Annotated in this window: 44 protein-coding genes and 2 tRNA genes (1 of these 46 running past the window's edge); 29 read left to right on the forward strand and 17 right to left on the reverse strand. The window is 73.4% G+C overall.

The window, feature by feature from the left end:
* The 9 genes from G446_RS16355 to lipB form a co-directional block, all read right to left on the reverse strand.
* Positions 1 to 3680, reverse strand: a 3680-nt coding sequence (locus G446_RS16355; protein ID WP_034469456.1) for a CHAT domain-containing protein, incomplete at its 3' end; no start/stop codon positions are given.
* The gene (locus tag G446_RS18655; protein ID WP_156916546.1) at positions 3677 to 4123 is read right to left on the reverse strand and encodes a CU044_2847 family protein; all 447 of its coding nucleotides are present in this window, start codon (positions 4121 to 4123) and stop codon (positions 3677 to 3679) included. The genes G446_RS18655 and G446_RS16355, both read right to left, overlap by 4 nt.
* Positions 4124 to 4132: 9 nt before the next feature.
* On the reverse strand, positions 4133 to 4951 hold the full coding sequence (locus G446_RS0106390; RefSeq protein ID WP_051285720.1) for an amino acid ABC transporter ATP-binding protein: 819 nt from the start codon (positions 4949 to 4951) through the stop codon (positions 4133 to 4135).
* Positions 4948 to 5937 carry an amino acid ABC transporter permease gene (locus G446_RS0106395; RefSeq protein WP_026409533.1) on the reverse strand — a complete coding sequence of 330 codons (990 nt, stop codon included), beginning with the start codon at positions 5935 to 5937 and terminating at the stop codon, positions 4948 to 4950. The genes G446_RS0106390 and G446_RS0106395 overlap by 4 nt, the downstream gene beginning before the upstream one ends.
* A gap of 2 nt (positions 5938 to 5939) precedes the next feature.
* The gene (locus tag G446_RS0106400) at positions 5940 to 6878 is read right to left on the reverse strand and encodes an ABC transporter substrate-binding protein (protein ID WP_026409534.1); all 939 of its coding nucleotides are present in this window, start codon (positions 6876 to 6878) and stop codon (positions 5940 to 5942) included.
* 111 nt (positions 6879 to 6989) lie between these two features.
* Positions 6990 to 8414 (reverse strand): type I glutamate--ammonia ligase, encoded by a 1425-nt coding sequence (gene glnA, locus G446_RS0106405; protein WP_026409535.1) that lies wholly within the window; start codon positions 8412 to 8414, stop codon positions 6990 to 6992.
* A gap of 243 nt (positions 8415 to 8657) precedes the next feature.
* On the reverse strand, positions 8658 to 9386 hold the full coding sequence (locus G446_RS0106410) for a DUF4191 domain-containing protein (RefSeq protein ID WP_026409536.1): 729 nt from the start codon (positions 9384 to 9386) through the stop codon (positions 8658 to 8660).
* Positions 9387 to 9446: 60 nt separating this feature from the next.
* Positions 9447 to 10472 carry a lipoyl synthase gene (gene lipA, locus G446_RS0106415; RefSeq protein WP_084779044.1) on the reverse strand — a complete coding sequence of 342 codons (1026 nt, stop codon included), beginning with the start codon at positions 10470 to 10472 and terminating at the stop codon, positions 9447 to 9449.
* Between the two features lie 67 nt (positions 10473 to 10539).
* Positions 10540 to 11328: a lipoyl(octanoyl) transferase LipB gene (gene lipB / locus G446_RS0106420; RefSeq protein ID WP_026409538.1), complete on the reverse strand. Its 789-nt coding sequence runs from the start codon at positions 11326 to 11328 to the stop codon at positions 10540 to 10542.
* 1209 nt (positions 11329 to 12537) lie between these two features.
* Between lipB and G446_RS16365 the strand changes: the two genes are divergently transcribed.
* The 3 genes from G446_RS16365 (at position 12538) to G446_RS0106435 (ending at position 15855) form a co-directional block, all read left to right on the forward strand.
* Positions 12538 to 14553 (forward strand): serine/threonine-protein kinase, encoded by a 2016-nt coding sequence (locus G446_RS16365; protein ID WP_245574610.1) that lies wholly within the window; start codon positions 12538 to 12540, stop codon positions 14551 to 14553.
* Between the two features lie 76 nt (positions 14554 to 14629).
* Positions 14630 to 14878, forward strand: coding sequence for a hypothetical protein (locus G446_RS0106430; protein WP_026409539.1), 249 nt, complete (start codon positions 14630 to 14632; stop codon positions 14876 to 14878).
* Positions 14875 to 15855, forward strand: coding sequence for a Clp protease N-terminal domain-containing protein (locus tag G446_RS0106435; RefSeq protein ID WP_026409540.1), 981 nt, complete (start codon positions 14875 to 14877; stop codon positions 15853 to 15855). Before G446_RS0106430 ends, G446_RS0106435 begins: the two co-directional genes overlap by 4 nt.
* 281 nt (positions 15856 to 16136) lie before the next feature.
* Here G446_RS0106435 and sucB read toward each other — a convergent pair whose 3' ends face one another.
* The 3 genes from sucB to G446_RS0106450 form a co-directional block, all read right to left on the reverse strand.
* Complete coding sequence (gene sucB / locus G446_RS0106440) at positions 16137 to 17714, reverse strand: 2-oxoglutarate dehydrogenase, E2 component, dihydrolipoamide succinyltransferase (protein ID WP_026409541.1); 1578 nt, start codon at positions 17712 to 17714, stop codon at positions 16137 to 16139.
* A 41-nt stretch (positions 17715 to 17755) separates the two neighbouring features.
* Positions 17756 to 19129, reverse strand: a complete 1374-nt coding sequence (lpdA, locus tag G446_RS0106445) for a dihydrolipoyl dehydrogenase (protein WP_026409542.1) — start codon at positions 19127 to 19129, stop codon at positions 17756 to 17758.
* A gap of 215 nt (positions 19130 to 19344) precedes the next feature.
* Positions 19345 to 20973, reverse strand: a complete 1629-nt coding sequence (locus G446_RS0106450; protein WP_026409543.1) for a leucyl aminopeptidase — start codon at positions 20971 to 20973, stop codon at positions 19345 to 19347.
* Positions 20974 to 21090: 117 nt separating this feature from the next.
* On the opposite strand from G446_RS0106450, the gene G446_RS0106455 reads away from it, so the two are divergent.
* On the forward strand, positions 21091 to 21597 hold the full coding sequence (locus G446_RS0106455; RefSeq protein ID WP_026409544.1) for a hypothetical protein: 507 nt from the start codon (positions 21091 to 21093) through the stop codon (positions 21595 to 21597).
* Between the two features lie 236 nt (positions 21598 to 21833).
* On the opposite strand, the gene G446_RS16370 is transcribed toward G446_RS0106455, so the two are convergent.
* Positions 21834 to 23906 carry a chloride channel protein gene (locus G446_RS16370; protein WP_034469459.1) on the reverse strand — a complete coding sequence of 691 codons (2073 nt, stop codon included), beginning with the start codon at positions 23904 to 23906 and terminating at the stop codon, positions 21834 to 21836.
* Between the two features lies 1 nt (position 23907).
* The gene (locus G446_RS0106465; protein WP_026409545.1) at positions 23908 to 25911 is read right to left on the reverse strand and encodes an alpha/beta hydrolase family protein; all 2004 of its coding nucleotides are present in this window, start codon (positions 25909 to 25911) and stop codon (positions 23908 to 23910) included.
* 278 nt (positions 25912 to 26189) lie between these two features.
* On the opposite strand from G446_RS0106465, the gene dxs reads away from it, so the two are divergent.
* The 4 genes from dxs to pflA all read left to right on the forward strand — a co-directional run bounded on the left by dxs (position 26190) and on the right by pflA (position 31857).
* A complete protein-coding gene (gene dxs, locus G446_RS0106470; RefSeq protein WP_084779046.1) occupies positions 26190 to 28238 on the forward strand; it encodes a 1-deoxy-D-xylulose-5-phosphate synthase in 2049 nt (682 codons plus the stop codon).
* Positions 28239 to 28525: 287 nt separating this feature from the next.
* On the forward strand, positions 28526 to 30646 hold the full coding sequence (locus tag G446_RS0106475) for a pyruvate formate lyase family protein (RefSeq protein WP_026409547.1): 2121 nt from the start codon (positions 28526 to 28528) through the stop codon (positions 30644 to 30646).
* A gap of 63 nt (positions 30647 to 30709) precedes the next feature.
* Positions 30710 to 30955, forward strand: a complete 246-nt coding sequence (gene grcA2, locus G446_RS21425) for an autonomous glycyl radical cofactor GrcA2 (RefSeq protein ID WP_006549837.1) — start codon at positions 30710 to 30712, stop codon at positions 30953 to 30955.
* A 23-nt stretch (positions 30956 to 30978) separates the two neighbouring features.
* Complete coding sequence (gene pflA / locus G446_RS0106485) at positions 30979 to 31857, forward strand: pyruvate formate-lyase-activating protein (protein WP_026409548.1); 879 nt, start codon at positions 30979 to 30981, stop codon at positions 31855 to 31857.
* An 86-nt stretch (positions 31858 to 31943) separates the two neighbouring features.
* On the opposite strand, the gene G446_RS0106490 is transcribed toward pflA, so the two are convergent.
* From G446_RS0106490 to glgX, 3 genes are all read right to left on the reverse strand, one after another.
* A complete protein-coding gene (locus tag G446_RS0106490; protein ID WP_245574611.1) occupies positions 31944 to 33230 on the reverse strand; it encodes an HRDC domain-containing protein in 1287 nt (428 codons plus the stop codon).
* Entirely contained in the window at positions 33227 to 33832 is a 606-nt protein-coding gene (locus tag G446_RS0106495) for a DUF3000 domain-containing protein (protein ID WP_026409550.1), read from the reverse strand. Before G446_RS0106495 ends, G446_RS0106490 begins: the two co-directional genes overlap by 4 nt.
* A gap of 357 nt (positions 33833 to 34189) precedes the next feature.
* Complete coding sequence (gene glgX / locus G446_RS16375; RefSeq protein WP_084779047.1) at positions 34190 to 37030, reverse strand: glycogen debranching protein GlgX; 2841 nt, start codon at positions 37028 to 37030, stop codon at positions 34190 to 34192.
* Between the two features lie 152 nt (positions 37031 to 37182).
* On the opposite strand from glgX, the gene G446_RS0106505 reads away from it, so the two are divergent.
* The 21 genes from G446_RS0106505 to G446_RS0106605 all read left to right on the forward strand — a co-directional run.
* A tRNA-Gly gene (locus G446_RS0106505) sits at positions 37183 to 37255 on the forward strand.
* A gap of 1 nt (position 37256) precedes the next feature.
* Positions 37257 to 37328: transfer RNA gene (locus tag G446_RS0106510), tRNA-Val, on the forward strand.
* Positions 37329 to 37418: 90 nt separating this feature from the next.
* Positions 37419 to 38699, forward strand: a complete 1281-nt coding sequence (locus G446_RS0106515) for a carboxylate--amine ligase (protein ID WP_026409551.1) — start codon at positions 37419 to 37421, stop codon at positions 38697 to 38699.
* A gap of 109 nt (positions 38700 to 38808) precedes the next feature.
* Positions 38809 to 39855, forward strand: coding sequence for a lipid II:glycine glycyltransferase FemX (locus G446_RS0106520; RefSeq protein WP_245574612.1), 1047 nt, complete (start codon positions 38809 to 38811; stop codon positions 39853 to 39855).
* Positions 39856 to 39945: 90 nt separating this feature from the next.
* Positions 39946 to 41985: a threonine--tRNA ligase gene (gene thrS / locus G446_RS0106525; RefSeq protein WP_026409553.1), complete on the forward strand. Its 2040-nt coding sequence runs from the start codon at positions 39946 to 39948 to the stop codon at positions 41983 to 41985.
* Between the two features lie 67 nt (positions 41986 to 42052).
* A complete protein-coding gene (locus G446_RS0106530) occupies positions 42053 to 42619 on the forward strand; it encodes an HIT family protein (protein WP_245574615.1) in 567 nt (188 codons plus the stop codon).
* Between the two features lie 39 nt (positions 42620 to 42658).
* The gene (gene pgsA, locus G446_RS0106535) at positions 42659 to 43330 is read left to right on the forward strand and encodes a phosphatidylinositol phosphate synthase (protein WP_026409555.1); all 672 of its coding nucleotides are present in this window, start codon (positions 42659 to 42661) and stop codon (positions 43328 to 43330) included.
* On the forward strand, positions 43327 to 44304 hold the full coding sequence (locus G446_RS0106540) for a phosphatidylinositol mannoside acyltransferase (RefSeq protein ID WP_026409556.1): 978 nt from the start codon (positions 43327 to 43329) through the stop codon (positions 44302 to 44304). The genes pgsA and G446_RS0106540 overlap by 4 nt, the downstream gene beginning before the upstream one ends.
* On the forward strand, positions 44301 to 45494 hold the full coding sequence (locus G446_RS0106545; RefSeq protein WP_026409557.1) for a glycosyltransferase family 4 protein: 1194 nt from the start codon (positions 44301 to 44303) through the stop codon (positions 45492 to 45494). Before G446_RS0106540 ends, G446_RS0106545 begins: the two co-directional genes overlap by 4 nt.
* Before the next feature lies 1 nt (position 45495).
* On the forward strand, positions 45496 to 46197 hold the full coding sequence (locus G446_RS0106550; protein WP_423753955.1) for a hypothetical protein: 702 nt from the start codon (positions 45496 to 45498) through the stop codon (positions 46195 to 46197).
* Entirely contained in the window at positions 46194 to 47474 is a 1281-nt protein-coding gene (locus G446_RS16380) for a PrsW family glutamic-type intramembrane protease (protein WP_245574614.1), read from the forward strand. The genes G446_RS0106550 and G446_RS16380 overlap by 4 nt, the downstream gene beginning before the upstream one ends.
* Positions 47475 to 47479: 5 nt before the next feature.
* On the forward strand, positions 47480 to 48169 hold the full coding sequence (locus G446_RS0106560) for an NUDIX hydrolase (RefSeq protein ID WP_084779049.1): 690 nt from the start codon (positions 47480 to 47482) through the stop codon (positions 48167 to 48169).
* A 225-nt stretch (positions 48170 to 48394) separates the two neighbouring features.
* Positions 48395 to 49159, forward strand: coding sequence for a YebC/PmpR family DNA-binding transcriptional regulator (locus tag G446_RS0106565; RefSeq protein WP_026409560.1), 765 nt, complete (start codon positions 48395 to 48397; stop codon positions 49157 to 49159).
* 87 nt (positions 49160 to 49246) lie between these two features.
* Positions 49247 to 49867: a crossover junction endodeoxyribonuclease RuvC gene (locus tag G446_RS0106570; RefSeq protein ID WP_084779051.1), complete on the forward strand. Its 621-nt coding sequence runs from the start codon at positions 49247 to 49249 to the stop codon at positions 49865 to 49867.
* A gap of 94 nt (positions 49868 to 49961) precedes the next feature.
* Entirely contained in the window at positions 49962 to 50597 is a 636-nt protein-coding gene (ruvA, locus tag G446_RS0106575) for a Holliday junction branch migration protein RuvA (RefSeq protein ID WP_026409562.1), read from the forward strand.
* Entirely contained in the window at positions 50590 to 51612 is a 1023-nt protein-coding gene (gene ruvB, locus G446_RS0106580) for a Holliday junction branch migration DNA helicase RuvB (protein WP_026409563.1), read from the forward strand. The genes ruvA and ruvB overlap by 8 nt, the downstream gene beginning before the upstream one ends.
* Before the next feature lie 158 nt (positions 51613 to 51770).
* On the forward strand, positions 51771 to 52229 hold the full coding sequence (locus tag G446_RS18660; protein WP_051285723.1) for a preprotein translocase subunit YajC: 459 nt from the start codon (positions 51771 to 51773) through the stop codon (positions 52227 to 52229).
* Between the two features lie 47 nt (positions 52230 to 52276).
* Complete coding sequence (gene secD / locus G446_RS0106590; RefSeq protein ID WP_026409564.1) at positions 52277 to 54346, forward strand: protein translocase subunit SecD; 2070 nt, start codon at positions 52277 to 52279, stop codon at positions 54344 to 54346.
* A complete protein-coding gene (gene secF, locus G446_RS0106595) occupies positions 54343 to 55452 on the forward strand; it encodes a protein translocase subunit SecF (RefSeq protein ID WP_026409565.1) in 1110 nt (369 codons plus the stop codon). Before secD ends, secF begins: the two co-directional genes overlap by 4 nt.
* Positions 55449 to 56000, forward strand: coding sequence for an adenine phosphoribosyltransferase (locus G446_RS0106600; RefSeq protein WP_026409566.1), 552 nt, complete (start codon positions 55449 to 55451; stop codon positions 55998 to 56000). The genes secF and G446_RS0106600 overlap by 4 nt, the downstream gene beginning before the upstream one ends.
* A gap of 132 nt (positions 56001 to 56132) precedes the next feature.
* Positions 56133 to 57671 carry the 5' portion of a RelA/SpoT family protein gene (locus G446_RS0106605; RefSeq protein WP_026409567.1) on the forward strand. The gene runs 792 nt beyond the window's last position, so the window shows 1539 of its 2331 coding nt (coding positions 1-1539); the start codon lies at positions 56133 to 56135; the stop codon falls past the right edge of the window.

Below are 57671 nucleotides of genomic sequence, written 5' to 3' on the forward strand. Positions count from 1 at the left end.
GTGCCCAACTCGTGGTAGATGGCAGCCACACCGGCCTGGTCGCTGAGGGCCTCGAATATGGTCAACGCCCGCTGATACTGATTGTGAGCGGCGACATAATCCCCCTGATCCTGAGCGAGGGTGCCCAGGTCATGGTAGGTTTTGGCTATGCTGGCCTGATCGTCGAGGGTCTTGAATATGGTCAGCGCCCGCTGATACTGATTCTGGGCGGCGACATAATCCCCCTGATCCTGAGCAAGGGCACCTAACCTGTGGTACCAGACTGATTGCCGGGCCTTATTGAGGTGAGTGTTCTGGAGCTGCCTATTGGCCAGTTTCCACTCGTCATCCCATCGTCCAATACGATTGAGGATGTTCGCGGCTCTATGGGCGGCGTCGTCGGATTGCTCGACATCGCCCGCTTCGCCGAAGTGAGCATAGCACTCCATCAGGTCGTCGACATCCGCCTCCCGGCTCTGGGCCGTTGTCCAGTAGTGCCACATCCAGTAGACGGCTGCGCGCCGATGACGCTCTACCTTGTCCTCCTCGGCGGTCTCTGTAGCTGACTCTTCCTGGCGTTCCAGGGCGGAGGCGGTCCACCGGTGGACAAACCATTGTGGAGAGGAATCGTCAGCGCCCTCCAGGCGGGTAAGGAGCGTTGTGGAGACCAACTCGTCCAGAAGTTCGTCAACCGGCAGGTCGGTGGCGAACGGTGGATCTGGGGTGCCATTCGCCTCGTTCTCTGTAGCTCCGCCTTCCACGAGCGCGCCGAGAACGAAGATGACGGCGGATCTTTCAACTGGTCGGCAGAAGAGGGCGAGTCCTCTGAGGAGTTTCTTCGCCTCGGGGCTGAGAAGATCCAGGAGCTGGGGCAGAAGAACATCATTCGCGGCGAGCGTGACCGCCTCGGCGATCGATACGTCCAGATCCCGCGGTCGGTCGAGCCAACCGGCCATGTCCATGCCGTCGGGCAGAGTCCTCTTCAGCCGCTGCCTCAACTCCTGCTCGATGCGCGGCAACCGCCCCCGGCCGTGTCCGAGCAGGGCGTCGAGCATTTCCAGTGTCCTGGGGTGCCCGCCGATGCTCGCCCACAGCACGTGCAACTGATAGTCGTCGAGCGCTTCCACGTGGGGGAGGTCCCAGGCCAGGCGCAGGGTCTCACTGAAGGACAGCGGGCCCAGTCCCCACCATCGTAGGTATTCGCCGCTGTCATCGGGGAGTTCGAAGCGGTATCGGCAGGTGATGAGCAGCGAGGACGGACCCGGGGTCCTGGCCAGTACGGCGAGGAAGTCGGCCAGCCGCTGATCTGCGATCCGACGTTTCCCATGGTTCTTCGGACCATCGTGGTGGGAGTTGTCATCTTTCTGGATCGACTGCAGATTGTCCTCGAAATTATCGAGAACGATAATAATGGGCACCTGCCCGAGGAAATCGTCCTGCAGAATCCTGACCCGCGTATCCCAGTCTTCAATGGCGCGGGGATCTCCAAGCATGTTCAAGATGCCCAGGTGGTCGGAGTAGGAACGTTGTTTCAGCAGGGTGATTCGGAGTTCGGTGATGATCCGGTTCAGGAGCCCCTCGGCCGTTATCGTGCCCGATACCGTCACGACAACGAGATCGGGTCGTTGCTCGCGGGATCTCCGCAGTATCTCACCGGCCAGGCTCGTCTTGCCGATCCCGCCAATGCCGTGCAAGACCACGCCCCCGCGATCCTCATCGGCCAGGAACCGGGGGATCTCCAACTGCTCGCGTCTGCGTCCCACGAAGGACCCGACCTTGAGCGCGGGGATCTTGCCGAGCATGGGGATGGACTTCGAGGGCGCCCTCTGGCCCGACCGAACGGCCTCGGGGTCGAAGAGCGTTTCCCTGGACGACGCGGCCTGAATGGTCACCACCGACCATCCGCTCAGCACCTGCTCGTGCCGATCCCGGCTGCGCTCACTGTTCTCGCACGCCTGCAGGACCTGCCGCCGGGCGGCCGCCAGGGCGGTTGCCGGATCGGGCTCCGGCGCTTTGGCCAACTCGGCGTAGACCCGGGCGAAGACCAGGGTCGCGTAGCGGTCCGACACGGAGGTCTCCGTACCGATGACGGCCGGGGCCCCCGAGGATACGAGCTCGTCCGCGACCGCGGGCAGGTTATTGGGTCGGTCCGTCACATTCGTGTCGCAGGCGGACAGGCAGATGACCGGCGGCATCTTTCCGGGAGGTATCGCCTCCTCAATCAAAGTCCTGGCAGTCACGGGTCGTGCTTTACCGTTCTCATCCTCCAGGATGAGTTGCCCCGCGCTCCCATGGCAGGAGATGTGCAGCACGTGCACATCCCCCGCGTCGAGAGCCTTCTTGATCTCCGACGTCGTGGCGAAGGTGACGATCCTCACGTTTGCGCCTCCGGCTTTCGCCTCGCGGACGGAGGCCACGATATTGCGCAGCTCGGACTCGTAGTCGAGCTTGGGCTCGCCGTCGAGCGGCGCGGCAATGGCGACGACGATCCGCAAAGGGCCCTCCACGCGCCGGGGCGTCGGGCTCGCCACCGCCAGCCGGTAGAAGACGACCAGCGGATGGAGGGCCAGAGGGCCGTCGACTTCCGGATGGTGCAGCCCCTCCCACGGCAGTCTACGCAGTTCTTCGGGGCACTCGGTGAGATCGAGGGCGAACTCGACGGGGATCGTCTGGCTCCTGGCCTTCGCGAGGATCCGCGTGAGGGCCTCCCCGACGGCGCCGGGGAGGAACATCTCACCCATAAGGGAGCCGATCTCCTCCAGGGCGTCGAGCAGGGGCGTCGACTCGCCGACCTGCCCGCCGGGGGCCTGCGCTCCGCTACGCCGGGCTTCGACCAGGCCCCTGCGCGCCAGACGGAGGCGCTCGGAGGCCGGGAACAGTCGGCTGCGCGCGCCGCGGCACGGCTCGACCTCGCTGATGCCGAGTTCCTTGCACACCAGGCTCACCGTCTCCTGCGTCGGGCGCAGAACGACGTGAACTGCTTGCGTCGGCGCCGGGGGAGAGGGTAGGAGGGGGCCGATCAGTGGGCGGCAGAACTGCTCAATGGTGCGGCTGCGCACCACCCACACCATGTCCCGGGCCCACCCGTCGGCCGAATTGTAACGGCTCGTCACGAGCCCGACAACGGTGTTGTCCTTAGCCCGGATGACCGGTGCGCCGGACATATTGCGCAGCACGCCCGGAGCTATGATCTTGGCCAGGTACAACGAGTCGTTGCGCAGCCCTCCCATATCCCACGAGCCCGTGGTGCTGGATGCGATCAGGGCCGCATCCTCCCGGGCGTCGGCGAGCTTGGCCGCGCCCGCGACGACCACGACCTCCTTCGGCTTGACGTCCTCCGAGTCCGCCAACTCGGCCGGTGGAGTGGCCCAAGCCGCGCCGTCGATCTCCACCAGGGCGAGGTCGATCACCGTGTCGGCGCGCCGCACCCTCCCCTCAATCACGGGCCCGGTCTCTGCCAGGCCGCGCTTGAGCCGCAGCGTCACCGCCCGCTCGTCGGCCCGGGCCGCGGCGGCGGAGAATGCCCGCTCGGCGGCGACGGATGCGGCGACGACATCGGCCCCGGCGGCCTGCGCGACGTGCGCTGCGGTGAGCACCCAGCCAGGAGCGACCAGCCAACAGGTGCCCACCGTCGCACCGCCGTCGTCGAGCACCTGGCCGATGAAACCCGGGCCCAGGGCCTCGGGTGAGAGCGAACTCATCCCCCGGTCCCTTCGCCGCGGGAGGGGGCGCCACCCGCCGCTGTTGCGCCCGCGGCACTCCCGCCGGCGCCATCCCCGCCGCCCCCGCCGTCGCCGTCGTCCTCGCCGCTCTTGGCGGCCCTGTAGGTGAGGGTGACGGTTATCGAGGCGGACGCCGTGCTCGAGGCGATAATGATCTTGCCGGTGGTGGCGAAGGACAGGCCGAGCGCGACGCTCACCTCATCGGGCGAGCCGACCGTTTGCCGGATCCGCGTGACCGTCTCGGCCGTCTCCTCGGCGAAGGAGCGGATGACCGACTGGGCGCCGTCCAGCATGGTCTGGACCCTGTCGACCGCCCGGCTCCTGCTCGAGAGCTTCTCCGTGCCCGGGACGACGACGGCCTCGACGAGCACGTCCTCCTGGCCGATCCTGGCCGGGATGATGTTTGTTGTGGCGCCGGTCATGGCGGCACTTTACAGCACCGAGGACAGGAAGGCCTGCGTGCGGGCCTCGGCGGGGTGGTCCAGGACCTCGGCCGGCTCGCCCGACTCGCAGATGACGCCCCCGTCCATGAAGACCAGCTGGTCGCCGACCTCCCGGGCGAAGCCCATCTCGTGGGTGACCACGACCATGGTCATGCCGTCCGCCGCGAGGTCCTTCATGACCTGGAGGACCTCGCCGACCAGCTCGGGGTCCAGGGCAGAGGTCGGCTCGTCGAAGAGCATGAGCTCGGGGTCCATGGCCAGCGCCCGGGCGATGGCCACGCGCTGCTGCTGGCCGCCGGAGAGCTGGGAGGGGTAGTGGTCCAGGCGGTCGCCCAGGCCCACCCGCTCCAGCAGCTCGACGCCGCGCTCGCGCGCCTTGGCCTTGGGGACCTTCTTGACCTGCACCGGCGCCTCCATGACGTTCTCCAGCGCCGTCATGTGCGGGAAGAGGTTGAAGCGCTGGAAGACCATGCCGATCTTGGCGCGCTGGGCGGCCCGGGCCTTGTCGGACAGGGCGTGCAGGCGGACCGTGCCGTCGGGCTGGGGCACCTCGCGCATGCCCATGAGCTCGCCGTCGACCCACACGCGGCCGGCGTCGATGGACTCCAGCTCGTTGATGCAGCGCAGCAGGGTCGACTTGCCCGAGCCGGAGGGCCCGATGAGCACGGTGACCGAGCCCGGGTCCACGGTGAGGTCGACCCCGCGCAGCACGTGCAGCTCGTCGAAGAACTTGTGCAGGCCAGCGATGCAGACCTTGGTCGATTCGGCCCGGGCGAGGATCTCGGGGTCGGTGGGGGCGATGCTCATGGGGTGACCTCCAGGAAGGGGTTGTCCTTGGTCGTGTGGGCGTCGAGGATCGCCTGCTGGCGCCGGGACAGGCCGCGGCCCGCCTTCTTGCCGCCCGAGCGGTCGTCGAAGCCCCTGCCGTAGTAGCGCTCGAGGTAGTGCTGGCCGACCATGAGGATCGAGGTGATGATGATGTACCACACGGCCGCCACGATGAGCAGCGGGATCGTCTGGTAGGTGCGCGAGGCGTAGGCGTTGGTGACGAAGGTCAGGTCCAGGGTGAAGGGCACGGCCAGGACCAGTGAGGTGGTCTTGAGCATGGAGATCGTCTCGTTGCCGGTGGGCGGGACGATGACGCGCATGGCCTGCGGCAGCACGATGCGCCGCATGATCTGGCCCCGGCTCATGCCCAGGGCGCCCGCGGCCTCCGTCTGCCCCGGGTCCACGCTGGCCAGGCCGGAGCGGACGATCTCCGACAGGTAGGCCCCCTCGTTGATGCCCAGCCCCAGGACGGCGGCCACGAAGGGCGTGAACACGGACCTGGTGGGGAAGGTCAGCAATTCGGGGCCGAAGGGCACGCCGAGGCTGAGGTACTGGTAGAGGGAGGCCAGCGCCCCCCAGAAGACCAGCTGGGTGTAGATCGGGGTGCCGCGGAAGAACCACAGGTAGCCCAGGGCCACCCAGCGCAGGATCGGGTTGGAGGACTGGCGCATGATCGCCGTGGTCACGGCCAGCACGATGCCGATCGCCATGGCGAGGAAGGTCAGCAGCAGGGTCCAGCCCACGGCCCGCACGACGCGGACCTCGCGGAAGAAGAACCAGACCGTGTCCCAGTGGAACTTCTCATTGGTGACCAGCGCGTGCACGAACATCGCGCCCAGGACGGTGACGACGGCGGCGCTGATCCAGGTGCCCGGCTTGGGCACCGGCTTGGGCCGGTTGAGCTGGACGGGGGCCTCGCCGGCCGCGGCGGCGCCGGCGGTGTCGGTATTGCTCGTGGTGCTCATATCTACTTCTCCACCGGGGGGTTGAGTGCGGCGGTGGTCAGGGCGGCGCCCTCGATGCCCCAGGCGTCCAGGATCTTCTGCCAGATCCCCGAGTCCATGAGGTACTGGACGGCCGCCTGGATCGCCTTGGTCAGGGCGGGGTCGTTCTTGGTCAGGACGATGCCCTGGGGCAGGGCGTCCTCGATCTCGCCGACCGTCTCGACCTGGCCGCCGGTGGTCTCCACGGCGTAGCCGGCGACGGTGGAGTCGGAGTAGACGGCATCGAGGGTGCTCCCGGCCAGGGCGGTGGTGGCCTCGGACTGGGTGGAGTAGGAGCGCACCTCGATCTCGGGCTTGCCCGCCTTCTTGCAGTCCTGGGAGAAGGTGTTGATGCTCTCCTCCTGGGCGGTGCCGGTCTGCACCCCGATGGTCAGGCCGCACAGGTTGAGGTGGTCGGAGGGGTCGATGCCCTTGGGGTTGCCGGCGGCGACGTTGAAGCGGGAGCCGACGTTGATGTAGGCGATCATGTTCATGGCCGCGGTGCGCTCACGGGTGACGGTGAAGGAGGAGATCCCCGCGTCGTAGGTGGTGCCCACCCCGGCGATGATGGAGTCGAATTCGGCGGTGTGGACCTCGGCGCGCACGCCCAGGACCCGGGCGATGGCCTGGGACAGGTGCACGTCGTAGCCGACGGCGGCGCCCCCGGCGTCGAGGAACTCGGCCGGCGGGTAGTCGGTGGCGGCGGCCACGTCGAGGACGCCGTCGGCCAGCGCCCCCTCGGGGAGCATGGCGATGATGTCCGGCTGGGGCTGGATGGCGCCGGTGTCGTAGGTGGGGATGGGGGCCGAGTCATCGGTCCCCGAGGCCCGCCAGTCCTCGGCGTGGGTGCAGGCGCCGACGGCGACCAGGCTCAGACACAGTCCGACGGCGCCGACGACGCGTAGGCGGTGTGGGGTCCACATGGGGTCTCCTTGGATGGTGGGAGCGAACCGCCCGTAGACTATCCACAAGTCGGTATAGGTATGCAAATGGGCGGGGTGGTCTTGCGCACGCGCCGCCGGCCCCGCGGCCGGTCACATGTCGTAGTAGAGCTCGAACTCGTAGGGGTGCGGGCGCATGCGCATGGGCACGATCTCGTTCTCGCGCTTGTAGTCGATCCACGTCGCAATGAGATCGGGGGTGAAGACGTCGCCCTCGGTCAGGTAGTCGTGGTCGACCTCCAGGGCCTCCAGGGCCCGGTCCAGCGAGTGCGGCAGCTTGTCGATGTCGTGGTACTCCTCCGGGGCGAGCTCGTAGAGGTCCTTGTCGATGGGCTCGCGCGGCTCGATCCGGTTGCGCACGCCGTCGATGCCGGCCATGAGGACCGCGGCGAAGCACAGGTAGGGGTTGGAGGAGGGGTCGGGCACGCGGTACTCCACGCGCTTGGCCTTGGGCGAGGAGCCGGTGACCGGGATGCGGATGCAGGCCGAGCGGTTGCGGGCCGAGTAGACCAGGTTGACCGGCGCCTCGAAGCCCGGCACGAGCCGGCGGAAGGAGTTGACCGACGGGTTGGTGAAGGCCAGCAGGCTCGGGGCGTGGCGCAGGATGCCGCCGATGTACCAGCGGGCCAGGTCGGACAGCTGCCCGTAGCCGCGCTCGTCGAAGAACAGCGGCCTGCCGTCCTTCCACAGCGAGTGGTGGCAGTGCATGCCCGAGCCGTTGTCGCCGAAGATCGGCTTGGGCATGAAGGTGGCCGTCTTGCCCGCCCTCCAGGCCTCGTTCTTGATGATGTACTTGAACTTCATCATGTCGTCGCCGGCGGCCAGCAGCGAGTTGAACCGGTAGTTGATCTCCTGCTGGCCGGCGGTGCCGACCTCGTGGTGGGCGCGCTCGATCGCCAGGCCGGACTCGATGCAGGTGCGCACCATGGCGTCGCGGATGTCGGCCATCTGGTCGTTGGGGGAGACGGGGAAGTAGCCGCCCTTGAATGCCGTCTTGTAGCCCTTGTTGCCGCCCTCCTCGGTGCGCCCGGTGTTCCAGGCGGCCTCGGCGGAGTCGATGGCGTAGCGCGTGGTGGCCGGCGTCGTCTCGTACTCCACGGAGTCGAAGAGGTAGAACTCGGCCTCGGCGCCGATGTAGCAGGTGTCGGCGATGCCCGTGGAGCGCAGGTAGTCCTCGGCCTTGGCGGCGATCGAGCGCGGGTCGCGCGAGTAGACCTCGTCGGTGAAGGGGTCGACGATGGCGAAGTTGATGATGAGGGTCTTGCGCACCCGGAAGGGGTCCAGGAAGGCCGTGGTGATATCGGGCACGAGCTTCATGTCGGACTCGTGGATGGCCGTGAAGCCGCGGATCGAGGAGCCGTCGAACATGAGCCCCTGGGTCAGGGCCTCATCCTTGAAGGCGTCGACCGGGATCGTGAAGTGCTGCATGACCCCGGGCAGGTCGCAGAAGCGGACGTCGATGAACTCGACCCCCTCCCTCTCGATGCAGGTCAGGGCCTCGGCCACGTCCTTGAACATATGCGCTCCTCATGCAGATGGTCCGCGCGGCAACCGGCGCGGCGCGGGGATCGCGGCCACCGTAGGCGCGGGCGGTGACGCGGGCGTGCCGCGGATGTGTCGCAGGTGTTTCGTTTCAGTTGCGGTGGCGCGGCGGGCGGGCTCCGGGACGGGGCCCTGCGGCCCGACGACGCCGGCTCGGCGCCCGCGCGGGGCGCGGCGAACGGCCGGGGCCGTCGTCGTGCCCGCCGCCGCAGCGGCCTGTCAGCGCCCGCGCAGGGCGCGGCGGTCGGGGCGCGCCCTCATGGGATCGATGCCCTTGGGGATGGGCAGCCCCTTGGACGACAGCGAGGACAGGCGCTTGGAGACCTGGGCGATCTCGTTATCGGTGAGCCGGGTGGGCTTCGTGGGCAGCTTGCGCAGGGTCTTGGACAGGTCGAGCAGCCGGGTCTGGCCCTCGTCGGGGCCCACGTTGACGACATGGAGGGGGACGGTGGACAGGATGCGGCGGACCTTCCGGCTCTCGTCGTCGGTCATCTTCTGGGTCCTGCCCACGGGGCCCTCGACGACCAGCACGACTCCCGGCCTGCCCACGACCCGCCAGATGACGTCCTGGGTCTTGGGGTTGATGGCGGCCGGATCCGACTCGACGAACCAGCCGCGCCCGATCACCTGGTCGAGGACCCACTTGGCGGCCCCCGGGCGGCCCTCCATCTGGGTGTAGGCGGCGTGCCGCGTGGTCCAGGCCAGCAGGGCCATGCAGCCCACGCCGGCCATGGGCACGGCCAGGATGAGCCAGTACCACAGGGGCTGGTTCGTGAGCAGGGAGATGAGGACCCCCAGCGCGACGACGACCAGGGCGATGCCCCCCAGCGCCCAGCCGATCCACGGGTAGGTGCGCCGCGAGATCGTGAAGGAGTCCTTGATGTTCTGGAGGTACTGCCCGAAGCGCCGCTTCTTCTTCGGGTCGGGGCTCTGCGCTGAGGTGCTCACGATGAACCACCATAGCCGACGGCGCCGCCCGGCCGGCGTCGTCGTCCTCGACGGACGGCCTCAGCAGGCCGCGCCGAGTGGGCCGGCCAGAAGGGCCGAGGCCTCCTGGCGGGCGGTGCCGGGCACAGCCAGCTCGGCCATCGCCGCCGGGATGGGGCGGCCCTTGGCCCGCATGGCCCGGCCCCAGAGCATGCCCGAGCGGTAGGAGGAGCGCACCATGGGGCCGCTCATGACCGCCGGGATGCCCATCTCCTCGGCCGCGCCCGCCAGTTCGACGAACTCCTGGGGCTTGACCCACCGGTCGATGGGGTGGTGCAGCTTGGAGGGGCGCATGTACTGGGTGATGGTCAGGATGTCGACGCCGTGGTCCACGAGGTCCGCGATGGCCCGCTCGATCTCCGCCCGGGTCTCGCCCATGCCGAGGATGAGGTTGGACTTGGTCAGCAGGCCCGCCTCGGAGGCCCGGCGGAGCACGGACAGACTGCCCTCGTAGGAGAAGGCGGGGCGGATGCGCCTGAAGATGCGCGGAACCGTCTCCAGGTTGTGGGCGAAGACCTCGGGGGAGGCGGAGAAGACCTCCTCCAGGGCGGCCCGGTCGCCGCGGAAGTCGGGCACGAGCAGCTCGACGCCGCAGCCGGGCGCCGCGGCGTGGATCTGCCGGGCGACCTCGGCGTAGAGCCAGGCGCCGCCGTCGGGCCGGTCATCGCGGGCGACGCCGGTGACGGTGGCGTAGCGCAGCCGCATCTGCGCCACGGAGGCGGCCACGCGGGCGGGCTCGTCCTCGTCGTAGGCGGTGGGGCGGCCGGTGGCGATGTCGCAGAAGTCGCAGCGGCGGGTGCACATCTCCCCGCCGATGAGGAAGGAGGCCTCGCGGTCGTTCCAGCACTCGTAGATGTTGGGGCAGTTGGCCTCGGCGCACACGGTGTGCAGGCGCTTCTGCCTGACCATGCCCCGGACCTCCTGGTAGGTCTCGGAGATGACGGCCCGGGTCCGCAGCCACTTCGGCTTGCGCTCGATGGGCGTCTGGGCGTTGCGGGCCTCGACGCGCAGCAGCCTGCGCCCCTCGGGGGCGATCGCGTTGGTCACGGCCGATTCCTCCTCTTCCTCCTCGTCGTCATCGAGTGCGGCCTCATCCTATGCCGCCGTCTGGGACTCAAGGCCCAGGCGACGGCGGCCTCGGCGTGGCGTCGGCCACGAGGGGCGCCAGGCTCCGCTCCAGGGCCGCCGCGAGGGCGTCGGCCGGGTCCGCCGTCGCCAGGCGGCGGCCGGTCTCGGCGCTCAGCGACGTCACCCCGGCGTCGTCGATGCCGCAGGGGATGATGCGCGACAGGCTGAAGGCCTCCAGGTCGGGGTCCACGTTCAGGCCGATGCCGTGCATGGTCGCGCCCCGTGCCACGCGCACGCCCAGGGCGCAGATCTTGCGCTCCGGGCGGGGGACGGGCGCCGGAGGGCCAGGGCGCTTCGCCTCCGCCGTCGGCGCCTCCGGGCGGGGGGCGGGCGCCGGGGGACTGTCGGGGCCGGTGGGGTCGGCGGCGTCCGCGGGCACCCACACCCCCGAACGGCCCGCCACGCGCCGCGTGCCCACCCCGTAGGCGGCGCACACCTCCATGACGGCGGCCTCCAGGGCGCGCACGTACTTGATGACGTCGATGGGGCGGGCCAGGCGCACGATCGGGTAGACGGTCAGCTGCCCCGGGCCGTGCCAGGTGGTCTTCCCGCCGCGGTCGACGTCGATGACGGGCACGCCCTCGACGTCGTCGGAGGCCGGCCGCTCCCAGCTGTGGGTGCGGCGCCCGACGGTGTAGACGCTCTCGTGCTCGACCAGGATGAGGGTCGGGCCGCGACGGGCGGCGGCCACCTCGCCGTGCACCCGCCTCTGGAGGTCCCAGGCCTCGCGGTAGGGCACGAGCCGAGAGCCCAGATCGAGGTCGAGGCGCTGCACCCGCGCAGTCTACCGGCGGCGCGTCGTCGTCATTCCCCGGAAGGTTATTCAGCGGGCGTCTGCTCGCTTTTCCGGGGGAGCGATGTGGTGATGGTCCGCTCCCATGGGGCGTGGTGAGCCTTTCTCGCCGGGACGCCGGGGGTGTTCCGGTGCGGGGTCGGCGTCGTGGTCCTCGTCGTCCGCCGCCCGGGGGAGTTGATTCGATGGTGCCGCCTCGTCCCGCGTCTCGCCGGGCGCGACCGCGCGGAGGCGCTCCACGAGAGCGCAGCCCGACCCGCGGCGCTCCTCCCGGGGCCCGTGGCGGCGCGGTTTGTCCGAATCTGTTGCAAAGGCCCCCATCGCGCCGGAGCGCAGAGAGGGAATCGTTGATATTCCGCGCTTCTGCCCGCGGTCGATCTCGCCGTGAAACGCCTTTGTGGCAGATTTGGACACGCCCCCGCCCCGGACCGCCCAAATCGGACCCCATGCGCCCCATGCGCCTCAGTGTTCCCGTTCTTCGGTGCGGCGCGGGGCCGCCCCTCGCCGCGGCGGCCGAACAGGGGCGGGGAATGGCGCCCCGGGAGGATCGTTCCGGCGCCCGCCCCGCATCAGCCTTATGAGAAGGGGTCGTTGAGGGCGGTGGGGCGCGGGGGCCGGCCGTGACGGCCCGCCTGAGTCGCCCCCGGGTGCGGTGGGGGGCGCTGGGCGCGGCGGGATCGGCGGGTCGGGCGTCGGGGACAGTCCGGGCGGCGGCGGGAGAGGTTCCGGCGCCCCCGCCCCCGCCGGTCGTCCCGCATGGTGGGACGGCGTCTCGCATGTCGTGACGCGCCCCGGCCCGCGAGCACGTCACTTAACCCGCGAGATCGTACCCCAACCCGCGAGCACGTCACTTAACCCGCGAGCACGTACCTCTGGCAGACGTGCTCGCGGGTTAAGTGACGATCTCGCGGACTCGGTCGGGGTCGGGGCGGGGCGCAGGCGTGGGCGGCGTCGGGGCGGGGCGCAGGCGTGGGCGGCGTCGGGGTTGAAAGGAACTCGGGTCCGGTCCGGACACTCGCGCATCTGCTCCAGGGAGGCCGGGCCGGGGGACCGGGGCCGAGTTATCCACAGATGTCGTCGAGGCTATGGTGGGACGGGGCCCTGGTGTGGACCATGGGGGTCGTGAAGAGACCCCTGACACCATCCGCCGCCTCCGCGGATGAGACCGCATCTACAGGCGGAGCCGCTTTCATGGACGAGCCCGTCTTCACGGACGAGGCCGGGTTCATGGGCGGGGCCGACCTCGGGGACGATGTCGTCTTCGCGGGCGGGGCCGCCTCCGCGGATGAGGGCGAGTTCTCGGACGAGGTTGTCTTCGCGGACGAGGCCGGGTTCTCAGGCGAGGTCGGACTCTCGGACGCGGTCGCGTTCCCGATCGTGCTTCCGGGCGGGGCCGGGTTCGCGGGCGGGGCCGACCCCGGGGATGAGGCCGCGTTCTCGGGAGCGTCCTCACCCGCGGACCCGTTCCGCCTCGCGGCTGTGCCCTCGCCCGGTGGTGCGACCTCGCCCGCGTCAGCATCCTCATTCGCGGACTCGACCTCCCCCGTGTCCGCACTTTCGTCCGCGTCCGCGGTCTCGCCCGCGACCTCCCCCGCGGGCCCGCCCCGCCTCTTCCGCCGTCGGGCGCGCGGCGGGGACGAGCCCGTCGACCGCCTGGAGGACACGGGATTGTCGGCCGCGGACCGCGAGATCCTGGCTGACGCGGGCCTGGCCGTCGGGGCGCCCATGGGGCGCATCGGCCCGGACGGGCCGCGAGTGCTGCGCGGCCTGGACGGGGACGGGCGCGACGTCGTCGTCCACCTGCTCGACGTCCCCGAGGACGGCGGCGGGGCGCGCACGCTCCGGCGCCTGGCCGAGCTGCGGGCCCTGCGCCACCCCGCGCTGGCCCGCGTCCGGGAGGTCATCTCCCTGCCGGGCGATCGGGCCGTGGTCACCGTCGACCTCGTGCCCGGCGCGGACCTGGCCGTCGTGCTCGGCGCGCGCGGGTGCCTGACCCGCAGCGAGGCGGCCAGGCTGCTCGACGACGTCGGCTCGGCCCTGGCCCGCCTGCACGAGGCCGGGCTGGCCCACGGCGACGTCTCGAGCGCGAACGTCGTCATCACCACCGAGGGCGGGGCGGTGCTCATCGACCTGTTCGGCGGTGTCATGGAGACCGGCACGGGACGGTGGGCGGCCCCCGAGCGCGCCGGCGGCGGACCGGCGACGCCCGCCTCCGACGTCTACTCGCTGGGGGCGCTGCTGCGCAGCTGCGCCACCGGCACGGCGGTGCTCGGCGAGCGCCTGGACCGGGTTCTGGCCGACGTGCTCGTTGACGACCCCGCGCGGCGGCCCACCGCGAGGGCGCTGGCCGCCAGGGCGCCCGAGGTCGGCGCGCCCGGCGTCATCGAGCTGCCCGACGGCGCCCGCCTGGCCGCCGGGGCTCTGCGGGCGGCGGCGGCCGTGCCCACGCGGCAGATCGGCTCGCGGCGCGGCGGCAGGCGCCTCCCGGCGTTCCGCGGCGGGAGGCTCGCGGCGCGGGCGGCGGCGGTCCTGGGCGCCCTCGTCTTCGTGGGGGCCCTGGCGGCCCTCGGCCCGTGGCCGCGACTGCGCCAGGCGATCGGCTCCGTGCTGTCCGGCGGGGCGGCGCCGGCCGCTCCGGTCGCGTCGGCCGCGGAGAGCGGGGCGACGGCCGGGACGGCCGGGGGCGCCGAGGCGGCGGGCGCGTCCGCGGCGTCGGAGAGCGCGGCGTCAGCTGATCCCGCCGGTCCGACGGCGCCGTCCGGTCCCGCGGCCCCGGCCGATCCCACCGATTCGGCGACCCCGGCCGACTCGGCCGACCTGGTCGCGGTCGTCACCTCCCTGAGCTCGGCCCGCGACGGGGCCCTGGAGACGGGCGACCCGGCGGCCCTCGCGGCGACGACGGTGCCCGGGTCCCCGGCGGCGCAGGCGGACGAGGAGATGCTGACGGCGCTGAGGGACAGCGGCGAGACGGTCTCGGATCTGGAGACCTCCGTGTCGGGGGTCGAGGAGGTTGCGGTGCCCGCCGACTGCGCCGCGCGCTGGCCCGACGCCGTGGCGGTCCGTCTCAGCCGGGCCCAGCAGCCCTCGACGCGCACGGCCGCCGACGGCACGAGCCGCACCGTGCCGGCCCAGGCCTCGCACGAGATCATCCTCATCCTGGTCCCCGACCCGTGGCGCGTCGCGGAGGTGCTCCCCGCCGAGCAATAAGGGCGGCTCGGCTCGCGAGGCGCGCCGGTAGCAACTCAAGTTGACAATACGGGACTTGTCAACTTAAGTTGCACTCATGGAAGCCGTCACCATCGCCTCCACGGCCGCCGACACCGCCGACCCCGCCGCCGGACTTCGCGCAGTCGCCGCCCTGCGGCGTCTGACCGACACCCTCGAGCTCGCCCAGGTCGAGGCCGGGCTGGCCGCCGGCATGGGCTGGAGGGAGATCGCCGAGCACCTCGGCGTCACCCGGCAGGCCGTCCACAAGAAGTACGCCAAGCGGGTCGACCCCCGCCTCGCCCGACACCCGAGGAAGCGCTCATGAGCACCTGCACCCACATCTGGACCTGGCTGTCCGCCGCCCGCAGCGAGGCCATCCTGGCCCGGCACCCGCGCATCGAGGAGACCGACCTCCTCCTGGGGCTGCTGGCCCAGGGCGGGCCGGTCGCCCGGACCCTGGGCGCCGCCGGCGTCGGCCTGGCCCGGGCCCGGTCGGCGGCGACGGATCTCGACGACGCCGACCTGGCCGGGGCGAACATCCCGGTGCCCCGGGGACTGCGCCCCCGGCGGCTGCTCGTGAGCCTGGCCGTCGTGCAGGCGGACGTCGACCTCGACCTGGCGCCCGGCGCCGAGGACGTGGTCTTCGAGCGCAGGGGCCGGGTCCGCTCCGACCGCCAGGCCCTCCTCGCGCTCACGGCCGGCCCGCGCACGGCGTCCTCCCGCCTGCTCGACCACCTGGGCGTCGACGTCCCCGAACTGCGCCGCCGGTTGAAGACCGGGGCCCGCGAGCGCGTCGCGGGAGCCCGGACCGTCCCCGTTCCGCAGGACCTCCGCCGCGAGGGCATGGAGCGGGCCCGGCGCCTGGACCACTTCGTCTGCGCGCCGCCGGAGGTGCTGCGGGGGATCCTCGCCGACCCCGACCGGCTGGGCCAGTGGATGGAGCTGGGAACGGACGTCGTCGTGGAGTCCGGGTCGGGCCGGGTCGTGACCGAGTGGCGCAGGGGCCGCCGGGCCGTGCGCCTGCGCCACAGCCTGGCCTGCGAGGGGGAGTCCATCGTCTGGCGGGAGGAGGTCCTCACGGGCCGCTGGGCCGACCGGCTCTCCGCGGTGCGGCGGATCGACCTTGAGGGCGTCGACGGCGGCGCGCTCGTGCGCCTCACCCTCTTCACCCGGGCCTTCGGCCTTCTGGGACGCGTCCTCGCCCCCGTCTTCGGGAACCGCCGGTGGGGGTTCGGGATGAGGCAGCAGCTCATGGTGGTCGCCGGGCTGGCGGCCGACGATTTGGCGGGTCTGCGCCGCTGACTCTCAGGCGTGCGCGTCGGTCGGGCGGCCCGCGGCCCGCCCGACCGACGCGGGCCGGGCAGATGGGCGCTCGCGGGCTGGATCGGGGCCCGCGGGTCGCCCGACCGACGCCGATCCGGGGCGCAGCCGGCTGAAAAAGGTGGCTCCCGCGTATCTTTCAGGCGCCCGGGGGTCTTGTGCGCGCGAAGAATGGCGTCATACCGCCACTGCGTGTTCGCCGACCGGGGGAGTGGGCGCTTAAAAGTATGCGAGAGCCACCTTTTTCAGCCGGCCGCTGCGCCTCACAGGCCGAGTTCGCCGGCGAAGTCGCCCTCCTCCAGGCGCTTCTTGACGGTCATGAGGTAGCGGGCCGCGTCCGCGCCGTCGACCAGCCGGTGGTCGTAGGACAGGGCCAGGTGGCACACCGACCGCACGGCGATCGCCTCGTTGCCGTCGGCGTCGGCGACCACGCGCGGCTGCTTGGTGATCGCGCCCAGGCCGAGGATGGCGACCTCGGGCTGGTTGATGATCGGGGTGTCGAACAGGGCGCCGCCGGAGCCGGTGTTGGTGATGGTGAAGGTCGAGCCGCTCAGCTCGTCGGGGTCGACCTTGCCGGCGCGGGTGCGGGCGGCCAGGTCGTTGATGCGCCTGGCCAGGCCGGGGATGTTGAGGTCGCCGGCGTTCTTGACCACGGGCACGAGCAGGCCGCGCGGGGTGTCGACCGCGATGCCGATGTGCTCGACGTCGTGGTAGGTGACCTGCTTGTCGTCGATCGTCGCGTTGAGCTTCGGGTGGGCCTTGAGCGCCTCGGTGGCCGCGGCCACGAAGAAGGGCAGGAAGGTGAGCTTCGTGCCGTTCTTGGCCAGGAAGCCGTCCTTGGCGCGGGCGCGCAGGGAGGCGACGCGGGTGACGTCGACCTCGACGACGGTGGTCAGCTGCGCGGAGGTGCGCAGCGAGTCGATCATGCGCTCGGCGATGATCTGGCGCAGGCGACTCATCTTCTCCGTCCTGCCGCGCAGCGTCGTGTCGACGGCGGGCCGGGCCGGCGCGGCGGGGGCGGGCGCGGCCGGGCCCGCGGGAGTCGCGGGGGCCGGGGCGGACGCCGCGGCAGCCCGCGCCTCGGCCGCCCTCCTGGTCTCCTCGGCCGCGGCGGCGGCCTTCTGGACGTCCTCCTTGCGGATGCGCCCGCCCACACCGGTGCCGGTGACGGCGGCCAGGTCCACGCCCTTGTCGCGCGCCAGCTTGCGCACGATCGGGGTGACGTAGGCGGCGGAGGCGACGGCGGGAGCCGCGGGAGCGGCGGCGGGTGCGGCCGGGCTCGTGGGAGCCGCGGGCTGGACGGGAGCCGGCTCAGGCCGGGCGGGCTGGGCCGGGATCGCAGCGGAGGCGGGGGCCGGGACGGCGGGCGTCGCCGCGGTTGTGGCAGGGTCCGCGGGAGCCGGGGCGGACTGAGCCGGGGCGGCCGGGCCCGTGGGAGCCGGGGGCTGAGCCGGGGCGGCCGGGCCCGTGGGAGCCGGGGGCTGAGCGGGGGCCGGTGCGGCGGGCGCCGGGGCGGGCCGAGCGGGCTCCGCCGTCGCGGGTGCTGGCGCCGGCGCGGACGCGGCCGGGGCCGCGGGGGCTGGCGCGGCGGGGGAGGCCTCGGAGGGATCGCCGATGATCGCCAGGACTGTGCCGACGTTGACGGTCTCGTCCTCGGGCACGAGGATCTTCAGGACGGTGCCGGCCACGGGGGAGGGGACCTCGGTGTCGACCTTGTCGGTGGCGACCTCGAGCAGCGGCTCGTCGACCTCGACGGAGTCGCCCACGGCCTTGAGCCAGGAGGAGACGGTCCCCTCGGTGACGGACTCGCCCAGCGCGGGCATTTTCACGGACTCGGACATGGCTGTCTTTCCTCAATCTCTCTGCGCTGCTGGCCCGCGGCTCAGCCGTGGTTGTGCAGCGGCTTTCCGGCGAGGGCCATCGCGGCCTCGCCGAGGGTCTCGTTCTGGGTGGGGTGGGCGTGGACCAGCGCGGCGACGTCGTCGGCGTCGGCCTCCCAGTTCACGATGAGCTGGCCCTCGCCGACCTGCTCGCCCATACGGGCGCCGATGGCGTGGAAGCCGACGATGGGGCCGTCCTTGAGGGAGACGAGCTTGACGAAGCCCTGCGCGCCCAGGATCTGGCTCTTGGCGTTGCCCGCCACGTTGAACTCGGCGGTGGTCACGGCGTCCGCGCCGTGAGCCTCCTTCGCCTTGGCCTCGGTCAGGCCCACCGAGGCGATCTCGGGCTCGCAGAAGGTGACCCTGGGGACCAGGGCGTCGTCGACCGGCGCGGGGTCGAGCCCGGCGATCTTCTCCGCCACGACGATGCCCTGGGCGAAGCCGCGGTGGGCGAGCTGGACGCCGGGGACGATGTCGCCCACGGCCCACACGCCCGGCACGCTGGTGCGGCCGAGCCCGTCGGTCGTCACGAAGCCGCGGTCCATGGCCACGCCCGCCTGCTCGTAGCCCAGGTCCGCGGTGACCGGGCCGCGGCCGACGGCGATGAGCATGACCTCGGCGTCGTGGGTCTTGCCGTCCTGCGTGTGCACGGTCACGCCGCCGTCGTGGCGCTCGACGGACTCGAACATCGTGTTGGTGCGCACGGTGATCCTGCGCTTGCGGAAGGCCCGCTCGAGCTGCTTGGACACGGCCTCGTCCTCGCCCGGGACCAGGCGGGGAAGCGCCTCGATAATGGTGACGCGGGCGCCCAGGGAGGCCCAGGCGGAGGCGAATTCGACGCCGATGACGCCGCCGCCCAGCACGACGGCGGAGGCGGGGACGCGCTCGAGCCGCAGGGCGCCCTCGGAGGTCAGGACGCGGTCGTCGATGCGCTGGCCGAGGGTCTTGGAGTACGAGCCGGTGGCCAGGACGATGTTCCTGCCGCGCACCGCCCGGCCGTCCACCTCGACGGCGCCGGCACCGGCCAGGCGCCCCCGCCCGGCGATGAGGTCGATGCCGCGCGAGGCGACCAGCCCCTGCAGGCCCTTGTGCATCCTGGTGACGATGGAGTCCTTGTAGGCGTTGAGGGCCGCCATGTCCACGCCGCGCAACTCGGCGTCCACGCCCAGGGCGCGCGCGCCGCGCACGGCGTCGGCGGTCTCGGCGGCGTGCAGGAGCGCCTTGGTGGGCACGCATCCGCGGTGCAGGCAGGTGCCGCCGACCTTGTCGGCCTCGATGAGGGCGACCCGCAGGCCCAGCTGGGCCCCGCGCAGGGCCGCGGCGTAGCCGCCCGAGCCCGCGCCCAGGACGACCATGTCGTAGACGGTGTCTGTCACGAAAAACTCTCCTCGTCGATGTCCCTCGCCCGGGTGGGGCGTTCCGGCACGGGCGTCATTGTTGCACCTGAGCGGGGCGGGAAGGGGGAGGACCGACGCGGGTGGAGGGACTAGAGTCCCGTTGGGGCCGTGAATCCCGTCATATTCATCACGGGACGACGACGGCGCCGGCCGGGCGGGGACGCAGGTCCGGCCCGATTCGGACGTCCGGCGTCTCAGGCGCGGGCGCGCAGCAGTTCCAGGAGCGTGGCCGCGCCCGCGCCGGTCCCGCCCGCGGGAGTGGCGCCCCAGGGGGCCTTGCCGTTGTAGGCCGGGCCCGCCACGTCCAGGTGCGCCCACGGCGTGCGGCCGACGAACTCGCGCAGGAACAGTCCCGCCACGAGCATGCCGCCGGCGCGCGAGCCCACCGCGGCGTTGCGCAGGTGCGCGAAGGGGCTGTCGAGGCTGGCCCGCAGGTGCGCGGGCAGGGGCATGGGCCACAGGGCCTCGCCCGCCCGGGCGGCGGCCTCGACGACCTCCCGGCGCAGGGCCGGGGTGCCCATGACGCCGCCGACCCGCTCGCCCAGGGCCACGATCTGGGCGCCGGTGAGGGTGGCGACGTCGATGACGGCGTCGGGCCCGTCCTGGACCGCCCGGGCCAGGGCGTCGGCCAGGACGAGGCGGCCTTCGGCGTCGGTGTTCGTGATCTCGACGGTGGTGCCGTCGTACATGGTGATGATGTCGCCGGGCCGCTGGGCGCCGCCGCCGGGCATGTTCTCCGCCAGCGCCAGCCAGGCGTCCACGCGCACCGCCAGCTCCTGGCGGGCCGCGGCCAGGACGACGCCCAGGACCGTGGCGGCCCCGGCCATGTCCGACTTCATCTCCGGCATGGAGGCCGGCTGCTTGAGGGACAGGCCGCCGGAGTCGAAGGTGATGCCCTTGCCGACCAGGGCCACGTGCGAGCGGGCCCGCCGCGGGGCCCAGGTGGCGCGCACCAGGCGCGGCGGATGGGCCGAGCCCCGCCCCACGCCGACGATGCCGCCGAAGCCGCCCTTCTCCAGCGCCTCCTCGTCGAGGACCTCCACCTCCAGGCCGGCGGCGGCGAGGTCCCGGGCGCGTTGGGCGAAGACGGCCGGGGTCAGGCGGTTGGGCGGCTCGTCGACCAGGTCGCGGATCAGGTGCACGGCCTCGGCCAGGGCCGTGGCGCGCGCGGTCACGGCGGCCGCCGGCGCCCCGTCGGCCGGGGGCGCGGCGACGACGAGGCGCTTGGGCGGGGCCGCGGCGCCGGGGCGAGCGCCCCAGGTGTGGGCGGCGCAGGCCGCGCCCTCGGCGACGGCCGTCAGGTCGGACTCGTCGGCGGCCGGCAGGGCCAGGACCGCGTCGGCCGACCCGGCCAGGGCGCGCACCGCCCGGCCCGCGGCCCGGCCCAGCACCCCGGCGCGCCCGGCGCCCAGGGCGGCGGCGTCGTCGGACTCGTCATCGGCCCGCTCCAGCTCGCGCCCCGTGCCCACGACCAGAACGGTGGCGGCGGCGATCCCGCCCAGTGCGGCGGCGGGCAGGCGGACGACCTCGTCGAGGCCGCCGGTGAAGCCCAGGGTCGGCAGGAGCCCCTCCAGGGCCTCCACGTCGATGCCGGTGGTGTCCACGCCGTCGGTCAGGACGGCGGCCCGGGGTGCGGGCGCGGGGCCGGGAGCGGCGTCGTCCCCGGGCCCGGGCGCGGATGCGGCGTCGTCCCCGGACCTGGTGGCGCCCCCGGAGCCGGACCCGGCCCGAGCGGCCAGTACGAGGACCTCGGCCCCGAGCGCGGCGGGCGCCCGGCTCGTCAGGTCCAGGGCGGTGCGGCGGGATTGGTCGTGAGCACTCATAGCCGGTAATGGTAGTGTCCCGCGAGCGACGGCCCTCAACCCGCGGCGCGGCGGCGCATGCGGCCCGCGGCGGGGGAGTCCGCCCGGCCGTCCCCACCCAGGAGGTCGTCATTACCCATGGAGCCCGCTGCGCCCGAGGGCGTCGTCATCCGCACGATCGATGATCGCCGCCGCCCCGCCCGGGGCTGGAGCAGGATCCTCGTGGTGGTCCTGGCCGTGCTCGGCCTGGTGATCCTGGGGCCGGCCGCGGTGACGCTCATCCGCGACCCCGGCGACGCCCCGGTGGTCCGGTCCCTCAACGTCGCCGCCGGGGCGCTCCACGTGCTCGCCGCCGTGTGCGTGGCGCACAACGGCCGGCGCATGCGGATGATCGGCTGGATGAGCCTGACGGCCCTGCTGACGGGGGCGGTGCTGTTCGGGCTGCTGACCTGGACGAGCACGGCCCCCGGCCTGGAGGTCAGCGTGTGGGCCGACGGCGGTCGCCGCCTGGCCTTCCTGCCCCTGATCCTGCCGGCGGTCTCGGCGGTGTGGATGTGGTTCTCCGACCCGCGGCGCATCGTCCTGACGGCCGAGCGCATGGACGAGCTCAGCACCTCCCTGAGCGAGCGGGCGCGCACCCAGTAGCCCGGCAGACGTCCCTGAGGGCGGCCCCGAGATCGCCGGGTGGGCGCCGAGCACGTCACTTGACCCGCGAGCACGTCTGGTAACCCACGAGAACGTACCTCTAGCAGACGTGCTCGGCGGTTAAGTGGCGATCTCGCGGATCGCGGCGCCCGGCTCCCGGCCGCACCCGCCCCCGGCCGAGGGCGGGTGCGGCGCGGTGAGGACTCGGCCACGGGAGGAACTGGCGCGGTGAGGACTCAGCCGCGGGCGGAGCGCCCGCGCCAGCGCTGCTGCACGCGCGCCCCCAGGGAGGTGCGCACCTGCGCCTCCTCGAAGGCGCGGCGCTGCTGGCGGTAGACGCGCTCGACCATCTGCTCGCGCGTCACCCAGCCCACCAGTGCGAATCCGCCGCGCGGGCGCGCCTCGACGACGGGCAGCGCGCTGAAGCCGTCGCGCACCAGCGCCCCCAGGACGCCGGTCGCCCCGTCGGAGGCCAGGATGTGGTGCTCGGACAGGGGCAGCTCGCCCACCCGCTCCACCGCCCGTCCCGTCAGTGAGATCCGGGCGAGCGTGACGGCGTCCAGGCAGCCGAGCAGGATCCTGCCCCCGACGTCGGACGGGGCCCCGTCGGGCCGGGCGGCCTTGGCGGGATCATCGGCCTTTGCGCCGGCGTCGTCCCCGGCGGGATCGTCAGTCCCCGCGGTGGCGTCGGACGGCGCGGCGGCCTCGGGCCGGGCGCCGGCGTCGTCGTCCCCGGTGGCAGCTCCGCCCCCGGCCCCGGTTCCGGCGGCGTCGGGCCGGGCGCCGGCGTCGTCCCCGGCGTGCGGGGCGCCCGGCCGCCGGGTGACCGGCAGCACCGTCGCGCCCGTGCGGGCCATCTCCGCGGCCGCCCGCGCCGGGGTGTCGTCCTCGTCGAGCACGGCGGGGGGCTCGCCCATGAGCGAGCGGGCACTGGCTCGGCCCATCAGCGTGGTGCGCATCGGGTCCTCCGGGTCCTGGCCGCGGCGGCGCAGCGTCTCGGTGTAGATCGTCGTGCGGGTCAGGAAGCGCCCCGTCACCGTCGCCAGGACCACCGCCAGCATGAGCGGCACCAGCAGATCGTACTGGCCGGTCATCTCGATGATGAGGACCACCCCGGTGATGGGGGCGCGGGCGGCCCCGGAGAAGACCGCCCCCATGCCGATGACGCCGAAGACCGCGGCCGCCGTCGGCGAGTCCGGCGCGGCCAGCATCCCCATCGCCGCCCCGAGCATCCCCCCGATGCACAGGGACGGGGCGAAGACCCCGCCGGCGAACCCGGTGCCCAGCGTCACCGAGGTCGCCACCGCCTTGGCCGCCGCCAGCCCCAGCAGGGCCGCCGCCGTGTAGCGCCCGTCCAGGGCCCGGTTGAGCACCGCCGAGGACTCCCCGTAGGTCTCGGGGATCACCAGGAGCATGAGGCCCACGAGCGCCCCGCCCAGGACCGGCCGGAGCCAGACGGGCAGGCGCGCCCGCCCCGCCGCCCGCGCCGTCAGGTCCGCCGTGACCGACACGCAGCGGGAGAAGGCCACCCCGGCCACGCCCCCGATCACGCCCAGCAGCGCGACCCACCCCAGCTGGGCGTCGCCGGCCAGGTCGAGCCTGGGCAGGGACAGGGACAGGGTCGTGCCCAGCAGGTGGTGGGACAGCACGGTGGAGGACACGCAGGCGAGCACGACGAAGGCGAAGGCGTCCAGGGTGAAGTCCAGGAGCACCACCTCCATGGCGAAGAAGGCCCCCGCCAGGGGCGCGTTGAACGCCGAGGCGATGCCCGCCGCCGTCCCCGCGCCCGCCAGGAGCCGCAGGAAGTGCACCGGCAGGCCCAGGCGGCGGCTCACCAGCGTGGACACCGCCGCCCCCAGCTCGGCGATCGGGCCCTCGGGGCCCACCGAGCCGCCGCCCCCGATCGTCAGCGTGGCCGCCGCCGTGCTCGCCAGGGCCGGGAGCGGGGCCATGGAGCCGTCGCCGTGCTGGGCCGAGGACATGACGCCGCTGACGCCGTGACCCGTGCGCGTGCGCCCCAGCCGCGCCATGAGCGGGCCGACGAGCAGCCCGGAGAGCACCGGTGCGATGAGCACGAACCGGCGCCCCGCGAAGGACAGCAGCCCGAAGCTCGGCCCCAGGGACAGGGTGTAGTCCCCCGCGCCGGTCAGCAGCAGGGTCCACCGCTCGATGCCCAGCCGGAACAGGACGGCGGCGCCGCCCGAGCCCGCCCCCACCAGGACCGCCAGCGCGAACAGGCCGGAGCGGTGGTGCCGGAACAGCCCCAGGACCCGGCCCCGGCGCCGGCGCGCCGCGGCGTGCTCGGTCATGTCAGTCCAGGTTCTCCACCCGGATGGCGTCGCGGTACTCCTCCGGCGAGTCCAGCCCCCACACCTGGGCGTAGAAGCTCAGCTCCGCCTCCAGCGCCCGACGGATGTTGGAGTCGATGCGGAAGCCGTGCCCCTCGCCGGGGAAGACCTTCAGGGCCACGGGCAGCCCCCGGTCCGCCACCGCCCGGTGCATCGCCGTGGCCTGGTCGGCGGGCACGATCGCGTCCTCGCTGCCCTGCAGCAGCAGGAGTGGGGCGCGGATGGCGTCGATGCGGGTGATGGGCGAGCGCTCGGCCAGCAGCGGGTCCTCCGGCCCGCTCGCGCCCACCAGCGTCTGGATGTAGCGGGACTCGAACTTGTGGGTGGTGCGCGCCAGCCGGGCCAGGTCTGCCACGCCGAAGCAGGAGGTGGCCGCCGAGAAGACGTCGGAGCGCACCAGCGCCGACAGCACCGTGAAGCCGCCCGCCGAGGCCCCGCGCACCGCCATCCGCCTGGCGTCGACCCTCCCGGCCCGGGCCAGGTGGAGCGCGCCGCTGACCACGTCGTCGGCGTCGTAGACCCCCCAGTGGCCGTTGAGCGCCGTGCGGTAGGCCACGGAGTGGCCCGTCGAGCCCCGGTAGTTGACGTCCAGGTAGGCGAAGCCGCGGCTCGTCCAGTACTGCACGCCCAGGTTGTAGCCCGGGCGCGCGGCCGCCGTCGGACCGCCGTGGACGTTGACGATGAGCGGGGGCAGCTCGTCGTCCGGCCCGGTGCGCACGGCCGAGGCCGGCGGGTAGAAGAAGCCGTGCGCCGTGGCGCCGTCGCTCGACTCCCAGCTCACCGGGTCGGGCAGGGACACGCCCACGGCCTCCGGGCTGAACTCCCCCGAGCCGCGCAGCACCTGTGCGCCGCCGCCGCGCACCTCCACGATCGCCGGCAGGTCCAGCTCGCTGCCCGCCAGCATGACCACGCGCCCGCCGCCGGCGACCACGTTCCCGATCGGCTGCCAGCCGACGTTCCACTCCTCCAGCTCCCCGTTGGCCAGCCTGACCGCGCCCAGGTGCCACACGCCCTCGCGCGCCCAGGAGGCGACGAGGTGCTCCCCGTCCAGGACGTCGAAGTGGTGGGGGCCCAGCTGCCAGGCCGCGTCCGAGAAGGTCGCCCGCGCCGGGTGCAGGGGGCGGGTGCGCAGGCCGCTGGTCCAGCCCTCCCGGTTCGTGCCCCGGCGGGGGAAGCCCTCGGTGCGGTACAGGTTCCAGAAGCCCGAGGCGTTCGACACGTGCACCAGCTCGCACTCCTCGGTCCAGCGCGGCTCGCCCACCGAGTGCCCGTCGCCGCCGTCGACGGCCGCCTGCTCGCCGATCGTGCCGTCGGCCAGCAGGTCGCCCACGTGCAGCACCGCCTCGTCCCACGGCATGCCCGGGTGGTCCCAGGTGATCCACGCCAGGTGCTCCCCGTCGGGCGACAGGACCGGGGAGGTGACGAAGTCCGTGCCCCGCACGAGCGTGCGCACCGGGGCGTCATCGCGGGCGGCCGAGCCGTCCAGGGGGATGGCCACGAGCGTGTTGACCGGTTCGCCCTCGCCCCGGTGGTCCTCCCTCACCGCGTAGACCAGGCCCCGCCCGGTGTCGATCTCCAGGTCGCCGTGGCGCACGTCCCCGTAGATAGTCAGGGGCACCAGGCCGCGCAGGCGGTGGTTGACGTCGTAGCGGTACAGGCGCCCGTCCCCGGCGTGGGAGACCACCACGATCCCCGAGTCCACCGCGTAGGCCCGCCCGCCGTACTCGTGCACGCGCGTGCGCACGTCCACCAGCTCGTCGGACGGCGTCAGCGGCAGGATCTCGCCGATCTGCCCGTCGCCGTCGCGGCGCAGCAGCACATTGCGGCCCGCCTGGGAGGCGCGCTGCTCCACCCAGTAGGTGTCGGGGCCGTCAACGCGCACCTGGGACAGGCGCACCGTGCGGGTCGTGATCGTGCCGGGGGTGATGGGGGAGGGCCAGGTGCCGTAGGGGGCGGTGGTGCTCACGGGTGCTCCTCGTGCTCGGGGCGCCCCGGGGCCGGCCGGAGCGCGCTGCAAGGACCACCTTACGTGCTCCCCGGGCGCGGCGCGGCGGACGGCGTGCCCGGGGCGCCGGACCGGCCGACCCGCCGGCGGGCCGCGGGCCGATGACCGGGGCCCGCCCCGCGGGCCGGACCGGCCGCGAGCGCCTATGCTGGAGTGACCGCCCGTGACCGGCGTCATGGGTCGGCCGCGCCGCGCCGCGGCGCGCGAGCAGGCGGTAAGGACACAGGAGGACGACGGCGATGTCAGAGCGGACCCCGACGCTGGTCGAGCATCGCGACGATCCCGGCGGGGCGCCCGGCCGTGATTCCGGCGGCGCTCCCGGGCGGGAGCCCGGCGGCGCGCCCGCACGAGCCCCCGAGCTGCCCGCGACCCCCCTGCTGTCGGCCATCCGCCGCCCCGCCGACCTGGGGCGCCTGACCAGCGAGGACCTGGTCGCGCTCGCGGCGGAGATACGCCGCTACCTGGTGGCCGCCGTCTCGCGCACCGGCGGTCACCTGGGCCCCAACCTGGGCGTGGTGGAGCTGACCATCGCCCTGCACCGGGTCTTCCGCTCCCCGCGCGACGCCATCGTCTTCGACACCGGCCACCAGGCCTACGTCCACAAGCTCCTCACCGGGCGCCAGGACTTCCTCCGCCTGCGCGAGCGCGGCGGGGTGTCCGGCTACCCGGCCAGGTCCGAGTCCGTGCACGACGTGGTGGAGAACTCCCACGCCTCGACGGCCCTGTCCTGGGCGGACGGCATCGCCCGGGCCAACCGCCTCCAGGGCCGCGCCGACCGCCACGTGGTGGCGGTGATCGGCGACGGGGCGCTGACGGGGGGCATGGCCTGGGAGGCGCTGGACAATATCGCCGACTCCGCCGACAAGCACCTGGTCATCGTCGTCAACGACAACGGCCGCTCCTACGCCCCCACCATCGGCGGACTGGCCCACCACCTCGACGCCCTGCGCACCAATCCGGGCTACGAGCGCATGCTGTCGACCGTCAAGCGCGGGCTGCTGTCCCAGGGCGCCCCGGGCCGGGCCGCCTTCGACGCCCTCCACGGCCTCAAGCGGGGCCTCAAGGACGTCCTGGTGCCCTCGGCCTTCTTCGAGGACCTGGGCATCAAGTACACCGGCCCGGTCGACGGGCACGACGAGACCGCCCTGGAGTTCGCCCTGACCCGGGCGCGCGAGTACGCCGACCCGGTCATCGTCCACGTCATCACCCAGAAGGGCCGCGGCTACACCCCGGCGGAGAACCACGTGGCCGACCGCTTCCACGCCGTGGGGCGCATCCACCCCGAGACCGGGCTGCCGGTGGTGCCCGAGCGCTTCGGGTGGACCGCCGTGTTCGCCGAGGAGATCGTGTCCCTGGCGCGCGCCGACGAGCGGATCGTGGCCATCACCGCGGCCATGCAGCAGCCGGTGGGGCTCCAGCCCCTGGCCGACGCCATGCCGGAGCGCGTCATCGACGTGGGCATCGCCGAGCAGCACGCCCTGACCTCGGCGGCGGGCATGGCCTACGCGGGCCTGCACCCGGTGGTGGCCCTGTACGCCACGTTCCTCAACCGGGCCTTCGACCAGGTGCTCATGGACGTGGGGCTCCACGGCGCGGGCGTGACCATCGTGCTGGACCGGGCGGGGCTGACCGGCACCGACGGGGCGAGCCACAACGGCATGTGGGACATGGCCCTGTTCTGCCTGGTGCCCGGGCTGCGCCTGGCGGCGCCCCGCGACGAGCGGACCCTGCGCGAGGCCCTGCGCACCGCGGTGGGCGTGGACGACGGGCCCACGATCGTGCGCTACCCCAAGGGGGCGCTGCCCGGGCCCCTGCCCGAGGTTCGCACGGTCGGGGACGACGGCGATGAGGGGCCCTTCGGGGCCGTCGACGTCCTCCTGGAGGCCGCGGGGGAGGGGTCGGGCGGGCCGCTGCTGCTGGTGGGCGTGGGCGCGATGGTCCCGGCGACCCTGGAGGCGGGGCGGGCGCTGGTCGCCCGGGGTGAGGCGGTCACGGTGGCGTGCCCCCGCTGGGTGGTGCCGGTGCCGCGCGCGCTGGTCGATCTGGCGGCCTCGGCCCGGGGCGTCGTCGTCGTCGAGGACGGCCTGGTCGAGGGCGGGGTGGGCTCGCGGCTGCGCGACGCCCTGGAGGACGGCGCCGCGCACGGCGGGGCCCGCCCGGTGGTGGCCCGGGTGGGCGTGCCGCGCCGTTTCGTCGCCACCGCCAGCCGGCCCCAGCTGCTGGCGGACTTCGGCATGGACGCCGCGGGCATTGAGCGCACGGCCCTGGGACTGGGACGCCGGTCCTAACTCCGGACGGCGTGCCGCACGGGGGCGGAGGGGTCCGGTCGAGGGGCACTTCGCGGCGCCGGGAAGCCGATTGGTCCCCCATGAACCCGAATGTGGGACTTCGGTCCCTGGGTCGGAATACCCATGTCGCGCTTGTGAGTGATCCCACCGGGCACTCGCCCGCGATCGTCCCACGGGCCGGTGCGCTCGGCCTACCCTGGAGGCGACGGCGCGACGACGTACCGCCACGCCCCACAAGGGCGGAGTACAACCGGGTGGCCTCCGGTCACCCACTACAGGAGGCACGGATGACCACCGAGGTCACAGCATCCGCCACGGCGGAGGACACCACCAGCCGCGACGCGTGGGAGGGATTCGTCACGGGCCCGTGGGCCGAGGACATCGACGTGCGCGACTTCATCCAGCGCAACTACACCCCCTACGACGGCGACGCCTCGTTCCTGGCCGGCGCCACCGACAAGACCCTGCGCCTGTGGGACACCCTGGAGGAGAAGTACCTGGCCGAGGAGCGCAAAGTCCGCATCCTCGACGTCGACACCCACACGCCCTCGGACATCGACGCCTTCGCCCCCGGATACATCTCCGACGACGACGACGTCATCGTCGGCCTGCAGACCGACTCCCCGCTCAAGCGCGCCATGATGCCCAACGGCGGGTGGCGCATGGTCGCCCAGGCGATCAAGGAGGCCGGCAAGGAGATCGATCCCGAGGTCCAGAAGATCTTCACCCGCTACCGCAAGACCCACAACGACGCCGTCTTCGACATCTACACCCCGCGCATCCGCGCCGCGCGCTCGAGCCACATCATCACCGGCCTGCCCGACGCCTACGGCCGCGGCCGCATCATCGGCGACTACCGCCGCGTGGCCCTGTACGGCGTCGACCGGCTCATCGAGCTCAAGCAGAGGGCCAAGGACGCCGTCGCCAACCAGCCCTTCTCCGAGCACTGGGCCCGCTACCGCGAGGAGCACGCCGAGCAGATCAAGGCGCTCAAGAAGCTCAAGGTCATGGCCGCCTCCTACGGCTTCGACATCTCCGGGCCGGCCAGGGACGCCCACGAGGCCGTCCAGTGGACCTACTTCGCCTACCTGGCCTCCGTCAAGAGCCAGGACGGCGCCGCCATGAGCATCGGGCGCCTGTCGGCCTTCCTCGACATCTACTTCGAGCGCGACCTGAGGGCCGGCGTCATCGATGAGACCCGCGCCCAGGAGCTCATCGACAACATCGTCATGAAGCTGCGCATCACCCGCTTCCTGCGCACCACCGACTACGACCAGATCTTCTCCGGCGACCCCTACTGGGCCACCTGGTCCGACGCCGGCTTCGGCGAGGACGGCCGCCCGCTGGTCACCAAGACCTCCTTCCGCCTGCTCCAGACGCTGCGCAACCTCGGCCCCGCCCCGGAGCCCAACATCACGATCTTCTGGAACGAGAACCTGCCCCAGGGCTACAAGGACTTCTGCGCCCTGATCTCGATCACGACCTCCTCCATCCAGTACGAGGCTGACGAGCAGATCCGCGAGCACTGGGGCGACGACGCCGCCATCGCCTGCTGCGTGTCGCCCATGCGCGTGGGCAAGCAGATGCAGTTCTTCGGCGCCCGCGTCAACGCCGCCAAGGGCCTGCTCTACGCCATCAACGGCGGGCGCGACGAGATGACCGGCAGGCGGGTCGTGGAGGGCCTGCCCGGCATCGAGGGCGACGGTCCGCTGGACTTCGACGAGGTGTGGGACAAGTACGAGAAGATGCTCGACTGGGTCGTGGCCACCTACGTCGAGGCCCTCAACATCATCCACTACTGCCACGACCGCTACGCCTACGAGGCCATCGAGATGGCGCTGCACGACTCCGAGATCGTGCGCACCATGGGCTGCGGCATCGCCGGGCTGTCCATTGTCGCCGACTCCCTGAGCGCCATCAAGTACGCCAGGGTCACCCCGGTGCGCGACGAGACCGGCCTGGTGGTCGACTACGTCACCGAGGGCGACTTCCCCATCTACGGCAACGACGACGACCGCGCCGACGACATCGCCGCCACCGTGGTCCACACGATCATGTCCAAGATCAAGGAGCAGCCCTTCTACCGCGACGCCATCCCCACCCAGTCGGTGCTCACCATCACCTCCAACGTCGTCTACGGCAAGGCCACCGGCTCCTTCCCCTCCGGCCACGCCAAGGGCACGCCCTTCTCGCCCGGGGCCAACCCGGAGAACGGCATGGACACCCACGGCATGGTCGCCTCCATGCTGAGCGTGGGCAAGCTCGACTACAACGACGCCCTCGACGGCATCTCGCTGACCAACACCATCACCCCGCAGGGCCTGGGCCGCACGCTCGACGAGCGCGTGGCCAACCTCGTGGGCATCCTCGACGTCGGCTTCGTGCCCGACGACTGCGCCGAGGTCTGACCGGTCCGCTCCCCCCTCGACTCTCTGTCGAATCACATCTCTCACACCAGAAAGGGGCCGAATATGGCCACGTACGAAGAGCGCCTCGCCTCCATGAAGGCGCAGCGCGAGGACAACGGCGGCGTCAAGGGCCTGTACCACGCCAACATCAACGTCCTGGACCGCAACACCCTCGAGGACGCCATGGAGCACCCGGAGAACTACCCGAACCTGACGGTCCGCGTCTCCGGCTACGCCGTCAACTTCGTCAAGCTCACGCGCGAGCAGCAGCTCGACGTCCTCAACCGCACCTTCCACGCCGGCGCCTGAGCCGGCGGCGGTGCTGGACTCGGATGACTGAGACCATCACCCCTGCGGCGCCGGGCGGCCGGGACCAGGACTTCCTGGCCCCGGCCGCCCGCTTGCGCGGGGCCGGGATCGGCGGGCTGGAGGAGCTCACGGACCTCCAGCGCTCCGAGCGCCTGGCGCGCATGCGCGAGGGGACGCTGGGATCCATTCACTCCTGGGAGCTGGTCACGGCGGTGGACGGCCCGGGCACGAGGATGACCGTCTTCCTCAACGGCTGCCCGCTGCGGTGCCTGTACTGCCACAACCCGGACACCTTCCTCATGCGGGACGGCGAGCCGGTGACCGCGGACGAGCTGCTGCGGCGCATGAGGCGCTACCGCGGCGTGTTCCGCGCCTCCAAGGGCGGCATCACCCTGTCCGGGGGCGAGGTGCTCATGCAGCCGGCCTTCGCCGCCCGGCTGCTGGCCGGCGCCAAGAGGATGGGCATCCACACCTGCATCGACACCTCCGGCTACCTGGGCGCCAACTGCACCGACGAGATGCTCGACGACATCGACCTGGTGCTCCTGGACGTCAAGAGCGGCGACGAGCAGACCTACAAGAGGGTCACGGGCCGCTCCCTGGCGCCGACCATCGCCTTCGGCGACCGGCTCGCGGCCCGGGGCATCGAGACGTGGGTGCGATTCGTCCTCGTGCCGGGCCTGACCGACGACCCCGCCAACGTCGAGAACGTCGCCCGCATCGTCGAGCGCTGGCGCCCGGTGGTCAGCCGGGTCGAGGTCCTGCCCTTCCACCAGATGGGGGCCGACAAGTGGAGGGCGCTGAACCTGGAGTACAAGCTCAAGGACACGCGCCCGCCCGACCCCGAGCTCGTCGAGTCCACCCGCGAGATCTTCCGCTCCCACGGCTTCACCGTGCACTGACCCCGGCACCGGGCGGGCCCCGCGGCCCGCCCGACCCGCGGCGGGCCCGGACACGTACGACCCCGGCGCGCCGGGGCGGGCGGCGATCAGGCCAGGGCGTCGGACAGGGACGGGGCCGCCTGCTCCACCTGCCAGGGGCGGGCGCCGAGCTCGGTCAGGCGGGCCGCCAGCGCCCCGACGGACACGTCCGGCGCGCCGCCGTCGGCCTCCTCCTCGCCCACGGCCCAGGCCAGGCGGCGCTGGACGTCGGGGGACACCAGCAGCTCCTGGGGCACCCGGATGCGCTCGGCGCGGGCGCGCACGGCGCCGCGCACCTCCTCCAGGGCCGTGGCCGCCTCGGGGTGATGGCGGGACCACGAGCGCGGCTGGGGCAGCTCGCCCGGCGCCAGGGGCGGGTGGACGGGCGGGAGCTCCTCCTCGGGCAGCGCCAGGGCCCGCTCGATCGCCCGCCACCACAGCTCGCGGTGGGCGCGGGCCTGCCGGGAGGAGAATTCGCGCAGGGACTCCATCTTGCGCCGCGAGGCGGGGCGGGCCAGGGCCGCGGCGACCAGGGCGCCGTGCGACAGGACCTTCGAGGGGCACAGGTCCAGCTGTCGGGCGAGCTCCTCGCGGGTCGTCCACAGCTCGCGCAGCACGGCCAGCGACCTGGGGGAGCGCACGGCCCGCCCGGCGCGCGGGATCCTCCGCCACGGGTCGGTCTTGGCCGGGCGCGGGGGGCGGGTCCGCTCGTACTCGAACTCCTGGGCCGCCCAGTCGGCCTTGCCGGCCGCGGCGAGCTCGTCGGCCAGGGCGGCGCGCAGCTCGATGAGGAGCTCGACGTCGAGGGCCGCGTACACCAGCCAGGTCTCCGGCAGGGGGCGGGTCGACCAGTCGGCGGCCGCGTGGTCCTTGGCCAGGCGCAGCCCGAGGGTCTCCTCGAGCACCGCTCCGAGCCCCACGTGGCGGCGGCCCAGGAGGCGGGCGGCGAGCTCGGTGTCGAACAGGCTGCGGGGGGCGAGCCCGAGGGCCGCCAGGCACGGCAGGTCCTGGTCGGCGGCGTGCAGGATCCACTCCGGGCCGTCCAGCGCGCCCCCCAGCGCCTCCAGCGGGCCGGCGCCGACCGGGTCGACGAGGAAGGTCCCCGCGCCCGCGCGCCGCAGCTGCACGAGGTAGGCGTCCTGCCCGTAGCGGAAGCCCGAGGCGCGCTCGGCGTCGACGGCCACGGGCCCGCTCCCGGCGGCCAGCGCCCCGACGGCGGCCGCCAGCGCCCGCGGGGCGTCGGTCACGGGCGGCAGCCCCTCCCGGGGACGGCGGTAGGGCAGGACGTCGTCGGATCCGATCGGGTGGTCCGTCGTCCCGGGGGTGCGCGCCGGCCGGGGGGCGTCGCGCCTCACCGGCGACTCCCCGCCAGGGTCAGGGGAACGGCCAGGTGCGGCTCGTTGCCCGCCGCCACGTGCAGCAGCTCGTACCAGGCGACCAGGTGCGGCGTCAGGTCGGGGGTGGCGGGCGACCAGGAGGCGCGGATCTCCGCGTGCGCGCACGAGTCGGTGAGCTCGAGCCCGCCGAATGTCTCGGACAGCACGCGGGTGATCGTGCCCACGAGCGCCCGGTAACCGGCTCCGGCGTTGTCGAGCGCCTCGATCAGCCAGGACCGGGCCGCGGAGCCCAGGAGGGGATCGGCCCCGACCTCGTCGTCGAGGCGCGAGCGCGTCATGACGACTATGCGCAGGTCCCCGTCCCAGGCGTCCTGGCCCGCGGGGTCGTGGAGCACGACGAAGCGTCCCATGGCGATCGGCACACCCCCCTCCGTCTGGACGGTCTCGGCCGTCAGGGCGGCTGCGTAGGGGGCCAGACGGCGGGGCGCAGGGACTTCGTCGAGGACCAGGCCGCGGGGTCTGGGCGCGTGGCGCATGCTGAGCAGCGCCTCCTCGAATCGCTCGGGCACCCGCTCGCCTCCCGCGTCCTTCGGCGAGGCCGTCCTAGAATTGTCGGTCACCCGGCCAGGCTACCGGCGTGCGCTACCCATTCCGGTTCCCACGCCGTGAGATGCCCGGGACGGTGCGCACATGCGGCGCAAAGGGCGGTCAACCCGGTGGGTCGGCGCGGGCGGGCCGTCAACACCATCGACTCGACCGTGTCCGCGAGCGCGCAGGTTTCCAGACCCGCGAATCCCGCGAATCCCGCGAGCGCGCAGGTTTCCAGTCGAACGCGCGCCTCCCGCCTGCGCGTTCGACTGGAAACCTGCGCGCTCGCGGACACGGCGGGCCGACGGGCCCCGCCCTGGGCGACGGCGAACCGGGGAGGGCGTCGGCGGATCCGCGGATCCGCCGACGCCCTCCCCGGTGGCTCGGGCTCAGACCGAGGCGGGTGTCCCGGGCGCCTCCTCGTCGGCCTCGGGCTCGGCGGGTGCGGTCTCGGGCTCGGCCGGGGCGGCGGGCGCCTTCGGCGCGACGGCGCCCCCGGACTCATCGGCCGGGGCGGCGGGAGCGTCGGCCTCGGGCTCGGGCACGACGGCGCCCTCGGGCTCGTCGGGTGCGGCCTCGACCGGGGCGTCGGCCCCGGGCGCGACCGCGCCGGCCTCCGGGGCGGGCTCGGGTGCGACGCCGGCGGTCTCGGGAACGGCCTTCGGCGCGACGGCGTCGGCCCCGTCGGCCCCGGCCCCGGGTGCGACGCCGGCGGTCTCGGGAACGGCCTTCGGCGCGACGGCGTCGGCCCCGGCCCCGGGCTCGGCCGGGGTGGCGGGAGCGTCGGCCTCGGGCTCGGGCACGACGGCGCCCCCGGGCTCGTCGGGTGCGGCCCCGGCCCCGGGCTCGGCCGGGGTGGCGGGAGCGTCGGCCTCGGCCTCGACCGGGGTGTCGGCCCCGGGCGCGACGGCGTCGGCCTCGGGCTCGGGCACGACGGCGCCCTCGGCCCCGGACTGCTCGGCCGCGCTCGCCGCCCGGGCGGCCTCGAGCCGCGTGGCCGCCGCGCTCGCCTCCCTGACGGCCCTGAGCCGCGCGGCCGCCTCGCTCACGGTCCGGGCGGCCCGGGCGGCCCGGGCCGTCTCCTCGTCCTCGGCGATGAGGAACAGCATCGAGTGGGCCTCGACGCCGACGACCTCGTTCGCGTCGTGGCGGGAGCGGGCCGCGTCCTGGCCGGCGGGCGTCGTGTCGAGGGCGACCACCCAGCCGGGGGCGTAGTCCTCGCCCGGCAGCGTGAAGTCGATGTTCTCGCCGGAGGCGTTGATGAGGATGAGGAAGGAGTCGTCGACCACCTGCCGGCCGTACTCGTCGGGCTCGGCGATGGCGTCCCCGTTGAGGTAGACCGTCATGGCCCGGGCGTACCACGTGGCCCAGTCCTGGTCGGTCATGTGCTCGCCCGAGGGCCGCAGCCACTCGATCTCGCGGCGCTCGGACTCCCCGCCGTGGCCGGCCCTGCCGGTGAAGAAGCGCCTGCGCCGCAGGACGGGGTGGTCGTGGCGCAGCTTCACCATCTTGGAGGTGAAGTCGAGCAGCTTGCGCTCCTGCTCGTCCAGGTCCCAGTCGATCCAGGTGATCTCGTTGTCCTGGCAGTAGGCGTTGTTGTTGCCCCCCTGGGTGCGGCCCAGCTCGTCGCCGTGGCAGATCATGGGCACGCCCTGACTGAAGAGCACCGTGGCCAGGAAGTTGCGGACCTGGCGGCGGCGCAGGTCCAGGACGGCGGCGTCGTCGGTCCGCCCCTCGGCCCCGCAGTTCCAGGAGCGGTTGTTGCTGTCGCCGTCGCGGTTGTCCTCGCCGTTGGCGTCGTTGTGCTTGCCGTTGTAGGACACCAGGTCGTGCAGCGTGAAGCCGTCGTGGGCGGTGACGAAGTTGACGCTCGCCACGGGGGTGCGGCCCGAGTACTGGTACAGGTCGGAGGAGCCGGTGATGCGCGAGGCGAACTCGCCCAGCGTGGAGGGCTCCCCGCGCCAGAAGTCCCGCACGGTGTCGCGGTACTTGCCGTTCCACTCGCTCCACAGCGGCGGGAAGCCGCCGACGTTGTAGCCGCCCTCGCCCACGTCCCAGGGCTCGGCGATGAGCTTGACGCGCGACAGGACCGGGTCCTGGTGGATGATGTCGAAGAAGGCGCTGAGCTTGTCGACCTCGTGGAACTGACGGGCCAGGGTCGAGGCCAGGTCGAAGCGGAAGCCGTCCACGTGCATCTCGGTGACCCAGTAGCGCAGGGAGTCCATGATGAGCTGGAGGACGGCGGGCGAGCGCATGAGCAGGGAGTTGCCCGTGCCGGTGGTGTCGAAGTAGTGGGCCGGGTCGCCGTCGACCAGGCGGTAGTAGGAGGCGTTGTCGATGCCGCGGAAGGACAGGGTCGGGCCCATGTGGTTGCCCTCGGCGGTGTGGTTGTAGACCACGTCGAGGATGACCTCGATTCCCGCCGCGTGCATGGACTTGACCATGGACTTGAACTCCTGGACCTGCTGGCCGTCCTGGCCGTGGGCGGCGTAGGCGTTGTGCGGGGCGAAGAAGCCGATGGTGTTGTAGCCCCAGTAGTTCGACAGGCCCTTCTCCTGCAGGTGGGTGTCGTTGACGAACTGGTGGACGGGCATGAGCTCCAGCGCCGTGATCCCCAGGCGGGTGAGGTGGTCGATGACGGCGGGCTGGGCCAGCCCGGCGTAGGTGCCGCGCAGGTGCGCGGGGATCTTCTCGTTGAGCCGGGTCATGCCCTTGACGTGCGCCTCGTAGATGACCGTCTCGTGGTACGGGCGGGCCGGGGGCCGGTCGTGCCCCCAGTCGAAGTAGGGGGTCGTGACCACTGAGCGCATGGTGACGGGCGCCGAGTCGTCGGTGTTGCGCTTGTCCGGGTCGTCGAAGGAGTAGGAGTACAGGCTCGCCGAGGGGCGCACCTGCCCGGAGATCGCCTTGGCGTAGGGGTCCAGGAGGAGCTTGGAGGCGTCGCAGCGCCGCCCGGAGGCCGGGTCGTAGGGGCCGTCGACGCGGTAGCCGTAGTGCTGGCCGGGACCGACGTAGGGCAGGTAGGCGTGCCAGACGTCGGCGTCCTTCTCGGTCAGCTCCACGCGGCGTTCGGCCCCCGACTCGTCGAACAGGCAGAGGTAGACGCGCTCCGCCACGGAGGAGAAGAGGGCGAAGTTCGTGCCGGCGCCGTCGTAGGCGGCGCCCAGCGGGTAGGGCTTGCCGGGCCATAGGATGTCGGGGGCGGCCGCGGCGGGGGTGCTGTTGTCCATGCCTCATACATTGCCACGGCGCGGGGGCCGCGGCTGGGCGGATGCCGGGGCAGGCGGTCCGTTGAGAAGACGGGTACGTCACACGCCGAGCCTTTGCGCCCGCGCCCATCACCTGCTACCTTACTTCCCGCACCGCCGGACGGCGGCGCGGTGCGGATGTGGCTCAGTTGGTAGAGCATCACCTTGCCAAGGTGAGGGTCGCGGGTTCGAGTCCCGTCATCCGCTCGGGCGATTGGCGCAGCGGGAGCGCGCTTCCCTGACACGGAAGAGGTCACTGGTTCGATCCCAGTATCGCCCACCGGCTCAGGCCTCGGACGCTCGTCCGGGGCCTTCGTCGTCGCGGCGCCCCCGCCGCGAGCGAGTCCGACCCGCCCCTCAGGAGGACCCCATGATCCGCTCCCGGGACCGCCGTCCGTCCAGGCCCGATCTCCTGCCCGTCGTCATCGGCGGGGACATCGGGGCCTACGCCCTGGCCCGCCAGCTCCACGACGCCACCGGGCAGCGGGTCGCCCTCCTGTCGCCCAGCCCCATCGAGGCCATCGAGTTGTCGAGCTACATCGACGTGCACCACTACGAGGAGCACGACGAGGACATGATGCTCTCCCTCCTGCGCGGGCTCGCCGCCGGCCGGGCCCCGCGCAGCGCCGTCGTCATGGCCAACAGCGACGCCACGGCCCGCCTCCTGGCCGTCCGCCGCGCCGAGCTGGAGCCGTGCTACGCCGTGCCCTTCCCCGACGTGGGGGCCATGGACGCCCTGAGCGACAAGGTGGCCTTCGCCGCCGCCTGCGCCGCCCAGGGCCTGCGCACGCCCCGCCAGGCGGTCGTGGACTGCTCCGAGCTGGCCCACGGCGACCCCGAGATCGGCATCCCCTTCCCCCTGGTGGGCAAGGCCGCCGTCGGATCGGACTGGGACGCCGCCGAATTCCCCGGCAAGCGCAAGATCTACTTCCTGGACGGCCCCGAGGACCTCGCCTCGCTGTGGTCGGACCTGCGGGGCGCCGGCTACGCCTCCACCTTCCTCATCCAGGAGCGGATCCCGGGCGAGGACGAGGCCATGCGCTCGGTGACCGCCTACATGGCCTCCAACGGCGAGATGACCATGATCGGCTCCGCCCGGGTGCTGCTGGAGGACCACGCCCCCACCCTCATCGGCAACCCGGTGGCCATGATCACCGAGCCCTTCCCCGAGCTGTGGGACGGGGCGGAGCGGCTGCTGAAGGCGGCCGGCTACCGGGGGTTCGCCAACTTCGACGTCAAGGTCGACCCGCGCACCGGCGAGTCGGTCTTCTTCGAGCTCAACCCGCGCATCGGGCGCAACTCCTTCTACATGAGCGCCGCCGGGGTCAACCCCATGGTCCCCATGATCGCCGACCTGATCGACGGTCGGCCGGGGCCGCGGCGCCAGGCGCGCCGCGAGGTCCTCTACAGCCTGGTGCCCCGCCACCTGGTCCTGCACCAGGTCGACGACCCGGCGCTGCGGCGGCGCGCCCTGCGCCTGGCCCCCCGGGCGGTGGACCCCCTCATCGACCCGGCCGAGCGCTCCGTGCGCCGCCGACTGCTGGTCACGGCGCTCAAGCTCAACCACGACCTGAAATTCCACCGCCACCACCCCAAGCGCCTCGTGCGCCGCCGCCCGCGCGGGCGGCGCGCGCCGGCGGACGCGACCTAGATCATCCGGAAGAACGAGCACAGCGGCCCCGCGCGTGGTTAGGCTGGCGCGGACCCTGGACCCGATCCCCCGGGTCGCTTCCCCACCGCACCGCAAGACAGGAGCCCCGATGGCCGACGAGCCCGCCCCGCCCCAGCAGCAGGAGGTTCTGCGCGCGGTGTCCGCGCGCGACATGCGACTGGCGATCGGGTGCACCCCGGCGCCCGTCGAGCAGATCGAGGCCTGGGAGGCCTATGAGAAGAGCCAGGGCAACACCCTCTTCGGCCGCTACGTCTTCGAGTGCGACGGCAAGCCGACGGCGGTCCTGGCCCTGTACCGCCACCGCATCGGCGGCCGGCCCTTCCTGTGGGCCAAGCACGGGCCCGTGTGGCTCAAGGAGCAGTCGCCCGCGCGCGAGGCCCGGCTGCGCCAGATGCTCGTGCGCGAGGTGCGCCGGCGCGAGCCGCGCACCGTCTTCATCAGGATGCACGCGCGCTACCGCGCCCGCGACACCCTGGAGCTGCTGTCCACCATCACCTACGACCGCACCTACGTCATCGACCTGACCCCCCGCGAGCCCAAGGCGATCGCCGGCGCCATGCCCCGCGCCGGGCGCCGCGGCGTCCTGCGCGCCGAGCGCGTGGCCCGCGAGGCCGGGTGCACCATCGCCGAGGAGACCGGGCTGAGCCGCGAGGAATTCGAGTCCCTCTACGCCGTCATGAGCGAGACCGCCCGGCGCGACGGCTTCCGGCCCCACCCCAGCGACGTCTACTGGGACATGCTCACCACGCTGGGCCCCGAGCACGCCCGCCTCTTCGTCCTGCGGCGCGACGGCGAGCCCCACTGCTGGGACCTCGTGACCGTCTCGGGCAAGCGGGCCGTGGCCTACTACGGGGCCTCCTCCTCCGCCTCGCGCGGCTTCCGCGGCGCCGAGGCCCTCGACTGGTTCGTGGCCCGCACCATGGCCGCCGAGGGGTGCGACGGACTGGACCTCATGGGCGCCGACTCGGCCCGCGTCCCCGAGCTCTACGGCGTGGGGCAGTACAAGCGCCGCTTCGCCCAGCACCCCACGGAGGTCGACGGCGCCTGGGACGTGCCCGTCCACCCGCTGATCTACCGGGCGCTGCGCCGGGCCCGGCGGGCCCGACACTTCGTGCGCGACCGCCTGGGCGTCTGAAGGCGCGCCGGATTCGGCGGGGTAGTATCCGCAGGCGAGAGCGGACGCACCCGTGCAGCGTCCACCGCGCAATCATCGGAGGAGAACCCCGTGACAGCCCAGCCCAGCATCGATATCGTCCTCGACGGCGCCGCGCGCAGCGTCGAGGAGGGCACCACGGGGACCTCCCTATTCGCCTCCGAGCGCGACGTCGTGGCCATGAGGGTCGACGGCGAGCCCTGGGACCTGGAGCGGGCCGTGCCCGCCGGCGCCGTCGTCGAGCCCATCACCCTGTCCAGCCCGGACGGGCTCAACATCCTGCGCCACTCGACCACCCACGTCATGGCCCAGGCCGTCCAGGAGATCTTCCCCGACGTCGACCTGGGCATCGGCCCCTTCATCGACGACGGCTTCTACTACGACTTCGGGGGCATCGACGCCGTCACCCCCGAGCTGCTGCGCGAGATCGAGCGGCGCATGAGGCGCATCGTCAAGGAGGGCCAGCGCTTCGTGCGCCGCGACATCACCGAGGCCCAGGGGCGCGCCGAACTGGCCGACCAGCCCTACAAGCTCGAGCTCATCACCACCAAGGGCGCGGGCGCCGAGGGCGCCGGCGTCGAGGTCGGCGGGGCGGGCCTGACCATGTACGACAACGTCCGGCGCGACGGCACCGTGGCCTGGAAGGACCTGTGCCGCGGCCCCCACCTGCCCACCACCCGGCTCATCGGGGCGGGCTTCGCCCTGACCAAGTCCTCGGCCGCCTACTGGAGGGGCGACCAGCACGGGGACTCCCTGCAGCGCATCTACGGCACCGCCTGGGCCTCCAAGGAGGACCTCAGGGCCCACCAGACCCGCCTGGCCGAGGCCGCCCGGCGCGACCACCGCAGGCTCGGCGCCGAGCTCGACCTGTTCTCCTTCCCCGAGGAGATCGGCCCGGGCCTGGTGGTCTTCCACCCCAGGGGCGGCATGCTGCGCCACATCATCGAGAGCCACGTGATCGCGCGCCACGAGGAGGCCGGCTTCGACTTCGTCCACACCCCCGAGATCTCCAAGGGCGGGCTGTTCCACACCTCCGGGCACCTGCCCTACTACGCCGACACCATGTTCCCGCCCATGGTCGTCGACGAGGAGACCGGCGCCGACGGCGCCGTCGTGCGGGCCGGCCAGGAGTACTACCTCAAGGCCATGAACTGCCCCATGCACAACCTCATCTTCCGCTCCCGCGGCCGCTCCTACCGCGAACTGCCCATGCGCCTGTTCGAGATGGGCCGCGACTACCGCTACGAGAAGTCCGGCGTCGTCCACGGCCTGACCCGCATGCGCGGCTTCACCCAGGACGACTCCCACACCTACTGCACCCCCGAGCAGGCGCCCGACGAGATCGGACGGCAGATCGACTTCTTCATCTCGATCCTGTCCGACTTCGGGCTGACCGACTTCACGCTCGAGCTGTCCACCCGCGACGAGGGCGCCGGGAGGGACAAGTTCATCGGCTCGGACGCCGACTGGGCCGCCGCCACGTCCATCCTCGAGCGGGCCTGCGCCTCCTCGGGCCTGGAGGTCGTGCCCGACCCGGGCGGGGCCGCCTTCTACGGGCCCAAGGTCTCCGTGCAGGTCAAGGACGCCATCGGCCGCACCTGGCAGATGTCGACCATCCAGTACGACTTCAACCAGCCCGAGCGCTTCGACCTGGAGTACACGGCCGCCGACGGCTCGCGCCGCCGGCCCATCATGCTGCACTCGGCCAAGCTGGGCAGCGTCGAGCGCTTCATCGGGGTGCTCACCGAGCACTACGCCGGCGCCTTCCCGGCCTGGCTGGCCCCGGTGCAGGCGCGCCTGGTGCCGGTGGCCGAGGCCTTCGACGACTACGTGGCCGACGTCGCCGCCCGGGCGCGCGCCCGCGGGATCCGGGTCGAGACCGACCTGTCCGACGACCGCTTCGGCAAGAAGATCCGCAACGCCGCCAAGGACAAGATCCCCTTCACCCTCATCGCCGGCGGCGCCGACGCCGACGCCGGGGCGGTCTCCTTCCGCCTGCGCGACGGCGAGCAGATCAACGGCGTGCCCGTGGACGAGGCCCTGGACCACATCGCCGCCGTCATCGCCGGGCGCGTCAACGATCCGGCGGGGGAGAGGCCCGCCCGTGACTGAGGCGAGCGGGGGCCCCCGCGCCGACGACGGCGCCCGCTGCGACCCGGCGGGCGTCGTCGTCGACGGCGTGCGCATCCAGGCCCCCTTCCAGCACCCCGACGCCCCCGACCCCTTCGGCCGCCTGTGGACCCCCCACCGCATGGTCTACATCGGCGGCCAGGACAAGCCCGAGGACGCCTCCGCGCGCCGCTGCCCCTTCTGCGCCGCGCCCGGGCTCGAGGACGCCGAGTCCCTCATCGTCCACCGCGGCGAGGCCGCCTACGTGCTCATGAACCTCTACCCCTACAACACCGGCCACCTGCTCGTGTGCCCCTACCGGCACGTGGCGGACTGGACCGGGGCCTCCGACGCCGAGCGCATCGAGATCGGCCGGCTCACGGCCCGCGCCATGGAGGTCGTGCGCCACGTCGCCCACCCCCACGGCTTCAACCTGGGGCTCAACCAGGGGCAGGTGGGCGGCGCCGGCATCGCCGCCCACCTGCACCAGCACATCGTCCCCCGCTGGATGGGGGACGCCAATTTCATGCCCATCATCGGCAAGACCAAGCCGGTCCCCCAGCTCCTGGGCGACCAGCGCGCCATGCTCGCCCGGGCCTGGTCGCACCTGCCCACCACCGTCGACGGCGTGCGGTAGGCTGCCGAACCGCACGACCCACCCCGTTGTGAGGAAGACATGCTCGGACAGCACGGACGCGGCCTGACCAGGGCGCTGTTCACCCGACCCGCCCTGGCCCTGGCCAGGATCGGCGTCACCCCCAACCTGCTCACGCTCGCCGGGACGGCGCTGACCATCGGCGTCGCGGTCCTGACCCTGCCGCGGGGGCACTTCGTCGTCGGCCCCATCGCCCTGGTCCTGACCATCGTCGCCGACTCCTTCGACGGGATCCTCGCCCGGGCCACCGGGGGCTCGTCCGAGTTCGGCGCCTTCCTCGACTCGACCATGGACCGCCTGGCCGACGGCGCCGTCTTCGGCTCCCTGACCGCCTGGGCGGGCCTGCGCCTGAGAGACGGGCCCCTGCGGACCTGGACGCTGTGCCTGGGGATCGCCTGCGTCGTCCTGGCGGCCGTCGTGCCCTACGCCCAGGCCCGGGCCAAGTCCGTGGGCGCCACCGCCGCGGTGGGCATCGCCGAGCGCACCGACCGCCTCGTCGTCATCGGCGCCGCCGTCCTGGCCGCGGGCCTGGGCGCCCCGACCTGGGTCGTCACGGCGGGCCTGGCCCTGGTGGCCCTGGGCAGCCTGGTCACCGTCGCCCAGCGGGTGCTCGTCGTGCGCCGCCAACTGGTCGACGGCGCCCCGGCCCCCGCCCGCGCGGGCGGGCGGCGCGGCGCAGCGGTGAGCGCATGAGGACGCCCGGCGTCGAGAGCCTCTACCGCTTCGCCTGGCGCCACGTGCGGCGCCTGCCGAGCGGACTGGGCTACGCCCTGTTCCACCTGGCCGGGGACGCGGCCTGGCTCGCCCACCGCCTGCGCGCCGGCCGGGGCGGCGTGGGCCGGCTGGAGCGCAACCTGTCCAGGCTCCTGCCGGACGCCGACCGGCGCGAGCTGTCGCGCGCCACCAGGGCGGCCATGCGCTCCTACATGCGCTACTTCTACGAGGCCTTCGCCCTGCCCGGCCTGACCCCCGACCAGCGCGCCGCCCGGGTCCGACCCGTCATGGGCCCCGAGGTCCGCCGCGACGCGAGCCGGGGCTCCATCGTCATCGCCCTGCCCCACATGGGCAACTGGGACATGGTGGGGGCCTGGGCCTGCACCGAGCTGGCCCAGGTGCTCACGGTCGCCGAACGGCTCGAGCCGCCGGACCTGTTCGAGCAATTCGTCGCCTTCCGCCGGGGCCTGGGCATGCGCATCATCGGCCAGGCCCGCGGGGAGAGGGTCTTCGAGCCCCTCGTGGAGGCGGCGGAGCAGGGGCGCTACGTCATCGCCCTGCTGGCCGACCGCGACCTGTCCTCCTCCGGCGTCGAGGCGCCCCTGTGCGGGTGCGCGGCGCACGTGGCCGCCGGGCCGGCCGCCGTCGCCGAGCGCCTCGGACTGCCCCTGTACGCCGCCACCGTCCACTACGAGCGCCTCACCGGGGCCCGGCGCCGGGCCGCCGGCGGGCCCTGGGGCGTGGTCATCGCCCTGCACCGGGTCCCCGCGCCCCCGGGCCTGACCGGACGGGAGGCGGTCGCCGAGCGGACCCGCGCCTGGGTCGAGCGGATCGGCCCCGAGCTGGCCGCCCACGCCGTCGACTGGCACATGCTCCAGGCCGTCTTCGACGACGACCTCGACCCCGAGCGCCTGGCCCGGTCCCGGGCCCGGGAGCGGGAGGGGCGGGCATGAGAGTCGGACTGGTCTGCCCCTTCTCCCTGGACGTGCCCGGCGGCGTCCAGGCGCACGTCATGGAGCTGGCCGCCGAGCTCATGCGCCGCGGCCACGAGGTCCGGGTGCTGGCCCCCGCCTCGCAGACCCTGACGCTGCCCCCCTGGGTCACCAGCTCCGGGGACTCCGTGCCCATCCCCTACAACGGCTCCGTCGCCCGCCTCAACTTCGGGGCCGTGGTGGCGCGCCGCGCGCGCCGCTGGCTCGAGGCCGGCGACTTCGACCTGATCCACGTCCACGAGCCCATCGCCCCCAACGTGGGCCTGCTGGTCCTCCAGGCGGCCACCGGGCCCGTCGTGGCCACCTTCCACGCCGCCATGGACCGCTCCCTGGCGCGCGAGCTGCTCGCCGGCGCCGCCGGCCCGCTCATGGAGCGCATCACGGCGCGCATCGCCGTGTCCGAGGAGGCCCGGCGCACCCTCGTCCGCTTCCACGGCGGCGACGCCGTCGTCATCCCCAACGGCGTCGACGTCGCCGCCTTCGCCCGCGCCCCCCGGGACGACCCGCGCTTCGCCGGGACCCCCCAGGCGCCCACGATCGGCTTCCTCGGCCGCCTCGACGAGCCCCGCAAGGGGCTGGCCGTCCTGGCCGACGCCGTGCCGCGCGTCCTGAAGGCCGTGCCCGGGGCGCGCTTCCTCATCGCCGGGCGCGGCCGGGCCGAGGAGGCGCGCCGGGACCTGGCCCCCCACGGCGGGCGCGTCGTCTTCCTGGGGGGGATCAGCGACGAGGACAAGGCCGCCATGCTGGCCTCAGCGACCTGCTACGTCGCCCCGCAGACCGGGGGGGAGTCCTTCGGGATCGTGCTCGTCGAGGCCATGGCCGCGGGCACCCGCATCATCGCCTCCGACCTGGCGGCCTTCTCCGACGTCCTGGGGGCCGGGCGCTACGGCGCCCTGTTCCGCACCGGGGACGGGGCGGACCTGGCCCGCGTCATGATCGACACCCTCACCGACGAGGCCGGCGCGCAGCGGCGCCGGGAGGCCGCCGAGGCCGCCGTGGGCCGCTACGACTGGTCGGTGGTGGCCGACGAGATCCTCGACGTCTACGACATGGCGCTGTCCACCGCCCACACGCGCGTGAGCCCCGCCTGGTCCAGGCCCACCATCGTCGGGCGCCTGCGCGGGGTCCTGGAGGACCGCGACCGTGACTGAGATGCCCGCCCCCGCCCTCGCCCCCGCGCCGGGCGCGCCGCTGCCGGTGCCGCTGCACGTCGCGGCCCTGGGCCCGGGCCCCTCCGCCGCCTGGGCGGGCCCGGTGATCGCCGCCGTCACCGCGCTCCTCGTCCTGTGCCTGGCCGGGTGGGCGGCCTCCGCCCTGGCGGTGCGCGTCGACCGGCTCCACCGCCAGGTCCTGGGATCGCGGGCGACCCTGGAGACCCAGCTGGTCCACCGCGCCCAGGCGGCCGTCGAGCTCGCCGCCTCCAGCCGCCTCGACCCGGCCTCGGCCCTCCTGGTCTCCCGCGCCGCCCACGAGGCCCTCGAGGCCGAGGGCCCGCTGGTCGACGACCGCCTCGACTCGGCCTCGCCGCGCCAGGACCCCGATGATGCGGGCCGCTCGCGCGCCGCGATCGAGTCCGACCTCACCCGCGTGCTGCGCACGGTCCTGACCGGGCGCACGCGCGCCGAGCTCAGCGCCGACCCCCTGAGCGAGGCCGCCCTGGCGCGCCTGGACAAGGCCGCCTCCCGACTGGTCCTGGCGCGGCGCTTCCACAACACCCACGTCGCCGAGACCCGCCTGCTGCGCGCGACCTGGCCCGTCCGGATCCTCCACCTGGCCGGGCGCGCCCCGCAGCCCGCCACCTTCGACGCGGACGACGACATCACCCCCGAGCCGTCCGAGGAGGAGACGCCGTGAGCAGCCCGCAGCCCATGGGCCCCGGAGCCTGGGACCCCCGTCTACAGCACCCTCCCGCCGCCGACCCGCTGGGCCCCGCCGGCCGGCCCGGCCCCACCGGCCCGCCCGCTTCCGCCGCCCGGCCCGGCCCCGCCGGCCGAGCTGGCGCCCCGACCGGCCGCCCGGGCGCCCCGGCCGGCCCCGCGTGGGCCCAGCCGACCGCCATGCGCCGCCGGCGCCGCGGCGACATCGCCAAGTACGTGCTCACGGCGCTGGGCGCGCTGGGACTGGCGGGCCTGCTGTGGCTGATCTCCGCCACCGCGGACGAGGGCGCCAGCCTCACCGAGGCCGTGATCCTGGCCCTCATCCCCCTGCTCGTGGTGCTGCTGACGGTGTGGTGGATCGACCGCTGGGAGCCCGAGCCCCCCTCGGTGCTCCTGACCGCCTTCCTGTGGGGCGCCGGAGTCTCCACCGTCGTCTCCCTCGTGGTCAACACGACGGCGAGCATCGCCGTGGCCAACGCGACCGGACTGATCGACTCCGGCGAACTCGTCTCCACCGTCGTGTCCGCCCCCATCATCGAGGAGACGACCAAGGGGCTGGGCGTCCTCATCATCTTCCTCGTGTGGCGCCGCTGCTTCAACGGCGCCGTCGACGGCATCGTCTACGCCGCCGTCGTCGCCGCCGGCTTCGCCTTCGCCGAGAACATCCTGTACTTCGTGCGCTACTTCGACGAGATCGTGCGGACCTTCGTCATGCGCGCCATCGCCTCGCCCTTCGCCCACGTCACCTTCACGGCCTGCACGGGCCTGGCCATCGGCGCCAGCGCGCGCAGGCGCTCGCGGTCGGCCTGGGTGTGGATGACGCCCATCGGACTGGCCGGGGCCATCGCCCTGCACGCCTTCTGGAACGGCGTCCTGGCCGCCGCCCCGGCCCTGTACTTCGTCGTCGTGATCCCCTTCTCCCTGGCCTGCATCGGACTGGTCATCTGGCTGCGGTGGCGCGAGCGCATGACCATGCGCAGGCGCCTGGACGACTACGCCCGCGCCGGCTGGCTCGATCCCGCCGAGGTCACCATGATCACCACCGGGTCCGGGCGCTCCGCCGCGCGCCACTGGGCCAGGGCCCGCGGTCCGGCGGCGGTGGAGGCCATGCGGGACCTGCTCCGGGCCGCCTCCTCGCTGGCCGTCCTGCGCCAGCAGGCCCTCGACGGCCACGCCGAGGCCGACCACGCCGCCCAGGAGAGGGAGCTCCTGGAGACGGTGCGCCGCTCCAAGCAGGTCCTCGTGGGGTGGTGAGGCCCATGACGACGCCGGAGCCGGGGTCGGCGCCCGGCCCGCCGCCGGCGCCGCCAGCCTCGGCGTCCGCCGGTCCGCCGCCCGTCCTGACGCGCGACGGGCGCGATGCGAGCCGGGTGCCCGCCGACTGGGCCGAGCTCATCGACCCCGGCGAGTGGCGCCTCAACGAGGAGGGCCTGCCGGCCCGCAGCGCCGCCCGCGTCATCGCGCTGCGCCGCCGGCCCGTCCCCGCCATCCTGCTCGTGATCGGGCACGACTTCTCCGCCGCCGACCGCTCCTGGGGCTTCACGCCCGGCGGCGGCATCATGGCGGGGGAGAGCCCGCCGGAGGGCGCCGCGCGCGAACTCGCCGAGGAGACGGGGATCACGGTGGACGCGGCCTCGCTCATCGGCCCGGTGGTCGACCGCAGCTCCCGCTTCTCCTTCAACCTGGTCACCTGCCGCCAGGACGAGCTGTTCTACCTGCTGCACCTCGACGGCGACGGGGCCGGCGGCGCCGACGACGGCCTGGACCGGTCGGGGTGGACCGAGCTGGAGCGCGAGCTCCTCGACTCCCTGCGCTGGTGGCCCCTGGACGAGCTCGACGCCGCCGTGGCCGCCGGGATGACCGTCTACCCGGCCGCCCTGCCGGCCCTGGCCCGCGAGCTCCTGTCCGGCTGGGACGGGGCCGTGCGCGTCCTGCGCGAGGAGGATTGAGGCGCGGAGCCGGGGCGGGCCCGCGGCGGCGCGCGCGGCGAGATCCTCGCCACGCCGTCGTGCGCCCGCGGACCGGTGCCCGCTGCGCCCCGGGCCGACGGCGTTAGGCTTGCCCAGGTTCGCGCGGGCCCGGGGCGCCGTCCCCCGGCGGCCCGCGGACGATCTCCGGCTCCGCGCGCGGCCCGCCGGCCGCGGCGTCGGACCCAACGACTCCGAGGAGGACACATGTCCGGACACTCCAAGTGGGCGACCACGAAGCACAAGAAGGCCGCCATCGACGCCAAGCGCGGCAAGCTGTTCGCCCGCCTCATCAAGAACATCGAGGTCGCGGCCCGCACCGGCGGCGGCGACCCCGCCGGCAACCCGACCCTGTTCGACGCCATCCAGAAGGCGAAGAAGAACTCCGTGCCCGCCGACAACATCACCCGCGCCGTCAAGCGCGGATCCGGCGAGGAGGCCGGCGGCGCCGACTGGCAGACCATCATGTACGAGGGCTACGGGCCCGCCGGGGTGGCCTTCCTCGTCGAGTGCCTCACCGACAACCGCAACCGCGCCGCCTCCGACGTGCGCGTGGCCTTCACCCGCACCGGCGGCAGCCTGGCCGACCCCGGCTCCGTGGCCTACAACTTCTCCCGCAAGGGCGTGGTCGAGGTCGCCAAGGCCGACGGCGTCGACGAGGACGCCATCCTCATGGCCGTGCTCGACGCCGGCGCCGAGGAGGTCGAGGAGGGGGCGGAGTCCTTCGAGATCATCTGCGACCCCGCCAACCTCGTCGCCGTGCGCAACGCCGTGACCGAGGCCGGCATGGACTACGAGTCCGCCGAGTCGCAGTTCGTGCCCGCCACCAGGATCGGGGTCGACCTGGAGGGCGCCCGCAGGGTCATGCGCCTGGTCGACGCCCTGGAGGACCTCGACGACGTCCAGAACGTCTACACCTCCGTGGACATCAGCGCCGAGGTCGCCGCCGGACTCGAGACCGACGAGGACTGAGCGGCCCCGCCCCGCCCGCCGTTCCGCCCCGCCCGCGCCGTGCCGGCCTCCTCGCGCGCCGTCGTCGCCCAGCAGCGGGTCCTCGGGATCGACCCCGGGCTGACCCGCTGCGGGCTGGCCTGCGTGGACATCGACCCGCGCCGCCGCGCCCGGCTGGTGGAGGTCGGGGTGGTGCGCACGCCGCCGGGCCGCAGCCCCGAGCTGCGCCTGCTGGCCGTCGCCGAGGCCCTGGACGACTGGATCGCCCGGCTCGGGCCGACGGCCGTGTCCGTCGAGCGGGTCTTCGCCCAGGACAACCTGCGCTCGGTCATCGGGGTGGCCCAGGTGATGGGCGTGGTCATGGTCGCCGGGGCGCGGGCGGGCCTGGAGGTCGCCCAGCACACCCCCAGCGAGGCCAAGGCCGCCGTCACCGGCTCGGGCACGGCCGGCAAGGCCCAGGTCCAGGCGATGGTCCAGCGGATCCTGGGTCTGGGCGCCCCGCCGCGGCCCGCCGACGCCGCCGACGCCCTGGCGCAGGCCATCTGCCACGGCTGGCGGGGCGGGGGCACGGGCAACGACGGGTCCACCGAGATGGTCTCCGCCGGCGGCTCGGTGCGCGCCGGCGCGCGCACCCCCGCCCAGCGGCGGTGGGCCGCCGCGCAGGCGGCGGCGCGGCGGACCGGGGCGGTCGACCCGCGCCGCGCCCGGCGCCGGGGCGCCGCCCCCTGACACCGGGCGCCGGCGGGTCTCGCGCCGCGCCCGGCGCCGACGCCGCCCCTGGTACAGTTCGTACAGACGTTCGACCTTCCGAAGGAGGATCCGCATGATCGCCTCCCTGCGCGGCACCGTGCTCGAGACCTCGCTGACCGGGGCGGTCATCGAGGTCGGCGGCGTCGGCATGGCCTTCCAGGCGACCCCGGCGACCCTGGCGGGCCTGCGCGCGGGCGAGGAGGGCTTCGTGCGCACCGAGCTGGTGGTGCGCGAGGACGCCCTGACCCTCTACGGCTTCGCCGACGCCGACGAGCGCCACTGCTTCCGGGTCCTGCTGGGCGCCAAGGGCGTGGGCGCCAAGCTGGCGCTGGCGATCCTGGCGGTCCACACCCCCGACGCCCTGCGCCGGGCCGTCGCCGCCGACGACGTCGCCGCCCTCAGGCGGGTGCCGGGGCTGGGGCCCAAGGGCGCCCAGCGGGTCATGATCGACGTGGCCGACAAGCTCGGCCCGCCCTCCGGCGACGGCCCCGCCGCGGACGCCGGGACGGCCCCGCCGGACGAGGGGGCCGCCAACCCCGACGTCGTGGCCGCCCTGGTCCAGCTGGGGTGGAACGAGGCCGTGGCGACCCGGGCCGTCGCCTCCGCCGAGGCCGCCCACCGCGACGAGGCGGGGCGGGACGCCGTCCTGGCGGTCCCCGAGCTGCTGCGGGCCTCGCTGCGCCGGCTGGGGGGCGGTCGCCGTGTCTGAGGGGCGCTTCGTCGGGTCGGGCGCCGACGAGACCGAGCGCGCCGCCGAGGCGGCCCTGCGCCCCAGGCGCCTGGAGGACTTCGTGGGCCAGGAGGTCGTGCGCGGCCAGCTCTCCGTCGTCCTGCGCGCCTCCCTGGCGCGGGGGACCTGCCCCGACCACGTGCTGCTGTCCGGCCCCCCCGGGCTGGGCAAGACGACCCTGGCCATGATCATCGCCGCCGAGGTCGACGGCTCCCTGCGGCTGACCTCGGGCCCGGCGATCCAGCACGCCGGCGACCTGGCCGCCATCCTGTCCTCCCTGGAGGAGGGCGACGTGCTGTTCATCGACGAGATCCACCGCCTGGCCCGCACCGCCGAGGAGATGCTCTACCTGGCGATGGAGGACTACCGGGTCGACGTCGTCGTCGGCAAGGGGCCGGGGGCGACCTCCATCCCCCTGTCCCTGCCGCCCTTCACCGTCGTGGGCGCCACGACCCGGGCGGGACTGCTGCCCGCGCCGCTGCGCGACCGCTTCGGCTTCACCGGGCACCTGGAGTACTACGGGCCGGGCGAGCTGTCGCGCATCCTGGCCCGCTCCGCCGGCCTGCTGGGCGTGAACCTGGAGGAGGAGGCGGCGGGGGAGCTGGCCCGGCGCTCGCGCGGCACCCCGCGCATCGCCAACCGCCTCCTGCGCCGCGTCCAGGACTGGGCGGAGGTCCACGGCACGCCCGGGCGCCTGGACCTGACGGCCGCGCGCGCGGCCCTGGAGGTCTTCGAGGTCGACGCCCTGGGCCTGGACCGCCTCGACCGGGCCGTGCTCCAGGCGCTGTGCACCCGCTTCGCCGCGGGGCCCGTGGGCCTGACCACGCTGGCGGTCAGCGTGGGGGAGGAGCCGGAGACGGTCGAGACGGTCGCCGAGCCCTACCTCGTGCGCGAGGGCCTGGTGGTGCGCACGCCGCGCGGCCGGCAGGCCACGTCGGCCGCCTACGAGCACCTGGGGCTGGCCGCGCCGCCCGGCGGGGCGCTCTTCGCGTGAGCCCGCGCGCCCGGGATCGGCCGGCGGCGGGCCCCGGCCCGTGACCGGCCCGTGATGCGGGCGGTCGCGTCTCACACCCGGCGCGCTTGACCGGTGGCCTAGACTCACGGAGGCCCCTCTTGACCGGGGCGCCCCGACCCCGGAACGGAGAACACTCGATGACGCTGTGGATGATCCTGATCATGCTCATCGGCTTCTGGCTCGTCTCGCGCTTCGCGAACAAGCAGCAGCAGAAGATGCTCGAGGAGCAGAAGCGCCGCACCGACGAGGCCCTGGTGGTCGGGAACTGGGTCAAGACCCGGGCGGGCTTCTACGGCACGGTCGTGGAGATCGACGGCGACGTCGTCACCCTGGCCACGCCGCTGGGGGACGAGTCCCTGTGGGAGAAGAGCGCCATCCTCGGCGCCGAGGAGCCGCCCTTCGCCTCCACGGCGCAGGACGACGAGGCGCAGGACGCCCAGGACGACGTCGCCGGCCTCATCGCCGATGACGACGCCGCCTTCGAGGACGACGACGACGCCGAGTCCGGGGCGCAGGACGAGGCCGATGACGACGCCGACGCCGCCTCCGGGGCGGATGACGCCGACGCCGTCGAGGGCGAGGGCCGCCGCGCCTGAGCGCCGTGCCCGCCCGCCACCGAGAACCCCTCTGAGGAAGAGACCGCGTGTCCAGAAAGCAGACCAAGCACCCGGGGCGCCGCCTCCTGACGCTGCTCCTCGCCATCGTCGTGGGCTACTCCGCCCTGGCCTTCGGGACGGCGACGCACCGCACCACCATGACGCCGGGCCTCGCGCTCGACCTGGAGGGCGGCACCCAGATCATCCTGACCCCCACGACCTCGGACGGGTCGGAGATCACCGACGAGAACGTCAACGAGGCCATCGGGGTCATCCGCCAGCGCGTGGACGCCTCCGGCGTCTCCGAGGCGCAGATCTCCCGCCAGGGCGGGCAGAACATCGTCGTCTCGCTGCCCGGCACCCCCAGCCCCGAGACCCTGGAGCTGGTGCGCACCTCGGCCGTGCTCTACTTCCGCCCGGTCATCCGCGTCATCCAGGGCTCGGCCGCCGCGCTCGCCCAGGTGCGCAACCAGATCGCCCAGCAGGCGGCCTCCGCCTCGGCCGGCGCCCCGGCCACCGCCCCCGAGCAGGCCACCGCCCCCGCCGCCGAGCCCACGGCGGACCAGGCGGGATCCGAGGGGGAGGGCGCCGAGGGCGCGGCGGAGCGGGCCACGGACCAGGCGGGCGCCGAGGGCGCCCAGGAGGGCGCGAGCGCGGCGCCGACGCCCGCCCCGACGGCCCTGACGACCGTCACCCCCGAGGAGGTCGCCACGTCCATGGCCGACGTCAACGGCGACGGCGCCATCGGCTCCGACCCGCTGCCGGCCACCTCGCAGGACAACTCCTCCGACAGCTGGATCACCGAGCAGCTCCTCTACGACGCCTACATGACCGACTGCAAGGCGCCGGGGAACCTCACCGGCCAGGCGCAGGACCCGTCCGCGGCCGTCATCTCCTGCGCCAAGGACGGCTCCGGCGCCACCTACATCCTGGGCCCCGCGGACATCGCCGGCACTGACATCGCCAACGCCAACGCCGGGCTGGAGACCACCGACCAGGGGACGACGACGAACAACTGGGTCGTCTCCCTGGAATTCGACAAGGAGGGCACCGCCGCCTTCGCCGAGGTCTCCAAGCGGCTGCTCGCCTACCGCGACAAGGCCGCCGCCGCCGGCTCCAACCAGAACGGCGTCCAGAGCACCGACTCGCAGAAGGCGCAGTTCGCCATCGTCCTGGACGGCCTGACCATCATGGCCTCGGGCTTCAACCCCTCCGTCGTGTCGCCCATCACCGACGGGCGCGTGCAGATCACCGGCGGCTTCACCCAGGCGCAGGCCAAGACGCTGGCCAACCAGCTCTCCTTCGGCTCCCTGCCGCTGACCTTCACCGTCCAGTCCGAGCAGCAGATCTCCGCGACCCTGGGCACCGAGCAGCTGCGCAACGGGCTCATCGCCGGGCTCGTGGGCTTCCTGCTCATCATCGTCTACCTGCTGTGGCAGTACCGGGGCCTGGCGGTGGTCGCCGTGGCCTCCCTGATCGCGGCCGCCGCATCGACCTACCTGGTCATCGCCCTGCTGTCCTGGTCGATGGGATACCGGCTCTCCCTGGCGGGCGTGGCCGGGCTCATCATCTCCATCGGCATCACCATGGACTCCTTCATCATCTACTTCGAGAGGGTCCGCGACGAGGTCCGCCACGGCAGGACCCTGGTGGCCGCCGTCGACGAGGGGTGGACGCACGCCCGGCGCACCATCATCGTCTCCGACGCCGTCAACCTCGTGGCCGCCGTCGTGCTGTACTTCCTGGCCGTGGGCGGAGTGCAGGGCTTCGCCTTCACCCTGGGCGTGACCACCGTCGTCGACCTGGCCATCATCATCCTCTTCACCCACCCGATGATGGTGCAGATCCTGCGCATCCGCTTCTTCGGCGAGGGCCACCGCCTGTCCGGGCTGGACCCCGAGCACCTGGGCGCCCGGTCCCTGGCCGCCTACGGCAGGGGCCGCCAGGCGGCCGCCGACGCCGTCGTGGGCTCCCTGGCCCGGCGCAAGGCCCGGGCCGCCGAGCGCACCGCGGACTCCGGGGCCGGAGTCGACCCCGGACCGCCCGAATCGACCGGGCCCGACGACGCCGACGCCGTCGAGGCGGCCACCAGCGGAAAGGACGGTGAGGGCAAGTGAAGAGCCTCGCCACCCTCGGCAACGAGCTCTACTCGGGCCGCACCTCCATCCCCTTCATCGCCAGGCGGCGCATCTGGTACACCATCGCCGCCGTCGTCATCGCCGTCTCCGCGATCCTCGTGGTCAGGCCCGGCCTCAACCCCGGCATCGACTTCAAGGGCGGCACCGAGGTGACCGTGACCGGCGTGCCCTCCCCCTCCGAGGGCCCCGCCAACGACGTCCTGAGCGCTCAGGGGCTGTCCGCCAGCTCCGCGGTGACGACCATGGGCTCGTCCTCGGTGCGGGTGCAGACCAATGAGCTGAGCAAGGCCGCCTCCGACTCCCTGAGCGCCGCCCTGGCCCAGGCGTACGGGGTGGACGCCGCCAACGTGTCCGCCACGACGATCGGCCCGACCTGGTCCTCGGACGTGACCGGCAAGGCCGTGCGCGGCCTGGTCATCTTCTTCCTGCTGGTCGGCGCCCTCATCTGGGCCTACTTCCGCACCTGGAAGATGGCGGCGGCGGCGCTGCTGGCCCTGACCCACGACATCATCATCACCGTGGGCGTCTACGCCGCCTCCCGCTTCGAGGTCACCCCCGCCACCATCATCGGCGTGCTCACCATCCTCGGCTACTCCCTGTACGACACGGTCGTCGTCTTCGACAAGATCCGCGAGAACACGGAGGCCTTCGAGGCCCAGACCCGCTCGACCTACGCCGAGCTGGCCAACCTGGCGGTCAACCAGACCTTCATCCGGTCCATCAACACCTCCGTGGTCGGGGTCCTGCCCGTCGCCTCGCTGCTCGTCGTGGGCGCCTTCATCCTGGGCGCGGGCACCCTGCGCGACATCGCCCTGACCCTGTTCATCGGCATGATCGCCGGGACCCTGTCCTCGGTCTTCCTGGCCACCCCCCTGCTGGTGGACATGCGCAGCCGGGAGAGGGGCGTGCGCGAGCAGGCCGAGCGGGTCGCCGTCGCCCGCGGCCGGCGCCTGGAGCAGGCCGCCGACGACGACGAGCGCGAGGCCCTGGCCGCCGCCCCGGCCGCCTCGCCCCTCGTGCCCGGCCACCACCTGGGCGTGAGCGCCCAGCCCAAGAACCTGGCCAAGAGAAGGAGGCGCTCATGACCGCCCTGCCCCTGCCGGCCGAGCTGACCGAGCTCGTCCTGGACAACCTGCGCGAGATCCCCGACTTCCCCGAGCCCGGCGTCCTGTTCCGCGACATCACCCCGCTGCTGGCCAACGGCGAGGCCTTCGCCACCCTCATCGACGGGCTGGCCGGCCACTACCGCGGCCGCATCGACGCCGTCGCCGGGCTGGAGTCGCGCGGCTTCATCCTGGCCGCGCCGCTGGCCGTGCGCCTGGGCATCGGCATGCTCACCGTGCGCAAGGGGGGCAAGCTCCCCGGCCCGGTCGTGGGCGTCGACTACGACCTGGAGTACGGCACGGCCCGCATGGAGCTGCGCCCGGAGACGGTCGTGCCCGGCCAGAGGGTCCTGGTCATCGACGACGTCCTGGCCACCGGCGGCACCGCCTCGGCCTCCATCAGCCTGCTCGAGCGGGCCGGGGCGAAGATCGAGGCCGTGTGCATGCTGCTGGAGCTGGCGGGCCTGGGCGGGCGCGAGAGACTGCCCGGCCGGAGCATCGACTCCGTCGTCGTCTTCCCCAGCGCCTGACCCCCGTCCCCGCAGCGCGGGGCGAGGGCCCCACGGCCCCGGCCCTGACGGGCGCCCGGCCCCGCCCCCGCAGCGCGCGGCCGCGGCCGACCTCGGCGAGAACGCGCCGCCCGGCGCGGCTATGATCCGGCCATGACGGAGACGAAGACCATTCACGACGCCGGCAGCCAGACCGTCGTCCCGGGTTCGCGCGTCCGCAGCCGTCTGGCCTGGTTCGGTTCCCGCGGGCACTCCACCCCGCCGGCGATCGAGCCGCTCATGCGCGCCCTGCGCGCCAACCACCCCAAGGCGGACACCCGCCTGATCGTGCGCGCCTACGAGGTCGCCGAGAAGGCCCACGCCGGGCAGCGCCGCAAGTCCGGCGGCCCCTACATCACCCACCCGGTGGCGGTGGCGACCATCCTCGCCGAGCTCGGCATGACCCCCCAGACGCTCGCCGCCGCCCTCCTGCACGACACCGTGGAGGACACCGACTACACCCTGGACCGCCTGCGGGCCGACTTCGGCGACGAGATCGCCCTGCTGGTCGACGGCGTCACCAAGCTCGACAAGCTCCAGTACGGCCAGGCCGCCCAGGCCGAGACGGTCCGCAAGATGATCGTGGCCATGTCCAAGGACATCCGCGTCCTGCTCATCAAGCTCGGCGACCGCCTCCACAACGCGCGCACCTGGAAGTACGTCTCGGCGGAGAACGCCTCCCGCAAGGCCAAGGAGACCCTGGAGATCTACGCGCCCCTGGCCCACCGCCTGGGCCTGAACGCCATCAAGTGGGAGCTGGAGGACCGCTCCTTCAAGGCCCTGTACCCCGGCGTCTACGAGGAGATCGAGCACATGGTGGCCGAGCGGGCGCCCGCCCGCGAGGAGTACCTGCGCCAGGTGCGCCTCCAGATCGAGGAGGACCTGCGGGTCAACCGGATCAAGGGCACGGTCACCGGCCGCCCCAAGCACTACTACTCGATCTACCAGAAGATGATCGTGCGCGGCAAGGAGTTCGACGACATCTACGACCTGGTGGCCGTGCGCGTCATCGTCGACACCGTGCAGGACTGCTACGCCGTCCTCGGCTCGCTGCACTCGCGCTGGACGCCCATGTCCGGGCGCTTCAAGGACTACATCGCCGTGCCCAAGTTCAACCTCTACCAGTCGCTGCACACCACCGTCATCGGGCCCGACGGCAAGCCGGTGGAGATCCAGATCCGCACCCACGAGATGCACCGGATGGCCGAGTACGGGGTGGCCGCCCACTGGAAGTACAAGGAGGACCCCAACGCCACCGGGCCCAGCCCCGGGCGCGGCGGCGAGGTCGTCGACGGCGGGGACATGGCCTGGCTGCGCCAGCTCGTGGACTGGCAGAAGGAGACCCAGGACCCGGCCGAGTTCCTCGACTCCCTGCGCTACGAGATGGCCGGCGCCCAGGTCTACGTCTTCACGCCCAAGGGGGACGTCCTGACCCTGCCGGGCGGGGCGACGCCGGTGGACTTCGCCTACGCCGTGCACACCGAGGTGGGCCACCGCACCGTCGGCGCCCGCGTCAACGGCCGTCTCGTGCCGCTGGACACGCGCCTGGAGAACGGCGACTCCGTGGAGGTCTTCACCTCCAAGGCGCAGGGGGCCGGGCCCAGCCGCGACTGGCTGACCTTCGTGGGCTCGACCCGCGCGCGCAACAAGATC

Origin of the sequence: Actinomyces dentalis DSM 19115 (assembly GCF_000429225.1) — a bacterium.
GTDB lineage: Bacteria > Actinomycetota > Actinomycetes > Actinomycetales > Actinomycetaceae > Actinomyces > Actinomyces dentalis.

What these genes read in the sequence shown, in the direction of transcription:
- G446_RS18655 (WP_156916546.1), bottom strand. Translation starts at nt 4,123, where the DNA reads ATGACCGGCGCCACAACAAACATCATCCCGGCCAGGATCGGCCAGGAG.
- G446_RS0106390 (WP_051285720.1), bottom strand. Translation starts at nt 4,951, where the DNA reads ATGAGCATCGCCCCCACCGACCCCGAGATCCTCGCCCGGGCCGAATCG.
- G446_RS0106395 (WP_026409533.1), bottom strand. Translation starts at nt 5,937, where the DNA reads ATGAGCACCACGAGCAATACCGACACCGCCGGCGCCGCCGCGGCCGGC.
- G446_RS0106400 (WP_026409534.1), bottom strand. Translation starts at nt 6,878, where the DNA reads ATGTGGACCCCACACCGCCTACGCGTCGTCGGCGCCGTCGGACTGTGT.
- glnA (WP_026409535.1), bottom strand. Translation starts at nt 8,414, where the DNA reads ATGTTCAAGGACGTGGCCGAGGCCCTGACCTGCATCGAGAGGGAGGGG.
- G446_RS16365 (WP_245574610.1), top strand. Translation starts at nt 12,538, where the DNA reads ATGGACGAGCCCGTCTTCACGGACGAGGCCGGGTTCATGGGCGGGGCC.
- G446_RS0106430 (WP_026409539.1), top strand. Translation starts at nt 14,630, where the DNA reads ATGGAAGCCGTCACCATCGCCTCCACGGCCGCCGACACCGCCGACCCC.
- G446_RS0106435 (WP_026409540.1), top strand. Translation starts at nt 14,875, where the DNA reads ATGAGCACCTGCACCCACATCTGGACCTGGCTGTCCGCCGCCCGCAGC.
- sucB (WP_026409541.1), bottom strand. Translation starts at nt 17,714, where the DNA reads ATGTCCGAGTCCGTGAAAATGCCCGCGCTGGGCGAGTCCGTCACCGAG.
- G446_RS0106450 (WP_026409543.1), bottom strand. Translation starts at nt 20,973, where the DNA reads ATGAGTGCTCACGACCAATCCCGCCGCACCGCCCTGGACCTGACGAGC.
- G446_RS0106455 (WP_026409544.1), top strand. Translation starts at nt 21,091, where the DNA reads ATGGAGCCCGCTGCGCCCGAGGGCGTCGTCATCCGCACGATCGATGAT.
- G446_RS16370 (WP_034469459.1), bottom strand. Translation starts at nt 23,906, where the DNA reads ATGACCGAGCACGCCGCGGCGCGCCGGCGCCGGGGCCGGGTCCTGGGG.
- dxs (WP_084779046.1), top strand. Translation starts at nt 26,190, where the DNA reads ATGTCAGAGCGGACCCCGACGCTGGTCGAGCATCGCGACGATCCCGGC.
- G446_RS0106475 (WP_026409547.1), top strand. Translation starts at nt 28,526, where the DNA reads ATGACCACCGAGGTCACAGCATCCGCCACGGCGGAGGACACCACCAGC.
- grcA2 (WP_006549837.1), top strand. Translation starts at nt 30,710, where the DNA reads ATGGCCACGTACGAAGAGCGCCTCGCCTCCATGAAGGCGCAGCGCGAG.
- pflA (WP_026409548.1), top strand. Translation starts at nt 30,979, where the DNA reads ATGACTGAGACCATCACCCCTGCGGCGCCGGGCGGCCGGGACCAGGAC.
- glgX (WP_084779047.1), bottom strand. Translation starts at nt 37,030, where the DNA reads ATGGACAACAGCACCCCCGCCGCGGCCGCCCCCGACATCCTATGGCCC.
- G446_RS0106515 (WP_026409551.1), top strand. Translation starts at nt 37,419, where the DNA reads ATGATCCGCTCCCGGGACCGCCGTCCGTCCAGGCCCGATCTCCTGCCC.
- G446_RS0106520 (WP_245574612.1), top strand. Translation starts at nt 38,809, where the DNA reads ATGGCCGACGAGCCCGCCCCGCCCCAGCAGCAGGAGGTTCTGCGCGCG.
- pgsA (WP_026409555.1), top strand. Translation starts at nt 42,659, where the DNA reads ATGCTCGGACAGCACGGACGCGGCCTGACCAGGGCGCTGTTCACCCGA.
- G446_RS0106540 (WP_026409556.1), top strand. Translation starts at nt 43,327, where the DNA reads ATGAGGACGCCCGGCGTCGAGAGCCTCTACCGCTTCGCCTGGCGCCAC.
- G446_RS0106545 (WP_026409557.1), top strand. Translation starts at nt 44,301, where the DNA reads ATGAGAGTCGGACTGGTCTGCCCCTTCTCCCTGGACGTGCCCGGCGGC.
- G446_RS0106550 (WP_423753955.1), top strand. Translation starts at nt 45,496, where the DNA reads ATGCCCGCCCCCGCCCTCGCCCCCGCGCCGGGCGCGCCGCTGCCGGTG.
- G446_RS0106560 (WP_084779049.1), top strand. Translation starts at nt 47,480, where the DNA reads ATGACGACGCCGGAGCCGGGGTCGGCGCCCGGCCCGCCGCCGGCGCCG.
- G446_RS0106565 (WP_026409560.1), top strand. Translation starts at nt 48,395, where the DNA reads ATGTCCGGACACTCCAAGTGGGCGACCACGAAGCACAAGAAGGCCGCC.
- ruvA (WP_026409562.1), top strand. Translation starts at nt 49,962, where the DNA reads ATGATCGCCTCCCTGCGCGGCACCGTGCTCGAGACCTCGCTGACCGGG.
- G446_RS18660 (WP_051285723.1), top strand. Translation starts at nt 51,771, where the DNA reads ATGACGCTGTGGATGATCCTGATCATGCTCATCGGCTTCTGGCTCGTC.
- G446_RS0106600 (WP_026409566.1), top strand. Translation starts at nt 55,449, where the DNA reads ATGACCGCCCTGCCCCTGCCGGCCGAGCTGACCGAGCTCGTCCTGGAC.